50 protein-coding genes (1 of these 50 running past the window's edge) are annotated in these 57,671 nt (G+C 71.4%); 36 read left to right on the top strand and 14 right to left on the bottom strand.

Features of this window, described 5'->3' with window-relative positions; translation table 11 throughout:
- The 4 genes from ABZ880_RS27900 to ABZ880_RS27885 all read right to left on the bottom strand — a co-directional run.
- On the bottom strand, window positions 1-343 hold the start of the coding sequence (locus ABZ880_RS27900) for a beta-ketoacyl-[acyl-carrier-protein] synthase family protein (protein WP_361267822.1). Its footprint begins 947 nt before the window's first position; only the first 343 of its 1,290 coding nucleotides appear in the window; the start codon lies at window positions 341-343; its stop codon lies beyond the left edge, outside the window.
- A 6-nt stretch (window positions 344-349) separates the two neighbouring features.
- Window positions 350-1,159 carry an alpha/beta fold hydrolase gene (locus ABZ880_RS27895; protein ID WP_361267820.1) on the bottom strand — a complete coding sequence of 270 codons (810 nt, stop codon included), beginning with the start codon at window positions 1,157-1,159 and terminating at the stop codon, window positions 350-352.
- Window positions 1,156-1,926 carry a cyclase family protein gene (locus tag ABZ880_RS27890; RefSeq protein WP_361267818.1) on the bottom strand — a complete coding sequence of 257 codons (771 nt, stop codon included), beginning with the start codon at window positions 1,924-1,926 and terminating at the stop codon, window positions 1,156-1,158. The genes ABZ880_RS27895 and ABZ880_RS27890 overlap by 4 nt, the downstream gene beginning before the upstream one ends.
- Window positions 1,927-2,063: 137 nt before the next feature.
- Window positions 2,064-2,882, bottom strand: coding sequence for an AfsR/SARP family transcriptional regulator (locus ABZ880_RS27885; RefSeq protein WP_361267816.1), 819 nt, complete (start codon window positions 2,880-2,882; stop codon window positions 2,064-2,066).
- 314 nt (window positions 2,883-3,196) lie between these two features.
- Between ABZ880_RS27885 and ABZ880_RS27880 the strand changes: the two genes are divergently transcribed.
- The 4 genes from ABZ880_RS27880 (at window position 3,197) to ABZ880_RS27865 (ending at window position 8,833) form a co-directional block, all read left to right on the top strand.
- Window positions 3,197-3,355, top strand: a complete 159-nt coding sequence (locus ABZ880_RS27880; protein WP_361267814.1) for a hypothetical protein — start codon at window positions 3,197-3,199, stop codon at window positions 3,353-3,355.
- Window positions 3,355-5,670, top strand: a complete 2,316-nt coding sequence (locus ABZ880_RS27875; protein WP_361267812.1) for a TOMM precursor leader peptide-binding protein — start codon at window positions 3,355-3,357, stop codon at window positions 5,668-5,670. Before ABZ880_RS27880 ends, ABZ880_RS27875 begins: the two co-directional genes overlap by 1 nt.
- A gap of 65 nt (window positions 5,671-5,735) precedes the next feature.
- Window positions 5,736-6,422 (top strand): hypothetical protein, encoded by a 687-nt coding sequence (locus ABZ880_RS27870; RefSeq protein WP_361267810.1) that lies wholly within the window; start codon window positions 5,736-5,738, stop codon window positions 6,420-6,422.
- 50 nt (window positions 6,423-6,472) lie between these two features.
- Window positions 6,473-8,833 (top strand): histidine kinase, encoded by a 2,361-nt coding sequence (locus ABZ880_RS27865; protein ID WP_361267808.1) that lies wholly within the window; start codon window positions 6,473-6,475, stop codon window positions 8,831-8,833.
- Window positions 8,834-8,851: 18 nt separating this feature from the next.
- On the opposite strand, the gene ABZ880_RS27860 is transcribed toward ABZ880_RS27865, so the two are convergent.
- Window positions 8,852-9,466, bottom strand: coding sequence for a response regulator transcription factor (locus tag ABZ880_RS27860; RefSeq protein WP_361267806.1), 615 nt, complete (start codon window positions 9,464-9,466; stop codon window positions 8,852-8,854).
- Between the two features lie 244 nt (window positions 9,467-9,710).
- Here ABZ880_RS27860 and ABZ880_RS27855 point away from each other — a divergent pair, with 244 nt between their 5' ends.
- The 4 genes from ABZ880_RS27855 (at window position 9,711) to ABZ880_RS27840 (ending at window position 14,451) form a co-directional block, all read left to right on the top strand.
- Entirely contained in the window at window positions 9,711-10,004 is a 294-nt protein-coding gene (locus ABZ880_RS27855) for a DUF6059 family protein (RefSeq protein WP_361267804.1), read from the top strand.
- Window positions 10,005-10,095: 91 nt separating this feature from the next.
- Window positions 10,096-11,799 carry an AMP-binding protein gene (locus ABZ880_RS27850; protein WP_361267802.1) on the top strand — a complete coding sequence of 568 codons (1,704 nt, stop codon included), beginning with the start codon at window positions 10,096-10,098 and terminating at the stop codon, window positions 11,797-11,799.
- Window positions 11,796-13,517, top strand: coding sequence for an acyl-CoA dehydrogenase (locus ABZ880_RS27845; protein WP_361267800.1), 1,722 nt, complete (start codon window positions 11,796-11,798; stop codon window positions 13,515-13,517). The genes ABZ880_RS27850 and ABZ880_RS27845 overlap by 4 nt, the downstream gene beginning before the upstream one ends.
- A 106-nt stretch (window positions 13,518-13,623) precedes the next feature.
- Entirely contained in the window at window positions 13,624-14,451 is an 828-nt protein-coding gene (locus ABZ880_RS27840) for a 4'-phosphopantetheinyl transferase superfamily protein (protein ID WP_361267798.1), read from the top strand.
- Window positions 14,452-14,633: 182 nt separating this feature from the next.
- Here the strand turns inward: ABZ880_RS27840 and rpsT are convergent, their stop codons facing one another.
- The gene (gene rpsT / locus ABZ880_RS27835; protein WP_361267796.1) at window positions 14,634-14,900 is read right to left on the bottom strand and encodes a 30S ribosomal protein S20; all 267 of its coding nucleotides are present in this window, start codon (window positions 14,898-14,900) and stop codon (window positions 14,634-14,636) included.
- Window positions 14,901-15,122: 222 nt separating this feature from the next.
- Between rpsT and lepA the strand changes: the two genes are divergently transcribed.
- Together lepA and ABZ880_RS27825 are read left to right on the top strand one after the other, a co-directional pair.
- Window positions 15,123-16,991 (top strand): translation elongation factor 4, encoded by a 1,869-nt coding sequence (gene lepA / locus ABZ880_RS27830; RefSeq protein ID WP_361267794.1) that lies wholly within the window; start codon window positions 15,123-15,125, stop codon window positions 16,989-16,991.
- 250 nt (window positions 16,992-17,241) lie between these two features.
- Entirely contained in the window at window positions 17,242-19,113 is a 1,872-nt protein-coding gene (locus ABZ880_RS27825) for an AMP-dependent synthetase/ligase (RefSeq protein ID WP_361267792.1), read from the top strand.
- Between the two features lie 162 nt (window positions 19,114-19,275).
- On the opposite strand, the gene ABZ880_RS27820 is transcribed toward ABZ880_RS27825, so the two are convergent.
- Both ABZ880_RS27820 and ABZ880_RS27815 read right to left on the bottom strand, forming a co-directional pair.
- Window positions 19,276-19,845 carry a response regulator gene (locus tag ABZ880_RS27820; RefSeq protein WP_361267790.1) on the bottom strand — a complete coding sequence of 190 codons (570 nt, stop codon included), beginning with the start codon at window positions 19,843-19,845 and terminating at the stop codon, window positions 19,276-19,278.
- A 12-nt stretch (window positions 19,846-19,857) separates the two neighbouring features.
- The gene (locus ABZ880_RS27815) at window positions 19,858-24,006 is read right to left on the bottom strand and encodes a HAMP domain-containing protein (RefSeq protein ID WP_361267788.1); all 4,149 of its coding nucleotides are present in this window, start codon (window positions 24,004-24,006) and stop codon (window positions 19,858-19,860) included.
- A gap of 102 nt (window positions 24,007-24,108) precedes the next feature.
- Between ABZ880_RS27815 and ABZ880_RS27810 the strand changes: the two genes are divergently transcribed.
- Genes ABZ880_RS27810 through ABZ880_RS27800 form a run of 3 tightly spaced genes read left to right on the top strand, consistent with a single transcriptional unit; the run spans window position 24,109 to window position 27,953 of the window.
- Window positions 24,109-26,034, top strand: a complete 1,926-nt coding sequence (locus tag ABZ880_RS27810; RefSeq protein WP_361267786.1) for a SpoIIE family protein phosphatase — start codon at window positions 24,109-24,111, stop codon at window positions 26,032-26,034.
- A 31-nt stretch (window positions 26,035-26,065) separates the two neighbouring features.
- Window positions 26,066-27,298, top strand: coding sequence for a radical SAM family heme chaperone HemW (gene hemW / locus ABZ880_RS27805; protein ID WP_361267784.1), 1,233 nt, complete (start codon window positions 26,066-26,068; stop codon window positions 27,296-27,298).
- Between the two features lie 31 nt (window positions 27,299-27,329).
- Window positions 27,330-27,953, top strand: coding sequence for a hypothetical protein (locus ABZ880_RS27800; RefSeq protein WP_361267782.1), 624 nt, complete (start codon window positions 27,330-27,332; stop codon window positions 27,951-27,953).
- Here the strand turns inward: ABZ880_RS27800 and ABZ880_RS27795 are convergent.
- Together ABZ880_RS27795 and ABZ880_RS27790 are read right to left on the bottom strand one after the other, a co-directional pair.
- Window positions 27,934-28,740, bottom strand: a complete 807-nt coding sequence (locus ABZ880_RS27795) for a DUF3097 domain-containing protein (RefSeq protein ID WP_361267780.1) — start codon at window positions 28,738-28,740, stop codon at window positions 27,934-27,936. The two genes, ABZ880_RS27800 and ABZ880_RS27795, sit on opposite strands and share 20 nt — an antisense overlap.
- A 42-nt stretch (window positions 28,741-28,782) precedes the next feature.
- A complete protein-coding gene (locus tag ABZ880_RS27790) occupies window positions 28,783-29,514 on the bottom strand; it encodes an MBL fold metallo-hydrolase (RefSeq protein WP_361267778.1) in 732 nt (243 codons plus the stop codon).
- A 151-nt stretch (window positions 29,515-29,665) separates the two neighbouring features.
- Between ABZ880_RS27790 and hrcA the strand changes: the two genes are divergently transcribed.
- The 10 genes from hrcA to ABZ880_RS27740 all read left to right on the top strand — a co-directional run bounded on the left by hrcA (window position 29,666) and on the right by ABZ880_RS27740 (window position 40,461).
- Window positions 29,666-30,682, top strand: a complete 1,017-nt coding sequence (gene hrcA / locus ABZ880_RS27785) for a heat-inducible transcriptional repressor HrcA (RefSeq protein WP_361267776.1) — start codon at window positions 29,666-29,668, stop codon at window positions 30,680-30,682.
- Window positions 30,683-31,819 carry a molecular chaperone DnaJ gene (gene dnaJ / locus ABZ880_RS27780; RefSeq protein ID WP_361267774.1) on the top strand — a complete coding sequence of 379 codons (1,137 nt, stop codon included), beginning with the start codon at window positions 30,683-30,685 and terminating at the stop codon, window positions 31,817-31,819.
- A gap of 101 nt (window positions 31,820-31,920) precedes the next feature.
- Window positions 31,921-32,997 carry a nitronate monooxygenase gene (locus ABZ880_RS27775; RefSeq protein ID WP_361267773.1) on the top strand — a complete coding sequence of 359 codons (1,077 nt, stop codon included), beginning with the start codon at window positions 31,921-31,923 and terminating at the stop codon, window positions 32,995-32,997.
- The gene (locus ABZ880_RS27770) at window positions 32,994-33,740 is read left to right on the top strand and encodes a 16S rRNA (uracil(1498)-N(3))-methyltransferase (protein WP_361267771.1); all 747 of its coding nucleotides are present in this window, start codon (window positions 32,994-32,996) and stop codon (window positions 33,738-33,740) included. The genes ABZ880_RS27775 and ABZ880_RS27770 overlap by 4 nt, the downstream gene beginning before the upstream one ends.
- An 18-nt stretch (window positions 33,741-33,758) precedes the next feature.
- Entirely contained in the window at window positions 33,759-34,151 is a 393-nt protein-coding gene (locus ABZ880_RS27765; RefSeq protein WP_361267769.1) for a VOC family protein, read from the top strand.
- 73 nt (window positions 34,152-34,224) lie between these two features.
- On the top strand, window positions 34,225-34,791 hold the full coding sequence (locus ABZ880_RS27760) for a hypothetical protein (RefSeq protein ID WP_361267767.1): 567 nt from the start codon (window positions 34,225-34,227) through the stop codon (window positions 34,789-34,791).
- 45 nt (window positions 34,792-34,836) lie between these two features.
- Complete coding sequence (locus ABZ880_RS27755; protein WP_361267765.1) at window positions 34,837-38,061, top strand: PDZ domain-containing protein; 3,225 nt, start codon at window positions 34,837-34,839, stop codon at window positions 38,059-38,061.
- A gap of 124 nt (window positions 38,062-38,185) precedes the next feature.
- Window positions 38,186-38,539 carry a histidine triad nucleotide-binding protein gene (locus ABZ880_RS27750; protein ID WP_361267763.1) on the top strand — a complete coding sequence of 118 codons (354 nt, stop codon included), beginning with the start codon at window positions 38,186-38,188 and terminating at the stop codon, window positions 38,537-38,539.
- A 6-nt stretch (window positions 38,540-38,545) separates the two neighbouring features.
- Window positions 38,546-39,451 (top strand): ribonuclease Z, encoded by a 906-nt coding sequence (locus tag ABZ880_RS27745; RefSeq protein ID WP_361267761.1) that lies wholly within the window; start codon window positions 38,546-38,548, stop codon window positions 39,449-39,451.
- A gap of 20 nt (window positions 39,452-39,471) precedes the next feature.
- Window positions 39,472-40,461: an adenosine deaminase gene (locus ABZ880_RS27740; protein ID WP_361267759.1), complete on the top strand. Its 990-nt coding sequence runs from the start codon at window positions 39,472-39,474 to the stop codon at window positions 40,459-40,461.
- On the opposite strand, the gene ABZ880_RS27735 is transcribed toward ABZ880_RS27740, so the two are convergent.
- Together ABZ880_RS27735 and ABZ880_RS27730 are read right to left on the bottom strand one after the other, a co-directional pair.
- Window positions 40,458-41,693 (bottom strand): MFS transporter, encoded by a 1,236-nt coding sequence (locus tag ABZ880_RS27735; RefSeq protein WP_361267757.1) that lies wholly within the window; start codon window positions 41,691-41,693, stop codon window positions 40,458-40,460. The genes ABZ880_RS27740 and ABZ880_RS27735 overlap by 4 nt on opposite strands.
- Window positions 41,694-41,890: 197 nt before the next feature.
- Window positions 41,891-42,697 (bottom strand): IclR family transcriptional regulator, encoded by an 807-nt coding sequence (locus ABZ880_RS27730; RefSeq protein ID WP_361267755.1) that lies wholly within the window; start codon window positions 42,695-42,697, stop codon window positions 41,891-41,893.
- A 105-nt stretch (window positions 42,698-42,802) separates the two neighbouring features.
- Between ABZ880_RS27730 and ABZ880_RS27725 the strand changes: the two genes are divergently transcribed.
- From ABZ880_RS27725 to ABZ880_RS27670, 12 genes are all read left to right on the top strand, one after another.
- Window positions 42,803-43,741: a 5-dehydro-4-deoxyglucarate dehydratase gene (locus ABZ880_RS27725; protein ID WP_361267753.1), complete on the top strand. Its 939-nt coding sequence runs from the start codon at window positions 42,803-42,805 to the stop codon at window positions 43,739-43,741.
- The gene (locus tag ABZ880_RS27720; protein WP_361267751.1) at window positions 43,738-45,027 is read left to right on the top strand and encodes a glucarate dehydratase family protein; all 1,290 of its coding nucleotides are present in this window, start codon (window positions 43,738-43,740) and stop codon (window positions 45,025-45,027) included. The genes ABZ880_RS27725 and ABZ880_RS27720 overlap by 4 nt, the downstream gene beginning before the upstream one ends.
- A gap of 78 nt (window positions 45,028-45,105) precedes the next feature.
- Complete coding sequence (locus tag ABZ880_RS27715; protein WP_361267905.1) at window positions 45,106-46,485, top strand: MFS transporter; 1,380 nt, start codon at window positions 45,106-45,108, stop codon at window positions 46,483-46,485.
- A 114-nt stretch (window positions 46,486-46,599) separates the two neighbouring features.
- Window positions 46,600-47,766, top strand: a complete 1,167-nt coding sequence (locus ABZ880_RS27710; RefSeq protein ID WP_361267749.1) for a PfkB family carbohydrate kinase — start codon at window positions 46,600-46,602, stop codon at window positions 47,764-47,766.
- A 156-nt stretch (window positions 47,767-47,922) separates the two neighbouring features.
- A complete protein-coding gene (locus ABZ880_RS27705) occupies window positions 47,923-48,996 on the top strand; it encodes a PhoH family protein (RefSeq protein WP_361267747.1) in 1,074 nt (357 codons plus the stop codon).
- 14 nt (window positions 48,997-49,010) lie between these two features.
- Complete coding sequence (gene ybeY, locus ABZ880_RS27700; protein ID WP_361267745.1) at window positions 49,011-49,508, top strand: rRNA maturation RNase YbeY; 498 nt, start codon at window positions 49,011-49,013, stop codon at window positions 49,506-49,508.
- The gene (locus tag ABZ880_RS27695; protein WP_361267743.1) at window positions 49,505-50,806 is read left to right on the top strand and encodes a hemolysin family protein; all 1,302 of its coding nucleotides are present in this window, start codon (window positions 49,505-49,507) and stop codon (window positions 50,804-50,806) included. The genes ybeY and ABZ880_RS27695 overlap by 4 nt, the downstream gene beginning before the upstream one ends.
- Window positions 50,807-50,849: 43 nt before the next feature.
- Complete coding sequence (locus tag ABZ880_RS27690; RefSeq protein WP_361267741.1) at window positions 50,850-51,209, top strand: MmcQ/YjbR family DNA-binding protein; 360 nt, start codon at window positions 50,850-50,852, stop codon at window positions 51,207-51,209.
- A 119-nt stretch (window positions 51,210-51,328) separates the two neighbouring features.
- Window positions 51,329-51,682 carry a cytidine deaminase gene (locus ABZ880_RS27685; protein WP_361267739.1) on the top strand — a complete coding sequence of 118 codons (354 nt, stop codon included), beginning with the start codon at window positions 51,329-51,331 and terminating at the stop codon, window positions 51,680-51,682.
- Window positions 51,683-51,894: 212 nt separating this feature from the next.
- The gene (locus ABZ880_RS27680) at window positions 51,895-52,371 is read left to right on the top strand and encodes a hypothetical protein (RefSeq protein WP_361267737.1); all 477 of its coding nucleotides are present in this window, start codon (window positions 51,895-51,897) and stop codon (window positions 52,369-52,371) included.
- 150 nt (window positions 52,372-52,521) lie between these two features.
- On the top strand, window positions 52,522-53,838 hold the full coding sequence (locus ABZ880_RS27675) for a beta-xylosidase (RefSeq protein ID WP_361267735.1): 1,317 nt from the start codon (window positions 52,522-52,524) through the stop codon (window positions 53,836-53,838).
- 55 nt (window positions 53,839-53,893) lie between these two features.
- On the top strand, window positions 53,894-54,910 hold the full coding sequence (locus ABZ880_RS27670) for a DUF916 domain-containing protein (RefSeq protein WP_361267733.1): 1,017 nt from the start codon (window positions 53,894-53,896) through the stop codon (window positions 54,908-54,910).
- Here ABZ880_RS27670 and ABZ880_RS27665 read toward each other — a convergent pair.
- Window positions 54,804-55,142 carry a P-II family nitrogen regulator gene (locus tag ABZ880_RS27665; protein WP_351470799.1) on the bottom strand — a complete coding sequence of 113 codons (339 nt, stop codon included), beginning with the start codon at window positions 55,140-55,142 and terminating at the stop codon, window positions 54,804-54,806. The genes ABZ880_RS27670 and ABZ880_RS27665 overlap by 107 nt on opposite strands.
- The gene (locus ABZ880_RS27660) at window positions 55,139-56,449 is read right to left on the bottom strand and encodes an ammonium transporter (RefSeq protein WP_361267730.1); all 1,311 of its coding nucleotides are present in this window, start codon (window positions 56,447-56,449) and stop codon (window positions 55,139-55,141) included. The genes ABZ880_RS27665 and ABZ880_RS27660 overlap by 4 nt, the downstream gene beginning before the upstream one ends.
- 176 nt (window positions 56,450-56,625) lie before the next feature.
- Between ABZ880_RS27660 and era the strand changes: the two genes are divergently transcribed.
- Window positions 56,626-57,594 carry a GTPase Era gene (gene era, locus ABZ880_RS27655; protein ID WP_361267728.1) on the top strand — a complete coding sequence of 323 codons (969 nt, stop codon included), beginning with the start codon at window positions 56,626-56,628 and terminating at the stop codon, window positions 57,592-57,594.
- Window positions 57,595-57,671: the final 77 nt, after the last annotated feature.

Here is a 57,671-nt window from a genome sequence, read left to right as displayed (position 1 = left end):
CCAGGCCGGTGGTGGCGCCGACCGCGCTGCCGATGGTGACACCGGTGCGGAAGGGGTCCGCGGCGGCCATGTCGAGTCCGCTGTCCGCGACCGCCTCACGGGCGGCGACCAGCGCGAACTGGGCGGCCCGGTCCAGTCGTTGACCCTGTTCCTCGGTCAGCCCCTGGGCGACCGGGTCGAAGTCGACCTCGGCGGCGATGCGCGACCGGAACGCCGAGGCGTCGAAGAGCGAGATCGCCCGGGTCGCGGTGCGGCCCTCGGTCAGCAGGGACCAGTACTCCTTGGTGCCGACGCCCCCGGGGGCGACCACACCGATTCCGGTAATGACGACGCGTCGGCTCACCAGGCGTCACCTCTCTGATCGGTCGGCTGTTGCGACGAGTGTCGAGGGGCCGTCTTGACCGGCACTCGACTCGTCTTGGAACGGCTCCCGCAGCTCCTCGGCCACCTCGCGCAGCAGCCGCGGTACGGACGCCTCCCGTACGAAGAAGTGGCCGCCCGGCAGGGTCTGCAGCCGGAACTCGGCGTCCGTGTAGTCCGCCCACTCGGCCATGTCGGCCAGCGGGGAGATCGGGTCGTCCCGCCCGGCGAGCGCGATCAGCGGCGTACGCAGCCGTGTCCCCGCCCCGGCCCGGCACAGCGACTCCCCGAGCCGCAGGTCGTCCCGAAGCGCGGGCACCACCCGCCGCCGCCACAGCCCCACGTCCCGGCCCGTCGCCTCCGCCGGTACGGCGTCCAGGTCGACCAGCAGCTCCAGGAGTTGGACGTCGGGCAGGCCGAGGCTGCGCAGCAGCAGGTTGCGCAGATGCGGCGGCGGTACGGCGCCCACCACCACCCGGGCCGGCGGGTGCAGCCCGTCCTCCTCCAGCGCCAGCGTCAGCGCGTGCGCGACGAGACCGCCGAGGCTGTGTCCGTAGAGCAGATACGGCCGGTCCAGCAGCGGAAGGATCAACTCCCGTAGCTCGCCCATGAGTTCGGCGGCATCGGTGATGCGCGGCTCGCGCGAGCGGGGCCCGCGGCCGGGCAGCAGCACCGGCACCACCTCGGCGGCGTCGCCGAGTTCGCGCTGCCAGCGGGTGAAGGAGGAGATGCCGGCGCCCGCGTGGTGGAAGCAGAACAGCCAGGGTGCCGCCATCTCCGAGCTCGTACGCAGCCTCATGGCTCGATCAGGGCCACGGCCCGGGTCCAGCCCGCTCCCGCACCGGCGATCTTCACGGGGAAGCAGGACACCCGGAAGCCGTGCGCGGGCAGGGTGTCGAGGTTCGCGAGCCGCTCCACCTGGCAGTACTCGCGGCGCCGGCCGGCGAAGTGTGCGGGCCACAGCACCGAGCGGTCGCCGGTCTCCTGGAAGGTGCGGATCATGTGCCCGAAGGGAGCGTCCAGGCTCCAGGCGTCGGTGCCGATGACCCGGACGCCGAGGTCGAGGAGGTGGTCGGTGGCGGGACCGTCGAGCCCCGCGAAGTCGGTGAAGTAGCGGGGCGTACCGGCGAATTGGGACGCGCCCGTGTGCAGCAGCACGATGTCCAGGGGCCGCGGCACATACCCGGCGTCGGCGATCGCCTTCTCCAGCCGCTCGACGCCGATGGCCCCGATGCCGACGTCGGAGACGTCCAGCACCACCGCCGGGCGCAGGAACCAGTCGAGCGGCATCTCGTCGATGTTGCGCGGCCGACCGTACTCACCGACCGAGCCGTAGTGCGAGGGCGCGTCCACATGGGTGCCGGTGTGGCTGGTCAGGGTGAGCGTGTCCAGCGACAGCAGCTCACCGCCGGGCAGGTCGGCGGGGTCGAAGTCGAGGCCGAAGTGCTCCTTCATCTCCGCCGCCATGTGCCGGGCCCCCTCGGCGGGCGTCATGATCTCGTGCACGATCGGGTCCGGCTCCCACCCGGCCGCGTCCACGGCGGACGACAGGTCGATGACTCGCAAGGTGAACCCCCAGGTTCGGTAGGAGAGTTGCGGGTGCACGGTGCGGCCGGACGCTGGAGGACCGGTCGAGCACGACAAGCGCCGGACCCCGCCCCCTCGTGAAGGGCGGGGTCCGGCGCGGGTGCGTGCCTGGTGGTTCAGGCGGCGAAAAGGTCCAGCGTGCGGCGGCCCCCCGAGGTCGCCGCGTCCAGGGAAGGGTCCCCGGCGAGCACCGCGTGGTGCAGCTGCTGCAGCCGCACGGACGGGTCCAGGCCCAGCTCGTCGGCGAGGCCGCGCCGCAGGTTCTGGTACACGTCCAGTGCCTGCCACTGCCGCCCCGAGCGGTACAGCGCCACCATGCACTGGGCGTGCAGCCCCTCGTGCAGCGGATGACGTGCCGTCAGGGAGGTGAGTTCCGCGAGCAGTTGCATGTGCCGGCCGAGCCGGAGGTCGCAGTCGATGCGCTGTTCCAGCACCTCGAGCCGGCTCTCCTCGAGACGCACCAGCTCGATCTCCAGCAGCGGACCGAGCCGTACGTCGACCAGGGCCGGCCCGCGCCACATGGCGAGCGCGTCCCGGTACAGCGCGGCGGCCGTGGTGTCGTCGCCGCGGTCGGCTTCGGCCCGGGCGGTCGCCACGAGCCGGTCGTACTCGTGCACGTCCACCGAGCCGGGCTGCACCTCGAGCAGGTAGCCGCCGTGCCGGGTCGCCAGCACCTCCCGGGCGCCGTAGGGGCTGTCGGGCCCGAGCGCCTTCCCGATCAGGCGGCGCAGCTGGAGGATGTAGGTCTGCAGCGTGGTCAGGGCGCTGCGGGGCATGTCGCCGCCCCAGATCTCCTCCATCAGCGTCGGCACGGGCACGACCTGGTTCGCGTACACGGACAGCAGGGCCAGGATCTGCCGGGGCTTGCCGGCGCTGGGGACGATCGATGTGCCACCTGTTTCGGCCATGAGTGGGCCGAGCACCTTGATCTCCATCGTGGGTTCCTCCGGGGTTGGATCCGCCGGACCTCCCCGTCGTATCGGGCCCGGCTGCAACACCATCCGAAGCTCTCATCGGGCCGTGTTTCCGGCCAGTGCCGTCCTCCTGAACCCGGCATGCGGCTGTCCCTGTGACGAGTGTGAAAGTTTCATGCCCATCCGGTGACCGTGGCACTGGGGAGGGGCGGATTCCGGCGGCAGTGTTCTCCACGTCGGCCCGACCGGAACACAAGCGCCGAGGGGATCACACCCCGCCGCCGGACGCACCGACGAGTCCACCGACCAACCCACTGACCAAGGGATGGAAGACCATGACGGGGAACACGTTTGCCGCTGCCGCCGCCCAGGACGACCTGGTGATCGAGGAGTTCGGCCGGAGCACGACGGCGTACCAGGCACCGCTGATGACCCACATCTGCAGCGTGACCGTGCTGCCGGCCGCCGCCGACGCCGCTTCGTACAACGCCTGATGACGGCCGTCGAGTCCGCCGCCCCGCTGCTGGGGTTCAAGCCGCACCTGCGGGTCGAGCAGGTGCCCGGTGAAGCGGTGTACCTGATCTCGGACCAGCGGGTGACCGCACTGCACGGCGAGCAGATAGCCCGCCTGGCGCCGCTCCTCGACGGCACCCGCCCGCTGGACCGCATCGCCCGCGACGCCGCGGACGCCCTGCCGCCCGGACAGGCCGCCCATCTGGTGCACCGCCTCGAGGACGCGGGCCTGCTGACCACCCGCGACCACGCGCCCACCCCGGGCGAGGCCGCCGAGCAGGCGTACTGGGAGGCGGCCGGCCTCGACGGATCCGCGGCGGCGGAGGGCCGCGGATCCGGAACGGTCGGTGCGGTCTCGGTAGGCAGCACGCCGGCACGGGAGTTGGCCGCGGTGCTGCGGGCGGCGGGCCTGACGGTCCCGGACGAGGCGGAAGCCTCCGCCGGCTCCCTCACCGCCGGCGAGGCTCCCGCCGGCACCCTCACCGTCGTCGCCTGCGACGACTACCTCGACCCCGCGCTCGCGGTCGTCGACGCCGAGCACCGGGCGGCCGGGCGGCGCTGGCTGCCGGTGCGGACCGAGGGCACCGAGCAGTGGATCGGCCCCTTCTTCGGCGACCCGGACGGGCCCTGCTGGGCCTGTCTCGCCGAACGGCTGTGGCGCTCCCGGCCGGTGGAGGCGCACGTCCAGCGGATGCTGGGCCGCTCGGGCCCGGTGCCCCGGCCCTCGTGCGGTCTGCCCGCCGCGCGTCTCGCCGCGCTGCAGACCGCCGCCCTGGAAGCCGCCAAGTGGCTCTCCGGCTTCCGGCACCCCAGCCAGCTCGCCCTGCGCACCCTCGACGGCCTCACCCTCAATGCCGCCCTGCATCCGGTACGGCGCCGCCCGCAGTGCCCGACCTGCGGCGAGCCCGGCACGGCGGCGGCCCAGGTGCAGGCCCCGGTGACGCTGCGCTCCCGCATCAAGAACGACACCACGGGCGGCGGCCACCGCAGCCTCACCCCACGGCAGTTGCTGGGCCGCTTCGGCCACCACCTCGACCCGGTGACCGGTCTGGTCCGGGAGATCCGCCGGGACATGCGCGGCCCGGAGTTCTTCCACTCCTACTGCGCCGGCACCAACCCCGCGGCGGGCCAGGGCCTCGGCGCCCTCAGGGCCGGCCTGCGCAGCAGCTGCGGCGGCAAGGGCACGACCGCGCTGCAGGCCGAGGTGGGCGCGTTGGCCGAGGCCCTCGAACGGCACAGCGGCCACCTGGAGGGCGGCGAGTCGGTCGTCACCGGCAGCTACCGCGACCTCGCCCCGGCCGCGATCCACCCGGACGCCGTCCAGCTCTACGACCCGCGCCAGCACACCGGCCGCGCCGACTGGAACGCCCGCCACAGCGGCTTCCAGTACGTCTGCGACCCCTTCGACGAGAACGCCGAGACGGGCTGGACCCCGCTGTGGTCCCTCACCGAGCAGCGGCACAGACTCCTGCCCACCTCGCTTCTCTACTACGGCGTCCCGCAGCCCCCGGGCCGCGTCTTCTGCCTGGCCAACTCCAACGGCACGGCCGCGGGCGGCACCCTGGAGGACGCCGTACTGCAAGGTTTCCTCGAACTGATAGAACGCGACGCCCTCGCCCTGTGGTGGTACAACCGCACCCGCCACCCCGCCGTCGACCTGGACGCCTTCGCCGACCCGTGGATCACCGAACTGCGGGGTGTGTACGCCTCGTTGGAGCGCGAGGTGTGGGTCCTCGACCTCACCGCCGACCTCGGCATCCCGGTCCTCGCGGCCGTCTCCCGCCGCACCGACCGCGCCCCGGGCGAACCGGAGGAGATCATGTTCGGCTTCGGCGCCCACTTCGACACCCGTGTCGCCCTGCGCCGCGCCCTGACCGAGCTCAACCAGATGATGCCGCACGTCGTCGACGGCGTCGGAGCGAGGAGCAGCGCCGCCGACGACCCCGACGTCGGCCACTGGCTGCGCACGGCCACTGTCGCCGACCACCCCTACCTGCTGCCCGACGGCTCGACCCCCACCGGGCCCGGCACGCACCCGTACACTCCCCGCGAAGATCTGTGCGAGGACATCGAGACGGCCGTGGCCCTGCTGCGTACCCACGGCATGGAACTGCTCGTCCTGGACCAGACCCGCCCCGACGTCGGCCTCCCGGTGGTCCGCGTCGTGGTCCCCGGCCTGCGCCCGCACTGGGCCCGCTTCGCCCCCGGCCGCCTCTACGACGTCCCGGTACGGCTGGGCAGACGTACCGAACCGACCCGATACGAGGACCTCAACCCCGTACCGCTGTTCCTGTAGCGGCTCCCCACAGCCGCTGCCGCTCCACCCGATCCCCCCACACCCATCCACCCGGAAGGACCCTCATGCGCATCGACCGTCTCGCGGCCCCCGAACTCTCGGAGCTGTGGTCGCTGCGCGAGGACGTCACCGTCCGGTTCGACGGCGACGCCGCCCTGCTGCGCACGCCGTGGGGCCGCCGGTTCGTCCCGCGGCCCGCCCCCGCCGTCCGCGAGGCGCTGCGCCGGATGCTGCTCGGCCCGGTCTCGCTCGCCAACGTGGTGCCCGGCTTCCCCGGCTACGACGTGCCCGAGGAGCGCTGGGACGACGCCTCGCGCGAGGTCCTCGCCGTCCTCGACGCCCACCAGGACGTGGTCGTACGCCATCTCGCGGCCGGTGCCGCGCTGTGCCTGAGCGTGGTGCCCATGGCACCCGAGGCCCGCTTCAGCCTGCCGTCCGCCGAACCGGGCCCCGCCGCCCGGCTCCGGGACGACGTGGCCGTACGTGACGAAGGACGCACCACGGTCCTGTACGCCCCCCGGCTCCAGCACCGCCTCGAACTCCACGGCCCCGAGGCGGACCTGCTCCTGCAGCGGCTGCGCGGCCGCCACGACGACGGTGCCGCCCCGGCGCACCCCCCGCCGGCCGTCGCCAGCGCCGCCCGCTGCTACGCGGCCGCCGCCGGACTGCTCGCCGAGGGCGCGGCACCCGGCGGCGCGGCTGTGCGACGGATCGGGCAAGGGCTACTGATCAGGGACGATGATTCTTTATGATCCGGGCCTGGAACGTGCTGTGACCGAGCACCGTGATCCATGGGGGAATCTTGAGCACAATCACAGCCGGCCGCGCGGACGGAGACACCGTCCCGGCCGGCAGTCAGGAGCTACCGCCACGCAAGGCGATAGCCATCACGGCCGTCGTCCTCGTCGGCTTCTTCGTCATCGACGGCTCGTACGTCTGGGCCGAACATCCGCCCGCCTGGGAGCGCGTCGGCGCCCTGTCCGGTTTCGCCGGGATGCTGGTTCTGCAACTCGGCCACTCCTTCCCGCGGTTGTTCCCCTTTCTGACCCGCTACCGCTATGCGACCTGGGCCCTGCAGGGCCTGCTCGCCTATCTGCCCATCGCGGTGTTCGGGGTGGCGTGGGGCGGCATGACCGAGTTCCTCACGGCCTCCGCCGTGCTGGTCTTTCCCGCCGTGTTCGGCTGGCCGTTGTTCGGCCTGTGCGCGGCCGGGGAGATCGTGGTCTTCTACCACTACGGGCCGGGCTGGGCCGCCACCGCCTATGCCGCGGTCGAGGCCGTACTGATCCCGCTGATCGTGATCGGCCTCTCGCGAATGTCCGACATGATCGTCAAACTGCACCGTTCGCGCGCCGAGCTGTCCGAGCTGGCGGTCGCCGGTGAACGGCTGCGCTTCGCCCGGGACCTGCACGACGTGCTCGGCTTCAGCCTCTCGGCGATCTCCCTGAAGTGCGAACTGACCTATCGCCTGCTCGCCGACGCCTCCGCGAAGGCGCAGGACGAGCTCACGGAGATCCTGCACACCTCCCGCAAGGCACTGGCCGACGTGCGCTCGGTCAGCCGCGGCTACCGGGAGATGTCCCTGTCCGGGGAGGCCGACGCGGCCGTGTCGATGCTGGCCGCGGCCGGTATCCGTACCGATCTGCACTACGACTGCGGGCAGTTGCCGGCCCCGGTGGACACCGCTCTCGCCGCCGCGCTGCGCGAGGGCCTGACCAACATGCTGCGGCACAGCAAGGCCGAGCGGTGTGTGATCGAGGCCGAGGTGGAGACCGGCACCGTGCGGCTCGGCCTCGCCAACGACGGCGTGGGCCGCGCCGCCCGGCTCGTCCACTCGATCCCCGACGGCGGGCTCGCCGCCCTGGAGCGCCGGATCGAGGCGCTCGGCGGCTCGCTCGACCACAGCTGCGGCGACGACGGCTGGTTCCGGCTGGTGGCCACGGTGCCGCTGGCCGAGGAGCCGGAGCCCGATCCGCGCTCCCGCCCGGCCCACGAGACCGGGTCCCCGACGGCCCGCGCGGTCGAGGCCGGCCATGCGGACCTGGTGCCGCGGGCCGCCGCGGCGATCACCTTCGCCGTCCTGGCCGGTTACTTCGCCGCGTACCTGGTCGTGTCGCTCTCCTTCGAACCGGACGCCCCGGAACTGACCGGGGCGGTGCTCTGCCTCCTGGTGATCTTCGGCCTCCACCTTGCCGAATCGTTCCACTGGCGCACCCCGTGGGCGGCCCGCTGGCCCGGCCGCCCCCAGTACCTCGCGCTCGCCCTGCTCGCCGTCTTCCAGTTCGCGCCGTACCTGCTCTTCCGCCAGAACTGGGTGGGCATCCCCGGCTTCCTCGCGGGCTCCGCCCTGCTGGTGCTGCCCGCGGCCGCCGCCTGGCCGGCCCTGCTCGCCGTGATCGTCTGCAACGACGCCGCGCTGTACGCGGTGGGCAACGCGGTGCAGGACATCATCTACGAGTCGGCGTACGACGTGATCTGCGCCCTCGTCGTCTTCGGACTGTCGCGGATGGCCCAGCTCGCCTCCGAACTGCACTGGTCCCGCGCCGAGATCGCCCGCCTCGCCGTGATCACCGAACGCCTCCGCTTCGCCCGCGACCTGCACGACCTGCTGGGCTTCAGCCTCTCCGCGATCACCCTCAAGTGCGAACTGGTGCGCAGGCTCGCGCCGGAGAAGCCGGTACGGGCCCAGGAGGAGCTGACCGAGGTGCTGCAGATCGCCCGGCAGGCACTGGCCGACGTACGGATCGTGGCGGGCGGCAACCACCGTATGAGCCTGACCACGGAGGCCGAGAACGCCACCGCCATGCTGGCCGGCGTCGGCATCCGCGCCCAGGTCCGCCTCGACTGCGGTGACCTGCCCTGCGACGTGGACACCGTCCTCGCCACGCTGCTGCGCGAGGGCCTGACCAACGTGCTGCGGCACAGCCAGGCCAGACAGTGCCGGATCACCGCCGACCGCGCGGCGGGCGCGATACGGCTCTCGCTGGTCAACGACGGGGTCGACGGCCGCGGAGAGCCCGTACTGGATTCGCAGAACGGCGGCAGCGGCATCGGCAACCTGTCCACCCGGGTCAAGGCGGTGGGCGGCCGGCTGACGGCCGGCCCGTGCCGGGACGGGTGGTTCGAACTGGCGGCCGAGGTCGAGCTGGAGCCGGTGGGGTAGGGGGGTGCGCGCGGTCGTTCAGATCGCGCGCAGCCAGCCCGCCTCCCGGGCGATGCGGATCGCGTCCACGCGGTTGCGGGCGTTGAGCTTGCTGACCGCCGAGGTCAGATAGTTGCGGACCGTGCCGGAGGAGAGGTGGAGGCGGGCGGCGATGTGCGAGGGCTCATGGCCCTCCGCCGCCAGCTGCAGCACCTCCTGCTCCCGGTCGGTCAGCGGCGAGGGTCCCGAGTCCAGGGTGGCGAGGGCCAGTTCGGGGTCGATGACCCGCTCGCCGGCGGCGACCTTGCGGATCGCGTCGCACAGCTCGTCCGGGTCGGAGTCCTTGGGCAGGAAGCCGGAGACATGGGCGGCCAGCGCCCGGCGCAGGTTCCCGGGTCTGCCCAGGCTGGTGAGGATCAGGGTGCGGCACTCCGGGACGGAGGTGTGCAGCGCGGCCGCGGCGGTGATGCCGTCGGTGCCCGGCAGGTCGATGTCCAGAACGGCGACATCCGGCCGCAGGGCGAGCGCGGTCGGCACGATGTCCGAGCCGGAGGACAGCTCCGCCACGATCTCCAACCCCGATTCCAGCTGGATCAGCGAGACCAGTGCCTTGCGGAGCATGTGCATGTCTTCGGCTATCAGAACTCGTACCACTTAGGCCCCCCGAGCCTCGGTCATGAGTCAGTCTCGGCCAAGTATGCCGTAAGCAGTGGCCAAAGCCGGTGGCCAGATTCCGCACCGCCGCCACGCCTTCGGTCACGGAGCCTCCACGCAAGCTCCAGCAATCCTCCAGCCTGCCCTTCCATCCTCCGAGCCGCCCGGCCGCCGAACGGCCCGGGGGGAAGGGAGAGGCGAGCGATGACGAAGGAAACCCGCGGCTCGAAAGGCGTGCTCTGACATGGCGCGGCGGAAGCGCCCCGGCCAGTGGCGCCGCCGGCTCGGCCGCCTGTTGCGACCGGTGGGCGAGGCCCTCATGGTCTACGGCGGTGTGGATCTGTACCTCGCGGCGGCGGACGGCACCCGGGCCCGGCTGCACGGCCTCGACGACGGCTTCCGGCTGATGGTCGCCGCCGACGCGGACGGACCACCACCGGGCCACCCGGAACGACTGCGCCCCGATGTCCCGCTCAGCCCGCAGGAGTTGGCCCTCCTGCACGACCTGCTGGACGGGGCGCCCGGGTTCCGCAGGTGACAGCACAGTTGATCTTCAAGTGTCCGTTTAGTGCCGGCGCGGAGAGTGGGGTGGACGACATCCGCGCCGAGCCCGACGGGGGAGCAGAGGGATGACACCAGCGAGGAGCTTCACACACGCTCTGGCCGGGCGGTTCGCCGCAGGCGCCGGGGACACCGCTCTGCTCTGCCTGGACGAGGAGGGCCGCTCCACCGCCCACACGTACGGCGAACTCGACGCCCGAGCCCGGACCGTGGCCGCCGCGCTGGACGGCCGCGGTGCCGCGGGCGCGCCGGTCCTGGTCGCCACCGGCGGCGGCGCGGACACGGTGGCGGCGCTGCTCGGCTGCCTGTACGCCGGTGCGGTGGCCGTGCCCGTGCCGCCGCCGGATGCGTCCCGGGCCGCCGCCGAGCGCACCGCCGCCATCGCCGCGGAGACCGACGCCCCGCTGCTGCTCACCCACTCCGCCGAAGCACCCGAGTTCTCGCGCCGGCTCTCCGCGGCCGGACGCCAGGCGGTGGTGTGCCTCGCGGTCGACAACCTGGGCGCCCAGCACGCCGATTGGCGACTGCCCGCCGTCGACGGTAGGGATCTCGCCCTGATCCAGTACACCTCGGGCAGCACGGCCGCCCCGCGTGGCGTCCGGGTCACCCACGCCAACCTGCTCGCCACCATGGAGAGCCTCAGGCACGCCCTGCGCACCGACCGCACCGACCGCATCGGCGGCTGGCTGCCGCTCCACCACGACCTGGGCCTGATCGGGCAGCTCCTGCACCCGCTCTGGCTCGGCGCCACCGCCGTGCTCATGCCCGGGCGTCTGTTCGCCGCAGACCCGTTGCGCTGGCTGCACGAGGCGGCCCGGCACGGCGTCACGGTCACCGCGGCCCCGGACTCGGCCTACGCCCGCTGCCTGGCCGCCGTCACGGACGCCGACCTCGCCCGCCTCGACCTCGGCCGGCTGAGGCTCGCCGTCAACGCCTCCGAGCCGGTCTCCGCGGTCACACAGGCCGCCTTCGCACGCCGCTTCGCCACGGCGGGCCTGCGCCCCGAGGCCCTGGTCGCGGGCTACGGCCTGGCCGAGGCGACCCTGCTGGTCAGCGTCGGCGCCCCGACCACCACCACCTTCTCCGCCGCCGAACTGGAGCACGGCACCCTGACCCCACCGGCCCCGGGCCACCCGGTCCGCGCCCTCGCCGCCAGCGGCCGCCCCACCTCCGTCACCGTCCGCATAGTCGACCCGTCCACCTCGACGGTCCTCCCGGACGGCTCGGTGGGCGAGATCTGGCTCCGCGGCGAGGCGGTGACCCCCGGCTACTGGCGCCGCCCCACAGAAACAGCGGCCGCCTACGACGCCACGACCGCCGCCGGCGAACACGGCTTCCTCCGCACCGGCGACCTGGGCGCCCTGCTGAACGGCGAGCTGTACGTCACCGGCCGCATCAAGGATGCCCTCCTGGTGGACGGCCGCACCCTGCACCCCCAGGAGGTGGAGCGCCAACTCGCCCTGTCCGGCGCCCCGTTCGGCTCGGCGGTGGTGCTGACGGCCCCCGCCGAGCGCGAGCAGCTGGTCGCCATCCAGGAGATCCACGGCACCGCCTGGAACCCCCGCCAGCTGGCCGACCTGGCCGCCCGCGTACACGGCTGCCTGCACGCCGAGTTCGGCACCGCCCCGGGCAACGTCCTCCTGGTCCGCCCCGGCACGGTCCGCCGCACCACCAGCGGCAAGATCCGCCGCACCCTGATGCGAGACCTCTACACCCGAGGCGAACTGCGCCCGCTGTACGCCCAGTTGGCGGAGGGAGGGCTGAGCCCGTGACCGTGGGAACCCTGCTGGAGGAGACCGTCCACCACCGCGCCGCCCGCCTCGAACACCGCCTCGGCGACCCCGGCGACCCCGCCAACCCCCTCGGCTTCCGTGCCCTCCTCGCCGCCGACGACGACTGTGAACTCCTGCCGGAAGCCGAGGAGTTGCTCGACGACGAGGGGTACGGGGCCGAGTTGGTGCCCGTGGCACTGGGCGGCCGGCTGCACGACGCCGACGGGCTCGTACGGATGCTGCGGCCCGTCTTCCGCCGTGATGTCGCGCTCGGCTTCGGGTACGGCATCACCTCGCTGTTCGCCGCCGCTCCCGTCTTCGCCGCCGGGTCGCCCGGTCAGCAGGGCGCCGTGGCCCGGCTGCTCGCCTCCGGCGGGCGGGCCGCCATCGTGCACCGTTCCCTCGCGCACGGCACCGCCATGCTCCGCGGCGAGGTGGACGCCATGCCCTACGGCGACGGCTACCTGCTGCGCGGCCGCAAGGACGTCGTCATCAACGCCGAGCGGGCCGGCGCGGTCGTCGCCTACGTACGCACCGACCCGGCACCGGGGCCCGCCGCCCACTCGGTGTTCCTGCTCGACCCCGGTCAACTGCCCGGCGAAGGGCTCCGGTTGCTCACCCGCCGCCCCACCACCGGCATGCGCGGCTGCCGTTTCGCCGGTTACGAGTTCGCGGACTGCCGGGTGCCGGGCGACGCCCTGGTCGGCGCGGAGGGCACCGGCGTGCGCCTCGCCCTGCGCACCTTCCAGCTCAACCGCACCCTCATCACCGGCGCGGTGATCGCCTCCGTCGACACGGTGCTGCGCGCCGCCGTACGCGCCGCCCTTGCCACCGGCACCCTCGGCAAACGCCAACGCGGCGTCCTGGCAGGCGTGTTCGCCGACCTCCTGGCGAGCGACAGCTGCGCCGTCGCCGTACTCCGCGCCCTCTCCCTGCTGCCGAACAGCGCCCACCTCGCCGCCGCCGGCCTGAAGTACCTCGTACCGGACCTGCTCCGCGACGACCTGGAGGAGCTGGCCACCGTCCTCGGCGCCGGCGGCTACAGCCGCGACACCGACCAGGGCATGCTCTCCAAACTGCTGCGCGACCTGCCCGCAGCCGGCCTCGGCCACGCCGGCACCGCCTCCTGCCAGGCCGTCGTCATCCCCCAACTCCCCTTGCTGGCCCGCGAGTCCTGGGGCACGGAACCCGAGCCCCCGCCCGCCCTGTTCCGCCCCGACGCACAGGTCCCCGCCCTCGACCTCGCCGCCCTCCAGGTGGCCGGCGGCGGCGACTTCCTGGCCGCCGCGCTGAGCGCCTCCACGGCCCGCCTCGCCGAGAACCGCACACCGGGCCCGTACGGCGAAGCCCTGCGCGCCCTGGCCGCCGCCTTCCGTGCCGCCCTGCTCGACCTCCGGGACAGCTGCCGCGCCCTGGAACCCGGCGACCGCGCGGCACTGACCAGCCCGGCCATGCCCGCGCTCGCCGACCGGCACGCCGTGCTCGGCACCGCAGGCGCCGCCCTCGCCGCCTGGGAACAGCGCACCGACGGCTTCCTCGCCGACCCCGCCTGGCTCGTCCTCGCCCTGCACCGGCTCGGCCGCCGCCTCGGCCTCACCCTCCCGCCCCTCCCCGCGGACTGCGTCGACCGCGTCACGGAGGAACTGCTGGCCCGCTTCCGCGCCGGCCGCGGTCTCGATCTCCACGGGGCGCCGCTGGCGGAAGCAGGCGCGCTGTGAAGAGCCCGGCCGTGACTCCATGGCTCGCCGTGAACACCCCGGCCGGGCCCCCGTTCCTCGTCTCCTTCGTTCTCCACGGCGCACCCCTGGCGGAAGCAGGTACCCCATGAACAGTCCCGCCGTAGCCCCGCCCCTCCTGATGCCCGGGCCCGACAGCCCCTGGAGCCGGGTCAGGCAGTCCATGGCCTGGCACGGCCATGTCGTCGTGCACGCGGCCTGGCACGACTGGCTGCCCGCCACCCTCGCCGACCCCCGGCTGCGCCCCCTGCTCGGCGCCCGCGACTGGCAGCGGCTGCACGCCCTGACCGATCCGCAGGCCCGCGACCGCTTCGCCGCCTCCCGCCTGCTGCTGAAGTACACAGCGGGTGCCGCCCTGCAGACCCCGCCGGACGCCGTGGAACTCGCCTCCAAGGCGGGCGGACGGCCGTATCTGCGCGGCTGCGACCAGATCGAGGTGAGCCTCAGCCACACCGGCGACCTGCTCGTCGTGGGCCTGAACCGGCGCGGCCGCATCGGCGTCGACACCGAGCGCGCGGACCGTCGTATCCAGTACTCGGCGGTCGAACGCCATCTGTGCACCCCGGACGAGCGCCGCCGCCTCGCCGCCCTGCCCCCGGACGAACTGCAGCAGGACCTCGTGCACACCTGGGTCCTGAAGGAGGCGTACACCAAGGCGCTCGGGCAGGGCATGCGGATGGGCTTCACCCAGTTCGGCTTCGGCCCGGACCACTCCACCCTGCTCACCCCGCAGGGCGCCCCCGCCTCGCACGGCGAGTGGTCCTTCGCCACCTTCGAACTCGACGGCGGCCACCTGGTCGGCGTCGCCTGCCACGACGCCGGCTACGGCGACGACGGGGACACGGCCGTCTCCACCATGCTCGACGAGGGCTTCCTGGGCGAGGTCGTCGACCTGGTGGGCCGCGCCGCCCACTGACCGCACGACGAAGGCCCCGCCTCGTATCCCCGGGGAAGGGGAGCGAGGCGGGGCCTTCGGTTCAAGCTGTCGAGCCCGTACCCGCGTGGCGAACGCAGGCCGCGTACAGGCTCTGGGGTGCCGGTCGGGAGCGGATGAGAGAGGGCCCGCTCTGGTCCTTCCGGCGGTCAGATCGGAGAGTTTCAGCCCTTGAGGGACTCGACCTTGGAAGCAAGCGCCGACTTCTTGTTGGCGGCCTGGTTCTTGTGGATGACGCCCTTCGAGACGGCCTTGTCGAGCTGACGCGCGGCAGCGCGCTGGTACTCGGTGGCCTTCTCGACGTCACCCGCGGCAGCAGCCTCACGGGCCTTGCGGATCGCGGTCTTCAGGGAGGACTTGACGGCCTTGTTGCGCAGCCGGGCCTTCTCGTTGGTCTTGATCCGCTTGATCTGGGACTTGATGTTCGCCACTGATTGAGCCTTTTCAGGTTCAGGCACGGGACCGCACGGGACCCGCACCAGGTGATTTCTTGAGGTGTGCCTCGCGCTGAGAGGGCATGAGACACAGCCACCCAGGCTACCAGTGGCCCGGAGAATGGCCCAAACCGGTCCCAGGTCGCCCGCCGTGGGACGATGGAGCCTACGTATCGATCCGACCCGAGGCATAAGGCGCCTCAAGAGACAGGACCCTGCGTGCCCGCGACCCCTAACAATGTGCCCGAGCCGAGCCGTACCGACCCGGCTCTGATCCGCAATTTCTGCATCATCGCGCACATCGACCACGGCAAGTCCACGCTCGCCGACCGGATGCTCCAGCTGACCGGCGTCGTCGAGCAGCGGCAGATGCGTGCTCAGTACCTCGACCGCATGGACATCGAGCGCGAGCGCGGCATCACGATCAAGTCCCAGGCGGTGCGCCTGCCCTGGGCTCCGACCCACGAGCCCGGCAACACGCACATCCTCAACATGATCGACACCCCGGGGCACGTCGACTTCACCTACGAGGTCTCGCGGTCGCTGGCCGCCTGCGAGGGCACCGTCCTCCTCGTCGACGCCGCCCAGGGCATCGAGGCCCAGACCCTCGCCAACCTCTACCTGGCGATGGAGAACGACCTCACGATCATCCCCGTACTGAACAAGATCGACCTGCCGGCCGCGCAGCCCGAGAAGTTCGCCGAGGAGCTCGCCAACCTGGTCGGCTGCGACCCCGACGACGTGCTGCGGGTCTCCGCCAAGACCGGTCTCGGCGTCGACGCGCTGCTCGACAAGGTGGTCAAGGAGATCCCGGCGCCGGTCGGCGTCGCGGACGCCCCCGCCCGCGCGATGATCTTCGACTCGGTCTACGACTCCTACCGCGGCGTCGTGACGTACGTACGAGTCGTCGACGGCCAGCTCAACAAGCGCGAGCGGATCCGGATGATGTCCACCGGCGCCACGCACGAGCTGCTGGAGATCGGCACCAACTCGCCCGAGATGCTGGGCGCCGACGGCCTCGGCGTCGGTGAGGTGGGCTATCTCATCACCGGTGTGAAGGACGTCCGCCAGTCCAAGGTCGGTGACACCATCACCAGCCTGGCCAAGGGCGCGACCGAGGCCCTCGGGGGATACAAGGACCCCAAGCCGATGGTCTTCTCCGGGCTGTATCCGCTGGACGGCTCGGACTACCCCGAGCTGCGCGACGCCCTCGACAAGCTCCAGCTCAACGACGCCGCGCTCGTCTACGAGCCGGAGACCTCCGCGGCCCTCGGCTTCGGCTTCCGCGTCGGCTTCCTGGGCCTGCTGCACCTGGACGTGATCCGCGAGCGCCTGGAGCGCGAGTTCGGGCTCGACCTGATCGCGACCGCACCCAACGTGGTCTACCGCGTGCTCATGGAGGACGGGACCGAGCACACGGTCACCAACCCCAGCGAGTTCCCCGAGGGCAAGATCAGCGAGGTCTACGAGCCGGTCGTGCGCGCCACGATCCTCGCGCCGTCGGAGTTCATCGGCTCGATCATGGAGCTGTGCCAGACCCGGCGCGGCACCCTCCTCGGCATGGACTACCTCTCCGAGGACCGCGTCGAGATCCGCTACACGCTCCCGCTCGCGGAGATCGTCTTCGACTTCTTCGACCAGCTGAAGTCCAAGACCCGCGGTTACGCCTCGCTGGACTACGAGCCCACCGGCGAGCAGACCTCCAGCCTGGTCAAGGTCGACATCCTGCTGCACGGCGACAAGGTCGACGCCTTCTCGGCGATCACCCACAAGGACGCGGCCTACGCCTACGGTGTGCGGCTCGTCGCCAAGCTGCGCGAGCTCATCCCGCGGCAGGCCTTCGAGGTGCCGATCCAGGCCGCCATCGGCTCCCGGGTGATCGCCCGCGAGACCATCCGCGCCATCCGCAAGGACGTCCTCGCCAAGTGCTACGGCGGCGACATCTCCCGTAAGCGCAAGCTCCTGGAGAAGCAGAAGGAGGGCAAGAAGCGAATGAAGATGGTGGGTTCCGTGGAGGTTCCGCAGGAGGCGTTCATCGCGGTGCTCTCCAGTGATGACAGCGCGGGGTCGGGCAAGGGCAAGAAGTAACCAGGGGTAACAGCGGGTTACTGCACCAACCGGACACAACAGGGGCTCGTCGTACGAAAGCGCGGCGGGCCCCTACGCGTGCGTAACGTCGCTCTCTGTAGGAAGTGACAGGCCGCCGCCCCTTACGCGTCGGCCGGTCGGGCTCTACTCTGATCTCTGCTCGATAGTTACTCGCGAGTTAAACAAACGCTACTGCGTGAAGCCAGCCGCAATTGAGCCAGCCGCACTGCCGCGGGCCCCGGAGGATGTCGTGAGCGACACACAGACCCTGATCGAGAACCGTCCGCCGAGCGTGGCGAACCTCTTCCTGGAGCGCGTTGCGGCCACGCCGGACGCCGAGGCGTACCGCTATCCGGTGGCCGCATCCGGTGAGGGCCCCGACGAGTGGAAGTCGCTGAGCTGGGGGCAGGCCGCCGAGCGGGTCTACGCGATCGCGGCCGGTCTGATCGAGCTCGGCGTGCTGCCCGAGCAGCGCGTGGCGCTCGCCGCCTCGACCCGGGTCGAGTGGCTCCTCGCCGACCTGGGCATCATGTGCGCCGGGGCCGCCACGACCACGATCTACCCGCAGACCAACGCCGACGAGTCGGCGTTCATCCTGTCCGACTCCGAGAGCCGGGTGCTGATCGCGGAGGACGCGGCCCAGCTGGCCAAGGCGGTCGAGAAGAGGGCCGAGCTGCCCGCCCTCACGCACGTGGTCGTCATCGACCCGGCCGGTGTCGAGACCAGCGACTGGGTCCTCACCCTCGGCGAGCTGGAGGCCCGGGGCGCCGCCCGCCTGGAGAAGGACCCCGACCTGATCAAGGAGCGGGTCGGCGCGATCACCAAGGACCAGCTCGCCACCCTCATCTACACCTCGGGCACCACCGGCCGCCCCAAGGGTGTGCGCCTGCCGCACGACAACTGGTCGTACATGGCGAAGGCGATCGCCGCGACCGGCCTGATCAGCGCCGAGGACGTGCAGTACCTGTGGCTGCCGCTCGCGCACGTCTTCGGCAAGGTGCTCACCTCGGGCCAGATCGAGGTCGGGCACGTCACCGCCGTCGACGGCCGCGTCGACAAGATCATCGAGAATCTGCCGGTCGTGCAGCCGACGTACATGGCGGCCGTCCCGCGCATCTTCGAGAAGGTCTACAACGGGGTCGCGGCCAAGGCGAAGGCCGGCGGCGGCGCCAAGTACAAGATCTTCCAGTGGGCGGCCGAGGTTGCCCGCGAGTACGCCAAGGTCGCGCAGGACAACTTCCGGCGCACCGGCACGGCGTCCGTCCCGTTCTCGCTCGGCGCCAAGCACAAGGTCGCCGACGCGCTGGTCTTCGCCAAGATCCGCGAGGCCTTCGGCGGCAACCTGCGCGCCTGCGTGTCCGGTTCGGCCGCGCTCGCGCCCGAGATCGGCTACTTCTTCTCCGGCGCGGGCATCCACATCCTGGAGGGCTACGGCCTCACGGAGTCCTCCGCGGCCTCCTTCGTGAACCCCGGCGAGGCGTACCGCACCGGCACGGTCGGCAAGCCGCTGCCCGGCACCGAGGTGCGCATCGCGGACGACGGCGAGATCCTGCTGCGCAGCCCCGGCATCATGGAGGGCTACCACGGGCTGCCCGAGAAGACCGCCGAGGTGCTGGAGTCGGACGGCTGGTTCCACACCGGCGACATCGGCGAGCTCTCGCCCGACGGCTATCTGCGCATCACCGACCGCAAGAAGGACCTCATCAAGACGTCCGGCGGCAAGTACATCGCGCCGGCCGAGGTCGAGGGCCAGTTCAAGGCGGTCTGCCCGTACGTCTCCAACATCCTGGTGCACGGCGCCGACCGGAACTTCTGCACGGCGCTCATCGCGCTGGACGAGCCGTCGATCCTGCAGTGGGCCTCGGAGAACGGCCTGGCGGGCAAGTCGTACGCCGACGTCGTGGCCGCGCCCGCGACGGTCGCCCTCATCGAGGGCTACGTCAAGGAGCTCAACGGAGGCCTGCAGCGCTGGCAGACGGTCAAGAAGTTCCGTCTCCTGCCACGCGACCTCGACGTGGAGCACGGCGAGATCACCCCCAGCCTGAAGCTGAAGCGCCCGGTCGTCGAACGGGAGTACAAGCACCTCATCGACGAGATGTATGCAGGGGCGCGGGAGGCATAGGCGCGTGGCTGGGGCGCCCTGGCGCGTGTTCGGCTGGGGGCGCCCTGGGTGCTGCTGGGGGTGCGGGGGTCGTCCCCCGCTGTGATGCAGCCGAGCACCTCATCGACGAGATGTATGCGGGCGCGCGGGAGGCGTAGGGCCTGCACGCGGGAGGCGTAAGGACTACAGGCGTCCCCTGGCGACAAGTTGACGTAGTTCCCGGACCCGTTCGCGCAATGCGGGCAGGTCCGGGGTGTTGCCCTCGAGGGCGGCCTCCAGTTCCACCAGCCGCGTGCCCACCTCCCCGTAGTCCGCCTGCTCCTGGGCCAGTAACCGCTCCAACTGCTGGTTCTTGCGGTGCAGGTCGAGGAAGACGGTGACCTTCGCCCTGAGGACCCACGGGTCGAAGGGCTTGGTCAGGTAGTCGGCGGCCCCCGTGGCGTAACCGCGGAAGGCGTATCCGGAGTCGTCGTCCGCGCCGGTCAGGAAGATGATCGGGACGTCCTTGGTCTGGTCGAGCCGCTTGATGTTCGCGGCCGTCTCGAATCCGTCCATGCCGGGCATCCGTACGTCGAGCAGGACGAGCGCGAAGTGCTGGCGCAGCAGCGCCTTCATCGCCTCCTCGCCCGAACGTGCCCGTACCAGCGGCTCGTTGAGGGACCCCAGGACGGCCTCCAGCGCGATCAGGTTGTCCTCCATGTCGTCCACGAGGAGGATGCTGGCGCGCTCGTTGGTCGTTGCCTCAGCGCTCATGGTGAGTTTGCCTCATTCGGTGATCGGCGGGATCGCCGCCTCCACGGTCGTGCCCGGCTCCGGGTCGGCGGTGTCGGTGGTCTCGTCCGGGCCCGCCGGATCCAGGAGCGCGCAGACGACCGTCAGCAGCTGGTCGACGTCCACCGGCTTCGGTACGTAGTCGTTCGCACCCCGCGCGATGGACTTCTCGCGGTCGCCGGGCATCGCCTTCGCGGTCAGGGCGACGATCGGCAGACCGCTCCAGCGGGGGGTGCGGCGGATGGCGGCGATGGTCTCGTAGCCGTCCATCTCCGGCATCATGATGTCCATCAGGACGAGTTCGACGTCCGGGTTGCGCTCCAGCGTCTCGATGCCCTCACGGCCGTTCTCCGCGTACAGGACCGGCATGCCGACGCGGCCGAGGACATGGGTGAGGGCGAAGACGTTGCGGATGTCGTCGTCGACGATCAACACCCGCCGCCCGGGCAGGACCTGACCCGCCCGGCCGGACTTCCACGCCTCCAGTTTGGTCGGGGCCGGCCAGGAGTCGTCCACATCGTGCGAGGCCGTGAACGGCTCTGCCGACAACTGTTCGGGAACCGGCAGATCCCGGTCCTCGGGGACCGGTCCGGTCGCCGAGTGCCCGGGGCTGACGACGGGGACGTACAGCGTGAACGTGGACCCGCTGCCGGGCTCGCTCTCGGCGACGATACGGCCGCCGAGCAGGCCCGCGATCTCGCGGCTGATGGACAGACCGAGGCCCGTGCCGCCGTACTTGCGGTTGGTGGTGCCGTCGGCCTGCTGGAACGCCTCGAAGATCACCGGGAGTTTCTCGGCCGCGATGCCGATGCCGGTGTCGGAGACCGCGAAGGCGATCACGTCGTCGCTCTCGCGGACGTGGATGTGCTCGGGGTCCTTGATCCGGCTGACCCGCAGCTCGACCCGGCCGGTCGCGGTGAACTTGATCGCGTTGGACAGGAGGTTGCGCAGGATCTGCTGCAGCCGCTGCTCGTCGGAGTACATCTCGCGCGGCACGTCCTCGCTGACGGCGACCTCGAAGGCGAGTCCCCGGTCGAGGGTGAGCGGCCGGAAGGTGGCGTGGACGTAGTCGAGGAGTTTGATCAGCGGCAGCTTCTTGGGGCGTACGTCCATCCGGCCGGCCTCGATCTTCGACAGGTCCAGGATGTCGTTGATCAGTTGGAGCAGGTCCGAGCCCGAGCGGTGGATGGTGGTCGCGAACTGCACCTCCTGGTCGGAGAGATGACCGTCCGGGTTGTCGGAGAGCAGCCGGGCGAGGATCAGCAGGGAGTTGAGCGGGGTGCGCAGCTCGTGCGACATGTTCGCCAGGAACTCCGACTTGTACTGCGACGAGGTGGCCAACAGCGCTGCCTTCTCCTCCAGTTCGGCGTTCGAGCGCTGCAACTCGGCCTGCTGCTTCTGGAGTTCGTCCGAGCGTTCCTGCAACTGCATGGCCAGCCGTTGGGACTCGCCGAGCAGGGACTCCGTACGGGAGTTGGCGATGATGGTGTTGATGGCGACGGCGATGGTGTTCACGAACTGGTCGAAGAACGCCAGGTGCACATCGGAGAAGCGGGAGAACGACGCCAGCTCGATCACGCCGAGGAGCTTGTCCTCGAAGAGGATCGGGATGATGACGACGCTGGTCGGCGCCGCCTCGCCGAGCCCGCTGTTGATCTTGATGTAGTCCGGCGGGGCCTCCTCGACGAGGATCCGCTTCTTCTCGCGGGCCGCCTGCCGCACCAGACCGTGCACGGGGAGGCCGCCGGTCTCGACGGTCGCGCCCTGCGCCGAGCCGTACCCGGCGATGAACGCGAGCCCCTTCGTGGGCACGGTGGTGCGCAGCGAGGCGCCCTCCTCGTCCGGGTCGGCGAGGAAGAACGCCCCGTACTGGGCGTTGACCAGCGGGGTCAGCTCGCGCAGCAGCAGGTCGGCGACCTCCATCAGGTCGCGGTGGCCCTGCATCAGGGCGGCGAGGCGGGCCAGGTTGGACTCCAGCCAGTCCTTCGCGCGGGTGGTCTCGCGGAGGTTGGCCACCATCAGGTTGATGTTGTCCTTGAGCTCGGCGACCTCGCCCTGGGTCTCCACGGTGATCGAGCGGGACATGTCGCCCTGGGCCACCGCGGAGGCGACCTCGGCGATCGCGCGGACCTGGGTGGTCAGGTTCGACGCGAGTTCGTTCACGTTCGTCGTCAGCCGCTTCCAGGTGCCGTAGACGCCCTCGACCCTTGCCTGGCCGCCGAGTTGACCCTCGGAGCCGACCTCGCGGGCCACGCGGGTGACCTCGGAGGAGAAGGAGGAGAGCGTGTCGACCATGGTGTTGATGGCGGTCTTCAGCTCCAGGATCTCGCCGCGCGCGTCCACGTCGATCTTCTTGGACAGGTCGCCGTTGGCGACGGCGGTGGTGACCTGGGCGATGTTGCGGACCTGCGAAGTCAGGTTGTCCGCCATGTAGTTGACGTTGTCGGTCAGGTCCCGCCACACGCCGGAGACGCCCAGCACCTGGGCGCGGCCGCCGAGCCGGCCGTCGGTGCCGACCTCGCGGGCGACGCGGGTCACCTCGTCGGCGAAGGCGCGCAGTTGCTCCACCATCGTGTTGACGGTGTCCTTCAGCTCCAGGATCTCGCCGCGCGCGTCGACGGTGATCTTCTTGGAGAGGTCGCCGTTGGCGACGGCGGTGGTGACCTGGGCGATGTTGCGGACCTGCGAAGTCAGGTTCAGCGCCATGAAGTTGACGTTGTCGGTGAGGTCCTTCCAGACGCCGGAGACGCCGCGCACCTGCGCCTGACCGCCGAGGTTTCCCTCGGTGCCGACCTCGCGGGCGACGCGGGTGACCTCGTCCGCGAAGGCGGAGAGCTGGTCGACCATCGTGTTGATGGTGGACTTCAGCTCCAGGATCTCGCCCTTCGCCTCGACCGTGATCTTCTTGCCGAGGTCGCCCTGCGCCACGGCCGTGGAGACGAGGGCGATGTTGCGGACCTGCGAAGTCAGGTTGTCCGCCATGAAGTTGACGTTGTCGGTGAGGTCCTTCCAGACCCCGGAGACGCCGCGCACCTGGGCGCGACCGCCGAGGTTTCCTTCAGTGCCGACCTCGCGGGCGACGCGGGTGACCTCGTCGGCGAAGGCGGAGAGCTGGTCGACCATCGTGTTGATGGTGGACTTCAGCTCCAGGATCTCGCCCTTGGCGTCGACGGTGATCTTCTGGCTCAGGTCGCCGTTGGCCACGGCGGTCGTCACCTGGGCGATGTTGCGCACCTGGGAGGTCAGGTTCGAGGCCATGAAGTTGACGTTGTCGGTGAGGTCCTTCCAGACCCCGCTGACCCCCCGCACCTGAGCGCGGCCGCCCAACTGGCCCTCGGTGCCGACCTCGCGGGCGACCCTGGTCACCTCGTCGGCGAAGGCGGACAGCTGGTCGACCATCGTGTTCACGGTCAGCTTCAGTTCGAGCAGCTCACCGGTCGCCTCGACGGTGACCGTACGGGTCAGGTCGCCGCGGGCCACCGCCGTCGTCACCAGGGCGATGTCGCGCACCTGGGCGGTCAGCCGGGACGCCATCGTGTTGACCGCCTCGGTCACGTCCCGCCAGCTGCCCGAAAGCCCCGTCACCTTGGCCCGTCCGCCGAGCCGCCCCTCGGTGCCGACCTCGCGCGCGACCCGCGTCACCTCGCCCGTGAAGAGGGAGAGCTGATCGACCATCTTGTTGACGGCCCGGCCCAGCCGGCGCATGTCACCGCGCAACTGACGATTGCCGTCGTGCAGGTCGACCCGCTGCGTCAGGTCGCCGCCGGCCACCGCGTCGAGCACGCGTGTCGCGTTCGCCGCCGGTGCCACGAGGGCGTCGAGGAGCTGGTTCACATCGTTGACCCGGGAGGTCCAGGCGCCCTGCCCCGGGCTCGCCGTGACCCGTTCGTCGAGCCGGCCGTGCCGCACCAACTCCCGTTTCACGCGCTGCACTTCACCGTTGAAGTGGGTGCTGCGGTCCATGATCTGGTTGAAGACGGCGGTCAGCTCGGCCACCATCCCGTGGCCCGTCTCCGGAATTTTCGAGAAGTCACCGTCCCGGGCCGCGGTCATCGCGGCGAGCAGCGGGCGCAGCTCCGATGCTCGTAGTTGTTCCGGTTTTTGTCCGTCTTCGAGCACACGCGTAGCACTGTTCTCACTCATGGCGGCCCACTTCGGTAACTCGGCGCTTATGGGCGCAGTCAGTCTGTCACTCTGTCGGCATCGACCGAGGCGTATTCGTCCTAACCGCTCGGGGAGCTGTCCATGGGGGCCATTCCGATGCAACAGGAGACCGTTTCCTGTGCCTCCGATGCGCCTGCGCACCCGTGCCCGAGAGCACCAGGGAGCGCGCACCAGCGCGCGCAGACGTGCACGACGCTGCCCGGCGGCCCCCTCGCACCCGGCTCCGCCCGCGCCCTGGTGCGCGCCGCGCTCACCGACTGGGAGAAGGCTCAACTCCCCGGTTCCGAACGCCTCTCCGGCCGTCTCGCCGACGACGCCGTGCTGGTCGTCAGCGAACTCGTCACCAACGCCGTCGTGCACGCGGGCACCGACGTGGACGTGGAGTTCCGGCTGGAGGAGACGGCCGGCGCGCTCGTCGTCGAGGTCTCCGACCACCACCCCTCCCGCACACCGCGCGACTCGGAGGCCGAAGTGCCGTACGAGACACCGGAGTACGGCCGCGGACTGCGCCTCGTCTCGACGCTCGCCGAGTCCTGGGGAATCACCTTCCGCCGGGGCACCAAGACGGTGTGGGCGCGGCTGCTCGGCGAGGGCGGCACACCCGCCGCCGAGATGGAGGTGTACGCCGGCCGGCGCGCCCTGGAGCGCGGTCTGCGCGCCGCCGAGATCCTCGCCCCCGACCCCCAGCGCGCCGAGCGCGACCGCGACTGGCTCAACCGCGGCGCCCTGTCCTTCCTCGCCGAGGCCTCCGACCTGCTCGCCGGGCAGCTCGACGAGAACCTGGTCGCCGCGCTCGCCGGACAGCTGATCGTGCCGCGGCTCGCCGACTGGTGCGCCGTATGGCTGGAGGACGAGGCGACCGGTCGCGGCGGCTGGGCGGCGGACGGCACGGGCGGCCCCGGCCCGCGCCTCGCCCGGGTCTGGCACGGCAGCGAGAACCGCATCGAGGAGCTGCGCCGGGCCCTGGAGAAGGACCCGCCGCGGCCGCCGGAGGGACTGCGGTCGGGGCCCGTCCCGTACCGCTGGCCCGGCGAGGCGTTCGACATGCGCGAGGAGCACGGCACGGCGCTCGCCTACCGCCTGATCGCGGGCGGCCGGCCGCTGGGCACGCTCGTCATCGGGCGCTCCGGGCTGCTGCGCTTCCCGGACGAGGTCACCGGACTCGTCGAGGACCTCAGCCGCCGGGTGGCCCTCGCCATCGGCGCGGCCCGCCAGTACGCCCGCCAGGCCACCATCAGCCAGGTCCTGCAGCGCGGCCTGCTGCCGGCCGGCGTCGCCGAGATCCCCGGTGTGCACAGCGCCCTCGTCTACGAACCGTGCGACAAGGGCGGACCGAGCGGCGACTTCTACGACCTCTTCCCGGCCGGCGACGGCCGCTGGTGCTTCGCCGTCGGCGACGTCCAGGGCAAGGGCCCGGAGGCCGCCGTGGTCATCGGCCTGGCCCGCCCCTGGCTGCGCCTGCTCGCCCGCGAGGGCTACCGCGTCGCCGACGTCCTGGACCGCCTCAACCGCCTCCTCCTCGACGACGCCACGGAGGCCGCGGACGCCGCCGCCCGGGCCCTGGTGCGGCCGCCCGCCCCCGGCGACGGCCCGCAGACCCGCTTCCTCTCCCTCCTCTACGGCGAGCTGACCCCCTTCGACGGCGGCGTCCGCTGCACCCTCGCCTCCGCCGGCCACCCCCTGCCGCTGCTCCTCGGCCCCGACGGAAGCGTCCGTACGGTCGCCCGTCCGCAGACCCTGCTCGGCGTCATAGAGGACGAGACGTACACCAGCGAGACCTTCGAGCTGGGCCCCGGCGACAGCCTCCTGTGCGTCACGGACGGCGTCACCGAGCGCCGCTCGGGCACCGACATGTTCGACGACGGCGACGGTCTGACCACCGCGCTCGCCGGGTGCGCGGGGATGAGCGCCGAGCTGATCGCGGAGCGCATCCGCCGGCTGGTGCACGAGTTCGGCGGGAAGCCGCCGGAGGACGACCTGGCGCTGCTGGTGCTGCAGGCGGAATGAGGAGTCGTACGGGTGCTGGACAATGGAGGGCATGCCTTCCGCACTCCCCGACGGCGAGCCGGTCCCCGCCGACGGCGCACTGCCCGCATCCGCGCTCGCCGGGGCGGCCGCCCGCCCCCTCGGTTTCTATCTGCACGTCCCGTACTGCGCGACCCGCTGCGGCTACTGCGACTTCAACACCTACACCGCCACCGAGCTGCGAGGCACGGGCGGCGTCCTGGCCTCCCGCGAGAACTACGCGGACACCCTGATCGACGAGATCCGCCTGGCGAGGAAGGTCCTCGGCGACGACCCACGGCAGGTCCGTACGGTGTTCGTCGGCGGCGGCACACCCACGCTCCTGGCCGCTGGAGATCTCGTACGCATGCTGGGCGCGATCCGCGACGAGTTCGGCCTCGCACCCGACGCGGAGGTGACGACCGAGGCGAACCCGGAGTCGGTCGACCCGGCATACCTGGCGACCCTCCGCGAGGGCGGCTTCAACCGCATCTCCTTCGGCATGCAGAGCGCGAAGCAGCACGTACTGAAGATCCTCGACCGCACGCACACCCCGGGTCGCCCGGAGGCCTGTGTGGCGGAGGCGCGAGCGGCGGGCTTCGAGCACGTCAACCTCGACCTGATCTACGGCACGCCGGGGGAGTCGGACGACGACTGGCGGGCGTCGCTGGAGGCGGCACTGGGAGCGGGCCCGGACCACATCAGCGCCTACGCGTTGATCGTCGAGGAGGGCACCCAACTGGCGCGCAGGATCCGCCGGGGCGAGATCCCGATGACGGACGACGACGTCCACGCGGACCGCTATCTGATCGCGGACGAGGTGATGTCGGCAGCGGGCTTCGACTGGTACGAGGTCTCGAACTGGGCCACGTCCGAGCCGGCCCGCTGCCTGCACAACGAGCTGTACTGGCGCGGCGCCGACTGGTGGGGCGCGGGCCCGGGCGCCCACTCCCACGTCGGCGGGGTCCGCTGGTGGAACGTGAAGCACCCGGGCGCGTACGCGGCGGCACTGGCGGCGGGCCGGTCACCGGGCGCGGGACGGGAGCTGCTGTCGGAGGAGGACCGCCGGGTCGAGCGGATCCTGCTGGAGCTGCGGCTGCGGGAGGGGGCGCCGCTGGGGCTGCTGCGGGAGGCGGGGCTGGCGGCTTCCCGCCGGGCCCTGTCGGACGGCCTGCTGCAGCAGGGCCCGTACGAGGAGGGGCGCGCCGTCCTCACCCTGCGCGGGCGGCTGCTGGCGGACGCGGTCGTGCGAGACCTGGTGGACTGACCTCCGTACGCACGGGATACAGTCCCCGCTCGTGATCTCCGACAGAGGGCCGGACACGGACGCGACGGTGGTGCGGTACGGGCTGCGGTGGCTGCTGTGGACGCTGCCGCTCGTCGTGCTGATGGGCGCTACTTCCGTCGGCGCTGTGCTGCTGGTGTTCCTGGAGCGTCGTCTCTACGGCCTGCTGCTCCTGCCGGGTCTTGTGTGGAGCGTGTTGGCGCTGCGCACGGCGCTGCGGCGGAGTCGCCTGGTCACGGTCCTGGACGCGCACGGTTTCTGGGTACTGCGGGGCCGGAAGACCGCGCTCGTCCCCTGGGACTCGCTGGCCGGGGTCGGCCTCTACTGGACCCGCGTCGGCCGTGCGCGCGTCTGCACGGTGGAGCTCTGCCCTCGCGGTGACATCGACCGCGACGACGCCGTGCTCTGGGAGTTCGTCCGGGACGCCGCGCCCCTGCGCGAGGGCCTGCCCAGACTGCGCCACCGCATCGACGTGCTGCGCTTCCCGAAGGTGTACGACGCGGCGCTCCGGCGCTGGGCGCCGCCCGGGCTGTGGTTCGGGTGGGTCGAGCAGCCCGGCTCCTATGTGGGGCAGCCGGACCGCGCCGGCCACCGGCAGCGCACCCGCGCCGCCCGGTTCACCCGGCCGGAGCCGTGACGAAGTCGATCAACTCCTCGACCCTGCCCAGGAGTTCCGGTTCCAGGTCCTTGTAGGACCGCACCCGCGACAGGATCCCCTGCCAGGCGGCCCCGGTGTTCTCCGGCCACCCCAGCGCCCGGCACACCCCCGTCTTCCAGTCCTGCCCGTGCGGCACCCGCGGCCAGCCCGCGATCCCCAGGGTCGCCGGCTTCACCGCTTCCCAGATGTCGATGTACGGGTGGCCGACGACCAGCGCGTGCTCGCTCGTCACCGACTCCGCGATGCGCCACTCCTTCGTGCCGGGGACGAGGTGGTCCACCAGGACGCCGAGGCGGGCGTCCGGGCCGGGCGCGAAGTCGGCCACGATCGAGGGCAGGTCGTCCACGCCCTCCAGGTACTCCACGACCACGCCCTCGATGCGCAGGTCGTCGCCCCAGACCCGCTCGACGAGTTCGGCGTCGTGCCGCCCCTCGACATAGATGCGCCCGGCGCGAGCCACGCGCGCGCGTGCGCCGGGGACGGCCACCGAACCGGATGCCGTACGGGTGGGGCGGACAGGGCCCGAGGACGGGCGTACGAGCGTCACCACCCTGCCCTCCAGCAGGAACCCCCGCGGCTCCATCGGGAACACCCGGTGCTTGCCGAAGCGGTCCTCCAGCGTCACCGTGCCCGCCTCGCAGCGGATCACCGCCCCGCAGAAACCGGTGCCGGGCTCCTCGACCACCAGACCGGGCTCGGCCGGGACTTCGGGGACCGGCTTGGGCTTCTTCCACGGCGGGGTCAGATCGGCGGAGTACTGGCGCATTCGGATGACGATAGGAGAAGCCCGCCCCTCACGTCGTACAGATCACGGAGACACGCCGAAACGGGCCGCCAGCTCGTCCCGCTGCCGTCTCACGAACCCCGCGTCCACCACCGCTCCGTGACCGGGCACGTACAGCGCGTCCTCGCCACCCAGGTCCAGGAGCCGGTCCAGCGCGGCCGGCCAGTGCGACGGTACGGCGTCCGGGCCCGCCTGCGGTTCGCCGGACTCCTCCACCAGATCGCCGCAGAACACGACCTCCGGGGTGCCGGGGACGAGCACGACGAGATCGTGCGCCGTGTGGCCCGGGCCCACGTTCGCCAGCAGCACCTGCCGGCCGCCGCCCAGATCGAGCGTCCACTCGCCGGAGACGTGATGGCGCGGGGGCGTCAGCGCGTCCACGGCCTCCTCCGCCACATCCGCGTCCAGACCGTTGCCCACCGCGTCCGCCCGCAGTTCCTCGCGCGCGTGCCGGGCCTCGAACACCGCGTCCATGCCCACCGCCCCGTACACCTCCGTGCCCGCGAACGCCGCTGCCCCGAAGACATGGTCGAAGTGGGGATGCGTGAGCGCGAGATGAGTCACACGGTGACCGGCGAGCTCCTGCGCCTGAGTACGCACCCGTGCGCCCTCCGCGAGGCTCGACCCCGCGTCGATCAAGAGCGCCGTGCCCTCCCCGACGACCAGCCCCGCCGTGCAGTCCCACCCGGGCAGACGGCACCGCCCGACCCCCGCCGCCAGCCGCTCCCACCCCAGCTCTTCCCAAGTCACCGTCATACCGCGACGCTAGCTGTACGACCCCGTCAACGGGGGCCGACCTTGCCCCGGGTGTACCCCACAGCCGTACACTGGGCCGGGGAACGCTGGCACTCGGACGGACAGAGTGCCAGGCGGAGCGCCTAGGGGACGACTTCTGGAGGTGTGCGCGATGCTGAGTGAACGACGGCTCCAGGTCCTGCGCGCCATCGTCCAGGACTACGTCGGCACCGAGGAGCCGGTCGGGTCGAAGGCCCTGACCGAGCGGCACAGCCTCGGGGTGTCCCCGGCGACGGTCCGCAACGACATGGCGGCCCTGGAGGACGAGGGATACATCGCCCAGCCGCACACCAGCGCCGGGCGCATCCCGACCGACAAGGGCTACCGGCTGTTCGTCGACAAGCTCGCCGGCGTCAAGCCGATGAGCCCGCCCGAGCGCCGGGCCATCCAGAACTTCCTCGACGGCGCCGTCGACCTCGACGACGTCGTGGCCCGCACGGTGCGGCTGCTCGCGCAGCTCACGCGGCAGGTCGCCGTCGTCCAGTACCCCTCGCTGACCCGCTCGACCGTGCGGCACGTGGAGCTGCTCTCGCTCGCCCCCGCGCGCGTGATGCTCGTGCTGATCACCGACACCGGCCGGGTCGAGCAGCGCATGGTCGACTGCCCGGCCCCCTTCGGCGAGGCCTCGCTCGCGGACCTGCGGGCGCGGCTCAACAGCCGGGTCGCGGGCCGCCGTTTCACGGACGTTCCGCGGCTGGTCGAGGACCTGCCCGAGGGCTTCGACGTGGAGGACCGGGGTACGGTCTCGACAGTGCTCTCCACTCTCCTGGAGACACTCGTCGAGGAGAACGAGGAGCGGCTGATGATCGGCGGCACCGCCAATCTGACCCGCTTCGGACATGACTTCCCCCTCACCATCCGCCCCGTCCTGGAGGCGCTCGAGGAGCAGGTCGTGCTCCTCAAGTTGCTTGGCGAGGCGGGGGATTCGGGCATGACGGTGCGCATCGGGCACGAGAACGCCTATGAGGGACTCAACTCCACTTCTGTGGTGTCGGTCGGCTACGGTTCGGGCGGCGAGGCAGTCGCCAAGCTCGGCGTGGTCGGACCGACCCGCATGGATTACCCGGGAACGATGGGAGCGGTACGCGCAGTGGCACGGTACGTCGGACAGATCCTGGCGGAGTCGTAAGTGGCCACGGACTACTACGCCGTTCTCGGCGTGCGCCGCGACGCGTCGCAGGAAGAGATCAAGAAGGCCTTCCGGCGGCTCGCGCGCGAGCTGCACCCGGACGTCAACCCGGACCCGAAGACCCAGGAGCGGTTCAAGGAGATCAACGCCGCTTACGAGGTGCTCTCCGACCCGCAGAAGAAGCAGGTCTACGACCTCGGCGGCGACCCGCTGTCCCAGGCGGGCGGCGGTGGCGCGGGCGGCTTCGGGGCCGGTGGCTTCGGGAACTTCTCGGACATCATGGACGCGTTCTTCGGTACGGCGTCGCAGCGGGGCCCGCGGTCGCGCACGCGCCGGGGCCAGGACGCGATGATCCGGCTGGAGATCGAGCTCGACGAGGCGGCCTTCGGTACGACGAAGGACATCCAGGTCGACACGGCGATCGTCTGCTCCACCTGCAACGGTGAGGGCGCGGCGCCGGGCACCTCCGCCCAGACGTGTGACATGTGCCGCGGCCGCGGTGAGGTGTCGCAGGTGACGCGGTCCTTCCTGGGCCAGGTCATGACCTCGCGTCCGTGCCCTCAGTGCCAGGGCTTCGGCACCGTGGTCCCGACGCCGTGCCCCGAGTGCGCGGGCGACGGCCGCGTTCGGTCCCGTCGTACCCTCACGGTCAAGATCCCGGCCGGTGTCGACAACGGCACCCGCATCCAGCTCGCCGGCGAGGGCGAGGTCGGCCCCGGTGGCGGGCCCGCCGGTGACCTGTACGTCGAGATCCACGAGCTGCCGCACTCGACGTTCCAGCGGCGCGGCGACGACCTGCACTGCACGGTGACGATCCCGATGACGGCGGCGTCCCTCGGCACCAAGGTCCCGCTGGAGACGCTGGACGGCATGGAGGAGGTCGACATCCGGCCCGGCACCCAGTCCGGCCAGTCGATCCCGCTGCACGGCCGGGGCGTCACGCACCTGCGCGGCGGCGGCCGTGGCGACCTGATCGTCCATGTCGAGGTCCAGACCCCGACGAAGCTCGACCCCGAGCAGGAGCGGTTGCTGCGAGAGCTGGCCAAGCTGCGCGGTGAGGAGCGTCCCCAGGGACAGTTCCAGCCCGGGCAGCAAGGGCTGTTCTCGCGGCTCAAGGACGCCTTCAACGGGCGCTGACGCGAGCCGTGAAAGGTCGCTGAATCGCGTTCATTCCTGAGGCACGTGCCAAGGGGACGGCCGGATTCGGACTTGTTCGGAGGACGTGACAACATGCCGTCATGTCCTCCGCGCTGACCGATCTCTTCCCTCATCCGATCGTGCAGGCCCCCATGGCGGGCGGTGTCTCCGTGCCGCATCTGGCCGCCGCCGTGTGCGAGGCCGGCGGGCTCGGGTTCCTCGCCGCCGGGTACAAGACGGCCGACGGCATGTATCAGGAGATCAAACAGCTCCGGGGGATCACGAGCCGCCCCTTCGGCGTGAACCTGTTCATGCCGCAGCCCGAGTACGCCGACCCCGGCGCCGTCGAGATCTACTCCCACCAGCTGGCCGGCGAGGCCGCCTGGTACGAGGCCGAGCTCGGCGACCCGGACAGCGGCCGGGACGACGGCTACGACGCCAAGCTCGCCGTGCTCCTGGACAACCCGGTGCCGGTGGTCTCCTTCCACTTCGGCGTGCCGAGCCGCGAGATCCTCGAGGCCCTGCGCGGTGCCGGAACCTTCACCCTGGTCACCGCGACCACCGCCGAGGAGGCCCTCGCCGTGCAGCGGGCCGGCGCCGACGCGGTGATCGCGCAGGGCGTCGAGGCCGGCGGCCACCAGGGCACGCACCGTGACCTCCCGGAGAACGACGGCTCCGGCATCGGGCTGCTCTCCCTGATCGCCCAGGTCCGCGAGACCGTGACCATCCCGATCGTCGCCGCGGGCGGCATCATGCGCGGCGGCCAGATCGCCGCGGCCCTTGCGGCGGGCGCGAGCGCGGCCCAGCTCGGCACGGCGTTCCTCGCGACGCCGGAGTCCGGTGCCAACGCCGTCCACAAGCAGGCGCTGACCAACCCCCTTTTCACGCGTACGGAGTTGACGCGCGCGTTCTCCGGCCGCCCGGCCCGCGGGCTGGTCAACCGCTTCATGCGCGAGCACGGCCCCTATGCCCCGGCCGCCTACCCCGAGGTCCACCACATCACCTCGCCGATCCGCAAGAAGGCCGCCGCGTCCGGCGACGCGCAGGGCATGGCGCTGTGGGCAGGCCAGGGCCACCGTATGGCCCGCGAGCTGGCCGCCGGGCGGCTGGTCGAGGTGCTGGCCGCCGAAATCGACGCCGCGAAGACAGCGTTGTCCGCCAAGGGCGACCTGCGATGACGGCGCCGGTGTTCGTCGTCGAGCAACTCGCAGGCACCGGAGGGCAGTTCGTCCTCGACGGCCCCGAGGGGCGGCACGCGGTCTCCGTGAAGCGGCTGCAGCCGGGCGAGGCGGTCGTCCTCACCGACGGCGCGGGACGCTACGCCGAGTGCGAGGTGATCGCCGCCGAGGGCAAGGACCGGCTGATCGTCCATGTGACCTCGGTGTCCGAGGATCCGGAGCCCGCGCCCCGTATCACCGTCGTCCAGGCCCTGCCCAAGGGCGACCGGGGCGAACTGGCCGTGGAGACCATGACCGAGGTCGGCGTCGACGCCATCGTGCCCTGGCAGGCGGCCCGTTGCATCACCCAGTGGAAGGGCGAGCGCGGTCTGAAGGCGCTCGGCAAGTGGCGGGCCACCGCCCGCGAGGCCGGCAAGCAGTCCCGTCGGGTCCGCTTCCCCGAGGTCGCGGACGCCGCGACGACCAAGCAGGTTGCGGCACTTCTCGCCAAAGCCGACCTCGCCGCCGTGCTCCACTCCGACTTCGAGCACGGCAGCGCGCCGCTCGCCACCGCCGAACTCCCCGACCGGGGCGAGATCGTGCTGGTCGTCGGCCCCGAAGGCGGCGTATCCAAGGACGAGTTGGCGCTCTTCGAGGAGGCGGGCGCGAAGGCGTACGTGCTGGGGCCTACCGTGCTGCGTACATCGACCGCCGGAACCGCGGCCGCGGCCCTGCTCCTGGGCCGCACCGGCCGCTGGTCCTGACACCCCAGGGGGAACACCGTGGAACTCGCCCAAGTCCGCCTCCTCGTCAGTGACTTCGCCGCCTGCTACCGCTTCTACGCCGAGGTCCTCGGCCTCAAGCCCCAGTCGGGGGCGGCCAAGGGCCCGTACGAGAAGTTCAGCCCGGCCACCGGCTCGGCGGGCATCGCCCTCCAGGACCGCTCGATGATGGCCGAGATCCTGGGCGAGCTCGGCGACGAGGCCTCCGGGCACCGTTCCCTGGTCGTCCTGCGCGTCGACGACCTGAACACCTACTGCGAACAGATCGCCTCCCGGGGCGCCACCCTCCTGCACGGCCCGTCCGCGATGACGGACCGCATGCGGGTGGCTCATCTCAAGGATCCGGAGGGCAACTTGGTGGAACTGCAGGAGTGGCTGCTGCTGCGGGGCTGACGGCGCCGACGCGGCGCTTTCGTGACCGTATGCGCTCTACCGCGCGGACGCGCACGGTGGCAGGCTGCCGTCCATGGGGGCATTGAGGCGGATTTGGCGCCGGCCGCGGGGACGACGGGTCGCGGCCGTGGCGGTGCTTGCGGTCGTGGCCGTCGGCGGAGTCGTGGCGTGTGATCCGGGAGCGATGAGTTCCGCTTCCGTGGCGTACACCACCGACCAGACCGCGACGAAGGAGCTGGAGAACCAGCACGTGGACGTGCAGTGGCTGAGCTGCACGGCCAACTACGGGAACAACAACAAGGCGTACACGCCGGGCCAGTCGACGCCCTCGGCGAGTGAGACGACCATCGCCAACGTCGACTGCCAGGGGCAGACGAAGGACGGCCGGGAGATCACCGTCACCGGTCAGGTCACCCGCGCGGTCGATGGTGCATGCGTCCGCGGTGACCTCACCGCCAAGGTGGCCGGCAAGACGTGGTTCCACGTGACGGGGCTCGGCAACTGCAACGCGACCCCCTCACCGATCACCAACCCCAGCAACGGCAATGGTCAGCAGCCCGGCGCAACCGTCACCGTGACCGTCACCAAGACCATCTGGTGCAAGGGCGATCCGCAGTGCTGGCCCGTCGAGGGCAAGTGATCGGAACCTCTGTCCGCGGATGCCGCCCTTGCCTAAGGTGATCAGGTGACTGAGCCCGAAGCGACGGCATCCCCGGCGTCCCCCGCCTCCTCGTATCTCCGGTTCCCGCACGTGCACGGCGACTCGGTCGCCTTCACCGCCGAGGACGACGTCTGGCTCGCGCCCCTCGACGGCGGCTGGGCACGCCGGGTCAGCGCCGACAACGTACCGGTGACCCAGCCGCGCATCTCGCCCGACGGCACCACCGTCGCCTGGACCTCCACCCGCGACGGCGCCCCCGAGGTGCACATCGCGCCGGTGGCCGGTGGACGCTCCAAGCGCCTTACCTACTGGGGCAGTTGGGGCACCCGGGTGCGCGGCTGGACCCCCGACGGACAGGTCCTGGTCACCAGCGCCCAGGGCCAGGCGAGCTCACGCCGCACCTGGGCCCGCGCCGTCCCGCTCGACGGCGGACCGGCCACCACCCTGCCGTACGGCCCCGTCGGCGGGCTGGCGTACGGCCCGCACACGGTGCTGCTGACCGCGCCGATGCAGAGCGAGGCCGCCTGGTGGAAGCGCTACCGGGGCGGCACGGCGGGCAAGCTGTGGATCGACCGCGCCGGCGACGGGGAGTTCGTACGGCTGCACGAGGAGCTGGACGGGAACATCGAGCACCCGGTGTGGGCGGGGGAGCGGGTCGCGTTCCTGTCCGACCACGAGGGCACCGGCGCTCTGTACTCCTCCCTCGCCGACGGCTCCGACCTGCGCCGGCACACCCCCCTCGACGGCTTCTACGCCCGCCACGCGTCCGGCGACGGCACCCGGGTCGTCTACTCGGCCGCCGGTGAACTGTGGCTGCTCGACGACCTCGACGGCGCCGAACCGCGCCGGCTCGACATCCGGCTCGGCGGGCCGCGCCCCGACCTGGAGCCGTTCCCGGTCAACGCCTCCCGCTGGTTCGGCTCCGCCGCCCCCGACCGCACCGCGCGCGGCAGCGCGGTCTGTGTCCGCGGCGCCGTCCACTGGGTCACCCACCGCTCCGGCCCGGCCCGCGTGCTGGCAGCCGAGCCCGGCGTACGGGCCCGGCGGCCGCGCACCTTCCGCGTCGAGGGCGAGGAGTGGGTGGTGTGGGTGACGGACGCCGAGGGCGACGACGCCCTGGAGTTCGCCCCGGCGACCGGCCTCGCACCCGGCGCGACCCCGCGCAGGCTCGCCGCCGGACAGCTCGGCCGCGTCCTGGAGCTCGCCGTCGCGCCCGACGGCAGCCGCACCGCGGTCGCCTCGCACGACGGACGGCTGCTGCTCGTCGAGCGCGAGTCCGGCGAGGTGCGCGAGGTGGACCGCAGCGAGCACGGCGAGGTGTCCGGCCTTGCCTTCTCGCCCGACTCGGCGTGGCTCGCCTGGACCCACCCCGGCCCGCGCCCGCTCAGCCAGCTCAGACTCGCCAACACCACCGATCTGTCGGTCACCGAGGCCACCCCGCTGCGCTTCCAGGACTACGACCCCGCCTTCACCCTCGACGGCAAGCACCTCGCCTTCCTCTCCAGCCGCTCCTTCGACCCGGTCTACGACGAGCACGTCTTCGACCTCGCCTTCGTCGTCGCCTCCCGCCCGCACCTGATCACGCTCGCGGCGACCACGCCCTCGCCGTTCGGCCCGCAGCGCCACGGCCGCCCCTTCGACGCCCCGGACAAGGACGAGACGCCGGACAGCGAGGGCACCCCCACCACCCGGATCGACCTCGAGGGCCTGGCCGACCGCATCGTGCCGTTCCCGGTCGAGGCCGCCCGCTACACCACCCTGCGGGCCGCGAAGGACGGTGTGCTGTGGCTGCGCCACCCGGTGCGCGGCGTCCTCGGCGCCTCCCGCGCGACCCCCGACGCGCCCGACCCCAAGACCGAGCTGGAGCGCTACGACCTGGTCCAGCAGCGCATCGAGTACCTCGCCGCCGACGCCGACCACTTCGTCGTCAGCGGCGACGGCAAGCGCGTCCTGCTGTGGACCGACAGCAAGCTCAAGGTCGTGCCCAGCGACCGGCGCGCCTCGAACGACGAGGACAGCGACTCGAACGTCACCGTCGACCTCACCCGCGTCCGGCAGACCGTCGACCCGGCCGCCGAGTGGCGGCAGATGTACGAGGAGACGGGCCGCATCATGCGGGACCACTTCTGGCGGCCCGACATGAGCGGCGTCGACTGGGACGGCGTCCTCGACCGCTACCGCCCCGTCCTCGACCGCGTCGCCACCCACAGCGACCTCGTCGACCTGCTCTGGGAGGTCCAGGGCGAGCTCGGCACCTCCCACGCGTACGTCCAGCCGCGCGGCGGCCACGGCAACGGCGCCCGCCAGGGCCTGCTCGGCGCCGACATCTCCCGTCACGAGGACGGCAGTTGGCGCGTGGACCGCATCCTGCCCGCGGAGACCTCCGACCCGGAGGCCCGCTCCCCGCTCGCCGCCCCCGGCGTCGCGGTCCGCCCCGGCGACACGATCGTCGCCGTCGCCGGGCACCCCGTGGACCCGGTGACCGGCCCCGGCCCGCTCCTGGTCGGCACGGCGGGCAAACCGGTGGAACTGACGATCTCTCCCTCCGGCGGCGGCGACGTACGGCACGCGGTCGTCGTGCCCATCGCCGACGAGGTGCCGCTGCGCTACCACGCCTGGGTCGCCGACCGCCGGGCCTACGTCCACGAGAAGTCCGGCGGCCGGCTCGGCTACCTCCACGTCCCCGACATGCAGGCCCCCGGCTGGGCCCAGATCCACCGCGACCTGCGCGTCGAGGTCGCCCGCGAGGGCCTCGTCGTCGACGTCCGCGAGAACGCCGGCGGCCACACCTCCCAACTCGTCGTCGAGAAGCTCGCCCGCCGGATCGTCGGCTGGGGCATGCCCCGCGGCATGCAGCCCTACAGCTACCCCGAGGACGCCCCGCGCGGCCCCGTCGTGGCCGTCGCCAACGAGTGGTCCGGCTCCGACGGCGACATCGTCAACGCGGCCATCAAGGCCCTCGGCATCGGCCCGGTCGTGGGCACCCGCACCTGGGGCGGCGTGATCGGCATCGACAGCCGCTACCACCTGGTCGACGGCACCCTGATCACCCAGCCCAAGTACGCGATCTGGCTCGAGGGCTACGGGTGGGGGGTGGAGAACCGCGGGGTGGACCCGGACGTGGAGGTGGTGCAGCGGCCGCAGGATTACGAGGCGGGGAGGGACGCCCAACTGGACGAGGCAATCCGGCTCGCGCTGGAGACGCTGGAGGAGCGGCCCGCGAAAACACCGCCGACGATGCCGACCTGAAGGGGCGCGGGGCTGTATCGATTTGCGGCTCCGCCGCGTGGGCGAGACCAGCCACGAATCACCCGCAGCCGACGACGATACGATGCCCCCCGTAAACCGCCGCCCAACCCCCGGAGGGACCCGCATGGCTGGGGAGCCGCAGGACGACTGCCTGTTCTGCAAGATCGTCGAGGGCCATGTCCCGGCGACGATCGTCCGCGAGACAGAAACCACCGTCGCCTTCCGGGACATCAACCCGCAGGCCCCCACGCACGTCCTGGTGATCCCCAAGGCGCACTACAAGAACGCCGCCGAGCTCGCCACCGCCGAACCGGCCCTCGCCGCCGACGTCCTGCGCGAGGCCCAGTCCGTCGCCGACGAGGACAAACTGGAGAGCTACCGCATCGTCTTCAACACCGGCGCCGGCGCCGGCCAGACCGTCTGGCACGCCCACGCACACGTCCTCGGCGGCCGCGGCCTGCAGTGGCCCCCCGGGTAACTCGCCGTGTCCGTACGTGAATTGGTGGTCCTCGGCACCGCCAGCCAGGTCCCGACCCGGCACCGAAACCACAACGGCTACCTGCTGCGCTGGGACGGCGAGGGCATCCTCTTCGATCCCGGCGAGGGCACGCAGCGTCAGATGCTGCGCGCCGGGGTCGCCGCGCACGACCTGAACCGCATCTGCATCACCCACTTCCACGGCGACCACTCCCTCGGTCTTGCGGGTGTCGTCCAGCGCATCAACCTCGACCGGGTGCCGCACGAGATCACCGCGCACTACCCGAAGTCCGGCAAGCGGTTCTTCGACCGCCTGCGCTACGCCACCGCCTACCGCGAGACGGTCGACCTCACCGAGGCCCCGGTCGAGTCGGACGGCCCCGCGGCCGTCACGCCCTCGTACACCCTCGAAGCCGTGAAGCTCTCGCACCCCGTCGAGTCCTACGGCTACCGGCTGATCGAACCCGACGGCCGCCGCATGCTGCCGGACCGTCTCGCCGCGCACGGCATCAAGGGCCCGGACGTCGGCCGCATCCAGCGCGAGGGCGTCGTCGACGGCGTGGCTCTGGAGGACGTCAGCGAAGTGCGCCGCGGCCAGCGGTTCGCGTTCGTCATGGACACCCGTCTGTGCGACGGCGTCCACGCGCTGGCGGACGGCTGCGACATGCTCGTCATCGAGTCGACGTTCCTCGACGAGGACACCGACCTCGCGGTCGAGCACGGCCACCTGACCGCGGGCCAGGCGGCGACCGTCGCGCGCGAGGCGGGCGTACGGCATCTGGTCCTCACGCACTTCAGTCAGCGCTACACCGACCCCGACGAGTTCGAGCGGCAGGCAAGGGCCGCCGGCTTCGAGGGCGAGTTGACGGTGGCGCACGATCTCCTCCGGGTGCCGGTTCCGAAACGGCGGTAAAACACCCGTACGATGCTGCGATGCCCCTCCCCAAAGCAGAACTGCACCTCCACATCGAAGGCACCCTGGAGCCGGAGCTGGCCTTCGAGCTGGCCGCCCGCAACGGCGTCGAGCTGCCGTACGCCGACACCGACGAGCTCCGCAAGGCGTACGACTTCGAGGACCTCCAGTCCTTCCTGAACCTGTACTACGAGCTCATGGCCGTCCTGCGCACCGAGCGGGACTTCGAGGACCTGGCGGGCGCCTATCTCGCCCGCGCCGCCGCGCAGGGCGTGCGGCACGCGGAGATCTTCTTCGACCCGCAGGCGCACATCGCGCGCGGGGTCCCCATGGGCACGGTCGTCGAGGGGCTGTGGCGGGCACTGGGGAGCAGCGAGGCGAACCACGGCATCTCCACCAAGCTGATCCTCTGCTTCCTGCGCGACGAGTCCGCCGAGTCGGCCCTCGAGACCCTGGAGGCCGCGAAGCCGTACCTGGACCGGATCACGGGCATCGGCCTCGACTCGGCCGAGGTCGGGCACCCGCCGGTGAAGTTCCGCGAGGTGTACGAGGCCGCGGCCGAGCTGGGGCTGCGGCGGGTGGCGCACGCGGGCGAGGAGGGCCCGCCGGAGTACATCACCGAGGCCCTCGACGTCCTCGGCATCGAGCGCGTGGACCACGGGCTGCGGTGCATGGAGGACCCGGCTCTGGTCGCCCGCCTGGTCCGCGACCGCATCCCGCTGACCCTGTGCCCCCTCTCCAACGTCCGCCTGCGCACGGTCGACACCCTCGCCGACCACCCGCTGCCGGCCATGCTCGACGCGGGCCTGCTCTGCACGGTCAACTCCGACGACCCGGCCTACTTCGGCGGCTACGCGGGCGACAACTTCGAGGCCGTGCACAAGACCCTGGGCTTGTCTCACGACCGGCTTCGCGAACTGGCCCGCAACTCCTTCCTCGCGTCCTTCCTGGAGGACGACGAGGAGCGGCGGGCACGGTATCTCGCCGAGGTGGAGGCATACGCCTTCTAGGCGGCCGTCGTGTCGTAGGCGTGCTGTTGGGCAGGCGCCTCCACCGGGATCTCGACGACCGGGAGGGGGCGCCTTCCCGTTCCCCGGGCCACGGCCGTCATCGGTACGGCGATCACGAGCAGCCCGGCGGCGAGCGCCACACCCATCACCGGGAACCCGGCCTGCGCCGACAGCAGGCTGCCCGTCAGCGGTCCCGCGGCGGTCCCCAGCGAGGACGCCGAACCGACCAGCACCGCCCAACGGCCGCGCGGATCCAGGGAGGCGGCCAGTCCGATCACGTACGACAGCACGACCGGGTAGAGCAGGTTCCAGGCGATCTCGCCGGTCGCGAAGGTGGTCAGGTCGGTCGCGGACGCGCTGAGGACGATGCAGGCCGAGATGAGAGCCGTACCGGTTCCGATGGGCACCGCCAGGCCGAGTCGCGGCCCGACCGCGCCCGCGCCGACGACTCCCAGCAGTCCTGCGCCGAGCGCCACCGCGAAGACCGCCCCCACGGTGGTCTCGGACAGGTGCGCCTGGGTGAGGCCGATGCGGCCGCTGACGCCCCAGAGGGCGTTCTGGACGAGGGACCAGCACAGCAGGGTGGCGGCGAGGACGAGGCCCGAGCGGGGGTGGGGGAGGGGCGTCCTGTCGTCGTGCTGCCCGGTCTGCGGGGCGGTTGTACGGACCGGGAGACGGCCCGTCAGGGGCCAGACGGCGAGCGCGGTGAGTGCGATGGCGGCCAGGGGTTGTCCATGGCCCGGGCCGAGGTGCGGCACGGTCAGATACACGACGCCCGCCAGCGCCGAGACGCAGAGCAGGCCGAGCGTGGTCACCCGGTGGGGATCGCTCCCCGACGCTCGAACACCCTCGCGCGGGGGGACCCCCATGGCGGCGATCCCGGTGGCGGCGACCGTCGTGGCCGTACCGGATCCGAAACCGCCGACGAGCGCGCCGACGACGACGGCCGGGACGGCGCTGCTGAGCGCGGCGCCCCCGTAGCCGACGACCGCGAGCACCAGCCCGATGCGGGCGAGCGTGCGCGGGCCGACACGGTCGACGCGGGAGGCGAGCAGGAACCCGGCCGCGGCCGAACTCAGCAGCAGCGCGCTGCCGATGGCACCCGCCTGGGTGGCGGACACCGGCAGCCCCGAATCCAGACGGCCGACGGTGGTCGGCAGCAGATACGGAGCGAGATACCCGGCCGTGAAAAGGGCGACGAGGGGCCAGGGGGTGGTGCGAGGGGCGAACACGGGCGTTCCCAGGGCATGCGAAAGCGGCTCAGAAAAAGGGGGTTGGGCGACGACCGTCGACGGACAGGAACGCGCGAAGAATTTGTATCAAGCACGCGGTTCCGGAAGAAGAGTGGGGGGTGTGATGTGGGGCACTTTGTGTTTCGGGTGGGGACGGCCGGGTAAACGAGCGCGCCCCACCTCGGAGGGCCTGCCCGCTAGCGCCAGTGCGGCGCGCCACCCGCGCCCGGCGCCGTCGCCTCGATCTTCGCCCTGATCTCCCGCATCACCGCCACGATCCGTTCCTCGTGCTCCGGTGTCAGCCGAGCCACCGGTACCGAGCAGCTGATCGCGTCCTGGGCGGGGGCGTCGTAGCGCAGGGCGAAGCCGAAACCGACGATGCCCGCGACGCCCTCCTCGCGGTCGACCGAGTAGCCGCGGACACGGATCCGCCCGAGGTCGGCGGCCAGTGACTCGCGGGTCGTGTGGGTGTTGGGGGTCAGCGCCTCGTACGGGCCCTCGGAGAGGTCGGCGTCGGGCCGTTCCGCGAGCAGTGCCTTGCCCAGCGCGCCCACGTGCGCCGGCAGCCGCCGCCCCACCCGGCTGATCGTCCGCAGGTACTCGTGCGACTCCCGCGTCGCGAGGTACGCCACGTCCCGCCCGTCCAGCCGCCCCAGATGGATCGTCTCGCCGAGCGCCTCCGACGCCTCGTCCAGATACGGCCGTACGACACGCACGCGCGGGTCGGAGTCCAGATAGCTGGTGCCGGTGAGCAGGGCGTGGATGCCGATGCCGTACAGCGAACCGGTGATGTCCGTACGCACCCAGCCCCGGCTGATCAGGGTCTGCAGCAGCGCGTACATCGAGCTGCGCGGCACGCCCAGCTCGTCCGCCAGCTCCTGCAGCCGCGCCGGACGGTCGCCGCGCGCGGCGAGCAGTTCCAGCAGCTCGACCGTCCGTGCGGCCGACTTCACCTCGCGGACGCCCCCGGTCTCGCTCGCGGCCCCGCCACCCGTCTCCGACATGAGCCGATCGTAATCGGCCACCCCCGACCCATTGACGCCCGGTGTTCGTGTATCTAACCTCCATCTTCATACATGGATGATGTCTACATAGGGAGATGGTCGAGGGTGAGCCTCGATACGGACACGGTCCGGCGGTTGCGGGACGGCATGGCGGGCGGCGTGCTGTCGTTCCCGCTCACGAGCTTCCACGACGACGGCTCCCTCGACGTCGACGGCTTCCGCGCCCATGTCGCGGCGCAGATCGCCACCGCCCCCGGCGCCGTCTTCCCCGCCTGCGGCACCGGCGAGTTCTTCTCGCTGGACGAGGACGAGTACCGGCAGGTCGTGACCGTCGCCGTGGAGGAGGCGGGCGGGCGGGTGCCCGTCGTCGCCGGTATCGGATACGGCTGGGCGCAGGCCGTACGGTTCGCGCGCATCGCCGAGGAGGCCGGCGCCGACGCGCTGCTCGTCCTGCCGCACTACCTGGTCGCCGCCCCGCAGGACGGCCTGGTGGCGCAGGTCGAGCAGATCGCGGCCCGCACATCGCTCCCGCTCATCGCCTACCAGCGCGGCCAAGTCGCCTTCACCGCCGCCTCGTTGAGGCGCATCGCGGACATTCCCAACGTCGTCGGCCTCAAGGACGGCCACAGCGACCTGGACCGCCTCCAGCGCCTCACCCTCGCCGCACCCGAGGGCTTCCTCTTCTTCAACGGCGCCTCGACCGCCGAGATCCAGGCCCGCGCCTACGCCACCGTCGGCGTCCCGGCCTACTCCTCCGCCGTCCACGCCTTCGCCCCCGAGATCGCCAACGCCTTTTTCGGCGCCCTGCGCGACGGCGACGACAAGAAGGTGGAGCGGCTGCTGCGCGACTTCTACGTCCCGCTCGTCGAACTCCGCGACCGGGTACCGGGATACGCCGTGTCCCTGGTGAAGGCGGCGGCCCGGCTGCGCGGCCGCCCCGTCGGCCCCGTCCGCGCCCCGCTCACGGACCCGTCGGCCACCGACCTGGCCGACCTCAAGACCCTCCTGACCACCGGACTCGACCTCGTGGGAGCCTCCCTGTGAACCTCACCATCACCGACGTACGGCTGACGCCGATCCTGGTCGCCGACCCGCCACTGCTCAACACGCAGGGCGTGCACCAGCCGTACACCCCGCGGCTGATCGTGGAGGTGGTGACGGCCGACGGGATCACGGGCGTCGGCGAGACGTACGGCGACACCAAGTACCTGGAGCTGGCCCGCCCCTTCGCCGAGAAACTCGTCGGCCGCCAAGTGTCCGACCTGAACGGCCTGTTCACCGTTGCCGACGAGGTCGCCGTCGACGACTCCCGGGTCTCCGGGCAGGTCGACGTCGGGGGACTGCGCGGCGTCCAGACCGCCGACAAGCTGCGGCTGTCCGTCGTCTCCGGCTTCGAGGTCGCCTGCCTCGACGCCCTCGGCAAGGCGCTCGGGCTGCCGGTGCACGCGCTGCTCGGCGGCAAGCTGCGCGACGCGGTGGAGTACAGCGCGTACCTGTTCTACAAGTGGGCCGACCACCCCGAGGGCGTGGCCTGCGAGAAGGACGACTGGGGCGCCGCGGTCGATCCGGCCGGGGTGGTGGAGCAGGCCCGGCTGTTCAAGGAGCGGTACGGGTTCACCTCGTTCAAGCTCAAGGGCGGTGTGTTCCCGCCGGACGAGGAGATCGCCGCGATCCTGGCCCTCGCCGAGGCCTTCCCCGGGCACCCGCTGCGCCTGGACCCCAACGGCGCCTGGAGCGTGGAGACCTCGCTGAAGGTGGCCAAGGAGCTCGGGGACGTCCTCGAGTACCTGGAGGACCCGGCGCTCGGCACGCCCGCCATGGCCGAGGTCGCCGCCGCGACCGGCGTACCGCTCGCCACCAACATGTGCGTGACGACCTTCGCCGAGATCAGGGAAGCCTTCACCCGCGATGCCGTCCAGGTGGTCCTCTCCGACCACCACTACTGGGGCGGCCTGCGCAACACCCAGCAACTGGCCGCGATCTGCCGCACGTTCGGCGTCGGCATCTCCATGCACTCCAACACCCACCTGGGGATCAGCCTGGCCGCGATGACCCACGTCGCGTCCACCGTCCCGGGCCTCCACCACGCCTGCGACTCCCACTACCCCTGGCAGTCGGAGGATGTCCTCACCGAACGCCTGACCTTCGAATCCGGCAAGGTCACCGTCTCCGACGCACCGGGCCTCGGCGTCGAACTCGACCACGACAAGCTGCAGTTCCTGCACCAGCGATGGCTCGACGACGACGGTGCGCTCCGCGAGCGCGACGATGCGGCGGCGATGCGCGTCGCCGACCCCGAGTGGGTCACCCCGGCCGTCCCCCGCTGGTAACGCCCCTTTTCCCCGCTGCTGCTTCCCCCTTCCCCCTGCTCACGACCGGAGCCGCTCGTGTCCGCAGTAGTCCCCGAAGTGCACCCGCCCGCCGTCCGATCCGCCATCCGCAAGATCTTCCGCCGAGTGGTCCCGCTGTTCTTCGTGATGTTCGTCGCGAACTACATGGACCGCGTCAACCTCGGCTTCGCCCAGGACGAGTTGCGTGCCGACGTAGGACTGTCGGCCGCCGCCTTCGGTCTCGGTGCCGGCATCTTCTTCATCGCGTACGCCATCTTCGAAGTCCCCTCCAACATGCTGATGGAGCGCTTCGGCGCCAAGGTCTGGCTGACCAGGATCATGATCAGCTGGGGGATCGTCGCCACCGCGATGGCCTTCGTGAACAGCGCCGGCATGTTCTACGCCCTGCGCTTCCTGCTCGGCGTGGCGGAGGCGGGCTTCTTCCCGGCCGTCATCTACTACTTCAGCCGCTGGCTGCCGGACTCCCACCGGGGCCGCGCCACGTCGATCTTCCTGATGGGCTCCGGCACGGCGACGGTCATCGTGGGACCGATCTCCGGCGCACTCCTCGAGATGCACGGCATCTGGGGCCACTCCGGCTGGCAGTGGATGTTCTTCGTCGAGGGCGTCTTCTCCGTCGTACTCGGCTTCGTGGTCTTCCGCTTCCTCGACTCCGGTGTCGAGACGGCGAGTTGGCTGACCGAGGAGGAGAAGCGGGAGCTGGTGGCGGTCATCGACGCGGAGCAGGACGGCCGCGACACCGCCCGCGCCAAGGTCTCCCGCTGGAAGCTGCTGGCCGACCCCCAGATGCTGCTGTTCCTCTGGATCTACTTCGCGATCAACGTCGCCCTGTACGCGGTGACCTTCTGGCTGCCGTCGATCGTGGACGACATCGGCGGGCTCGGCGACTTCCAGGTCGGGCTGCTGACCGCCGTCCCCTGGCTGTGCGCGATCGCCGCGGTGTACGCCGCCGGGCGGCTCTCGGACCGTATCGGCAAGCGGCGCCCGGTGCTCGTCGCGCTGCTGGTCCTCGGCGGCTGCGGCACGCTGCTCGCGGTGTTCGTGTCGCCGTGGGTGAGCCTCGGGGCGCTCTGCCTGGCCGCGATGGGCTTCAAGCCGGCCTCGCCGATCTTCTGGACCATCCCGCAGAGCTACCTCGACGCCCGGGCCGCCGCCCCCGGCATCGCGCTGATCAACTCCATCGGCAACCTGGGCGGCTTCGTGGCCCCCACGGCCTTCGGGATCATCGAGGACACGACGGGCTCGACCAAGGGCGGCCTGGTCGGCCTGACGGTCGTCGGCTTCCTGGCCGCGCTGAGCGTCCTGCTGGTCCGCGGCGGCGGCCGCAACGACCGGATCCGCACCGGCCGGGCCCCCGCCCCGAAGGCCGCGGCCCCGGCCCCCGAGGCGACCCCGGGCGCGGCCCGCACGACGCACCCGGGACCCGCGACGGCCTGACGCGAGGCCCGCCCCTACAGGCTGACGCGAAGGACGGCTGCGGCGTGAGCGCCGACACGTTGTCGGTGGTGTGGTGCACACTGGCCTGATCCGCACCATGTCAGGGAGTGCACCGTGATCGCGCCCAACGCGTCCACCGGAAAGGGACCGTCGACCACCACAGCGGGATCGGCCTGCCAGGCCCAGGTCGACCCCCTCGCCGCCCTGCGCACACCGGACGATCCCCCCTGGGACGTGTACCTGACCGGCCCCGTCTTCCTCGACATCATCTTCACCGGGCTCGACTCCGCCCCGGTGCGCGGGACCGAGTCCTGGGCGCGCGGGATGGGGTCGAGCCCCGGCGGCGTCGCCAACATGGCCACGGCCCTGGCCCGCCTCGGTCTGCGGACGTCCCTCGCGGCGGCCTTCGGCGACGACCACTACGGGGAGTACTGCTGGGACGCGCTGGAGCAGGGCGAGGGCATCGACCTCTCCACCTCGCGCACGGTCCCCGGCTGGCACTCCTCGGTCACGGTCTCGATGGCGTACGAGGGCGAGCGCACGATGGTCTCGCACGGCCACGAGCCGCCACCGGAGGCCGCGTTCGTCCGGGCGGGCTCGCCGGGCGCCCCCGACAGCTCGCCCCGCGCGCGTGCCGCCATCGCCTCCCTCACGCCCGGCAAGCGCGCACCCTGGATCGCCGAGGCCGCCGGCCGAGGCACCCGCATCTTCGCCGACGTCGGCTGGGACGACACCGGCGCCTGGGACCTGGCGGGCCTGCCCGACCTCGAACACTGCGAGGCGTTCCTGCCGAACGCGGAGGAGGCGATGCGGTACACGGGCGCCGCGACCCCCCGCGCCGCCGCCCACGCCCTCACCGAACACGTACCGCTCGCGGTGGTCACCCTCGGTGCGGAGGGGGCGTACGCCGTCGACGGACATACGGGAGAGACGGCCGAGGTCCCCGCCATCGCGGTGGAGGCCCTCGACCCGACCGGTGCGGGCGACGTGTTCGTCGCCGGCTTCGTCACCGGCACCCTGGCCGGCTGGCCGCTGGCCGACCGGCTCGCCTTCGCCGGGCTGACGGCGGCCTTGTCCGTGCAGGAGTTCGGCGGGTCCCTGTCGGCGCCGGGCTGGTCGGAGATCGGGGCGTGGTGGCGGGAGGTGCAGTCGGTGCAGGCGCAGGATCCTGCGGCGCTGCAGCGGTACGGGTTCCTGGAGCGGTTGGTCCCGGGGGAGGAGCCGGCGAGACCGTGGCCGTTGCGCAGGGCCGTGCCGACGATCGGGTTCAGGTCGGCCTGAGGCCGGCTGCGTCCGGCGACGGCATGTGAAACACAGGCCGCCGAAAAGCCCTACGGCGTTGTCAGTCCCCCGGCGTACGCTTGAAAACGTCAAGGCAGCCCAAGCGGCTGGCGTGTCGTGATCGAGGAGGACGAGCAAGGCCTACAGAGCCGGCCCATGACTCAGACACCCACAGCTCACACTCCCGCGCAGGGGCAGGCGAGAGCACATTTCACCGTCCCCGCCCAGCACCCCATGGTGACCGTCCTGGGGTCCGGCGACTCCCTTCTGCGCGTGATCGAGAAGGCCTTCCCGGCGGCCGACATACACGTCCGGGGAAACGAGATCAGCGCGGTCGGCGATGCCGCGGAAGTCGCCCTCATCCAGCGCCTGTTCGACGAGATGATGCTGGTGCTCCGCACCGGACAGCCGATGACGGAGGACGCAGTGGAACGCTCGATCGCCATGCTCAGAGCGAGTGAGAACGGTGAGAGTGACGGCCAGGAGACCCCGGCCGAGGTACTCACCCAGAACATCCTCTCCTCGCGCGGCCGCACGATCCGCCCCAAGACCCTCAACCAGAAGCGGTACGTCGACGCGATCGACAAGCACACGATCGTCTTCGGCATCGGCCCCGCCGGTACGGGCAAGACCTACCTCGCCATGGCCAAGGCGGTGCAGGCCCTGCAGTCCAAGCAGGTCAACCGCATCATCCTGACCCGGCCCGCGGTCGAGGCGGGCGAGCGGCTCGGCTTCCTGCCGGGCACGCTCTACGAGAAGATCGACCCCTACCTGCGCCCGCTGTACGACGCACTGCACGACATGCTGGACCCGGACTCGATCCCGAGGCTGATGGCGGCCGGGACCATCGAGGTCGCACCGCTGGCATACATGCGTGGCCGCACCCTCAACGACGCCTTCATCATCCTGGACGAGGCCCAGAACACCTCGCCCGAGCAGATGAAGATGTTCCTCACCCGCCTCGGCTTCGACTCGAAGATAGTGATCACGGGTGACGTGACGCAGGTCGACCTGCCCAACGGCACCAAGTCGGGTCTGCGCCAGGTCCAGGAGATCCTCGAGGGCCTCGACGACGTCCACTTCTCGCGCCTCACGTCCCACGATGTCGTACGGCACAAGCTCGTCGGCCGTATCGTCGACGCGTACGAGAAGTACGACAGCAAGCACGGCACCGAGAACGGCACCCACAAGGGCGGCCGGGGCAGGCAGTCCGGGCACAAGGGGAAGTAGACAGACACCGCACCATGTCGATCGACGTCAACAACGAGTCCGGAACCGAGGTCGACGAGCAGGCGATCCTCGACATCGCCCGCTACGCACTCGCGCGGATGCGCATCCACCCGCTCTCCGAGCTCTCGGTGATCGTCGTGGACGCCGACGCCATGGAGCAGCTGCACATCCAGTGGATGGACCTGCCCGGCCCCACGGATGTCATGTCCTTTCCGATGGACGAGCTGCGTCCGCCGTCGAAGGACGCCGAGGAGGCTCCGCAGGGTCTCCTCGGCGACATCGTGCTCTGCCCCGAGGTCGCCAAGAAGCAGGGTGAGGAAGCGGCCACGCAGCACTCCATGGACGAGGAGCTCCAACTGCTCACCGTCCACGGCGTGCTGCACCTTCTCGGGTACGACCACGAGGAGCAGAGCGAGAAGGCCGAGATGTTCGGCCTGCAGGCAGCCATCGTGGACGGCTGGCGCGCGGAGAAGGGCCTGACCGGCCCGTCCCCGGCCCCGACCGTCTCATGAGTCCGCAGATCGTCGCGGGCGCGATCGCGCTGGTCGTCGTCGCCTGGCTCGCCGCCTGTGCGGAGGCGGGCCTCGCGCGCGTCTCCAGCTTCCGCGCCGAGGAGGCCGTGCGCAGCGGCCGGCGCGGCAGCGCGAAGCTCGCGCAGGTCGCCGCCGACCCGACCCGCTATCTCAACGTCGCCCTGCTGGTCCGCGTCGCCTGCGAGATGGCGGCCGCGGCCCTGGTGACGTACGCCTGTCTGCAGGAGTTCGCCGGCACCACCCGCGCCCTGCTGGTCGCGATCGGCGTGATGGTCCTGGTGTCGTACGTCGCCGTCGGGGTCTCCCCGCGCACCATCGGCCGGCAGCACCCGCTGAACACGGCGACGGCGGCGGCGTACGTCCTCGTGCCCCTGGCCAGGATCATGGGCCCGATCCCCAACCTCCTGATCCTGATCGGTAACGCGCTCACTCCCGGCAAGGGCTTCCGCCGCGGCCCCTTCGCCTCCGAGGCGGAGCTGCGGGCGCTGGTCGACCTGGCGGAGGCGGAGTCGCTGATCGAGGACGAGGAGCGCCGCATGGTGCACTCGGTCTTCGAGCTGGGCGACACCCTCGTACGGGAGGTCATGGTCCCCAGGACCGACCTCGTCGTCATCGAGCGCTACAAGACGATCCGCCAGGCGTTGACGCTCGCGCTCCGCTCCGGCTTCTCCCGCATCCCGGTCACCGGCGAGAGCGAGGACGACATCGTCGGGATCGTGTACCTGAAGGACCTGGCGCGCAAGACGCACATCAGCCGCGACGCCGAGTCCGAACTCGTCTCGACGGCCATGCGCCCGGCGGCCTTCGTCCCCGACACCAAGAACGCCGGCGACCTGTTGCGCGAGATGCAGCAGGACCGCAACCACGTCGCCGTCGTCATCGACGAGTACGGCGGCACGGCCGGCATCGTCACCATCGAGGACATCCTCGAGGAGATCGTCGGCGAGATCACCGACGAGTACGACCGCGAACTCCCGCCCGTGGAGGACCTGGAGGACGACCGCTACCGCGTCACCGCCCGCCTCGACATCACCGACCTCGGCGAGCTGTACGGCCTCGACGAGTACGACGACGAGGATGTGGAAACGGTCGGCGGCCTGCTCGCGAAGGCCCTGGGCCGCGTGCCCATCGCGGGCGCGTCGAGCGTCGTGGAGCTTCCCGACGGTCGCGAACTCCGCCTCACCGCCGAGGCCGCGGCCGGACGCCGGAACAAGATCGTGACGGTGCTGGTGGAGCCGGTGGGATCGGCCGATTCCAAGGAGGGGCAGGACGAGTGACGGACGCCCACGGCCGCCCGGAGACCGGCGAGGAGACCCCCGTATGACCCCTCAGGAACTGCGCGCCTTCTGTCTGTCCTTCAACGCGGCCGTGGAGGACTTCCCCTTCGCGCCCGAGATCTCGGTCTTCAAGGTGTTGGGCAAGATGTTCGCCCTCTCCTGGCTCGACAACCGCCCTCTTACGGTCAACCTCAAGTGCGACCCCGAGGACGCGGTCCGGCTGCGGGCCGACCACCCGGGTCTGATCATTCCCGGGTACCACATGAACAAGCGGCACTGGAACACCGTCACGGTCGACGGTGAGCTCCCGGACCGGCTGGTCCGGGAGCTCGTCGAGGACTCGTACGACCTGGTCGTCGCCGGGCTGCCGCGCGCCGAGCGCCTCAGACTCGACCGGCCCTGAGCGCACGCCCGTCCCGACGACGAGGGTTTCCGGACACGGCCGGCCGAACTGACCGGGGCGCCGCGGGGCGATGTACCCCGTGGCCGGATAGCGGCCCCACCGGTACGTATGCTCGGCTCATGACCGACAGCAGTGCGCTTGATCCCGAGGACCGCAAGATCGTCACCCTGGCCCGTTCCGCGCGGGCCCGCAACGGCGTGCCCGAGGGTGCGGCCGTACGGGACGACACCGGCCGTACGTATGTCGCCGGCACCGTCGAGCTGCCCTCACTGAAGCTGAGCGCGCTGCAGACCGCGGTGGCCATGGCGGTGGCGTCCGGCGCGAAGTCCCTGGAGGCGGCGGCCGTGGTGACGGAGGCCGAGTCGGCCTCCGACCAGGACCGGGCCGCGGTGGCGGACCTGGGCGGAGCCCGGACGCCCGTGCTGGTCGCAGGGCCCGACGGCACGGTTCGGAGCACCGTGACCGCAGGCTGAAAACCGGCCGCTTCAGACTCGTCCGGAATTCGTCCTTGCCGTTTCTCCATCCCACGCGCATCAATGGAACCGGTAGTTCCGACGGACCGTCAGATTCGCCCTGCCACCCCCCACGCGGCGTACCGCACCACGCCGCCCGACGGCCCGGTCGGACCTCTCCCATCCATCCCCACATGGCAGTTCCCAGCTTCGGGAAGGGAGCCGGATCCCCAATGAGAGCCAAACGAACAGGTATGGGTGCGGCAATGGCGGTGGGGGCCCTCGCGGCCGTCTCGCTCGCGTTCGCGCCCAGCGCCCTCGCCGTCACCCCCGACACGGCGACGATCAACGCGGACTGCGGAAGCTTCGGCAGCGGTGCGGCCACGCTCACGGCCACCCAGGACGGCACGGCGGCCACCATCACCGTCACGTCGGCCGTGACGGCGCCGATCGCCCTGTCGCAGGACTCGATCTCCTCCACGCTCACCCTCGTGAACAACACGACCGGTGGCACCAGCGTCTTCAGCGGGACGAAGAACCCCGCGATCGCCGCCGGTGACCCCGTCACCGTCGGTCCCCTCGACGGCACTGTCGCCTCCGGCGACAGCCTTGAGGCCTACGGCGGCTCGCTGCAGCTGACCGTCCTCGGGATCACCGTCACCTGCACGGCGACCGGTCTGCAGTCGCCCGGACCGTTCGTCTTCGACTGAGCCGCGGCACGAACTCACCTGTGTGGACCGTCGGTTCGCGAACCTGTGGAACTGACGGTCCATCAGTTCAGTTGCGGCGTCTCCATTGACTTCTCACGCAATCCACACATCAATGCCCCCAGTGAGCGCACGAGAAGAGGGGGCACACCCATGGGTCCGATCACCCGAAGACGCCGCTGGGCGTCTCTGCTCGGGGCGACCGCGCTCGCGGTCACCGCGGGCGGCGCGCTGGCCTGTCCGGCCAGCGCCTCCACCAACGTGGACTTCGCCACGCACTGCATCCCGCCCGCCGTCGCCGGCATCCCGCCGATCGACGGCACGACCACCGCCAACGTCTCGGTGGACAACACCAGTCCGAAGGTCGGCGACACCGTCACCGTGACCTACACGGTCGTCAAGCCCGCCGCCAGCAACCCCACCGCCATCGCCCTGCCGGCCGACATCATGACGCCCACCGGCAAGGTCACCCTCGGCGGTGCGCAGACCGGTGACGTCACGGTCGCCGGGCCCAAGAAGAACGACCCGGTGCCGGGCAACGGCGCCTTCCCGTCGTTCTCCATGACCGGCACCTTCAAGGTCACCGCGGCCGGATCGATCACGCTCTCGCCCGGCGACTACAACATCCACACCAGCTACATCCTCGAGCTGGACACCCCCTGCACGGTGACCAACCCGCCCGCCCCGGTCTCCGAGACCGTCACGGCGACGGACGCCACCCCGGTCAACAACCGTGCCATCTCGCTGGGTTCGCCCTCCGGGAACGCCGGTGACAGCGTGACCGTCAACGGCAGCAAATTCACGGCGGGCGCGACCGTCACCCTCGCCGGACGCTCCGGGGACACCCAGACCGCGGACACGGCGACCGTCACCGCCGGCACCGACGGCTCCTTCAGCGGCTCGCTCGTCGTCAACGACAAGACGACGACGGGTGTGGTGGCGTACGAGGGAAGCGCCTGGAGCGCCGACAAGGGGGCCGGGCCCGCGGCCTACGTCGTCAACGACAACACCCCCGTTCCCGACGGCAGTCAGAAGCTGACGACGACCGTGAAGGCGGGCACGCTGTCCATGTCCCAGGCCGGGGACTCCGTCGCGCTGTCGGCGGTCGACTTCGGCAAGGGCGGGGCCTCGACCGGTGCCCTGAACGCCGTCAGCGTCAAGGACTTCCGCGGCGGACCCGCGGGCTGGTCCCTGACCGGCAAGGTCACCGACTTCACCGGTCCCGGTGCCAAGATCGATGCGGGGAAGCTGAGTTGGACGCCTGCCTGTGCCACCAAGGCGGGCAGTCCGAGCACGTGTCAGGCGGGCTCGGCGGGCACGGTGGGCAGTTCGGGCGCGACCCTGGCGTCCACACCCAACGGCACGCTGACCGGCGGCGAGTTCACGGCGGATGCCGGGCTCTCCCTGGACGTACCGGCGTTCACGCCCCCGGGCGCGTACTCCGGCGTCCTCACCCTCACACTCAGCTGACCGTACGGGCGTCCGCACCCGCCCGTCCATTCCGTACACGTGGGGGTCCGCACCCATGAGAAAGCTCTACGTCCTCCTGCTGGGCCTGCTCCTCGCGAGCCTGGGCGTCTCAACGCCCGCACAGGCCGCCGACAACGGCAGTTGGTCCGTCTACCCCGTCTCCTCCAAGGTCGCGGCCCGCCCGTACTTCTACCTCTCCGCCGATCCGGGCACGACCATCGAGGACAACGTGGTCGTCGCCAACAAGACCGCCCGGCCGATGACCTTCCGCCTCTACGCGGCCGACGCGTACAACACCCCGCGGGACGGCGGCTTCGCCGTGAAGACCGTGAAGGAGAAGCAGCGGGGCGTGGGTGCCTGGGCCAAGCCCGCCAAGTCCCGCGTGACGGTGCCGCCGCACGGCAAGGTCACCGTCCCCTTCACGCTGGACGTACCTCAGGGCGCCGAACCCGGCGACCACCCGGGCGCTCTGGTCGCCCTCGACGAACGGATCGACAAGGGTGACGGCTCCCTCGCCCTCGGTGTGCAGCGCGCCGTCGCCGCCCGCGTCTACCTCCGCGTCGGCGGCCCGACCCTCCCCGCGATCGCCGTCGAGAACGTCCACGTGGTCCACCACCAGCCGCTCGTCCCCGGCCTCGGCGACAGCGCGGCGACGATCTCCTACACCCTGCACAACACCGGAAACGTCACCCTGAACCCGAAGGTGGAGCTTCGCGCGGAGGGCCTCTTCGGCCGTACGCTCCTGTCCCGCGACCTCTCCCGCATCCCCTCCGAGCTGCTGCCCGGCCAGCGCGTCCACCTCACCGAACCGTGGCGCGGCGCGCCCCAACTCGACTGGGGCGACGTCACGTTGACGGCGAGCGCGACGGACACGCGGAACTCGCAGAGCGCGTCGTTCTTCGCACTGCCGTGGCTGGTGGCGGTGGTCCTGCTCGTGGTGGCGGTCGTGGGGGTCGTGCTCGTGGTCAGAGCGCGTCGGGGCCGCGCTCTCCCGTCCGTACCCGTACGACCGTCTCGACCGGCAGGGCCCACACCTTCCCGTCCCCGATCTTCCCCGTCTGTGCGGCCTTGACGATCGCGTCGATCACGGCGTCCGATTCCGCGTCCTCGACGACGACCTCGATACGGACCTTGGGGACGAGGTCGACCTGGTACTCGGCGCCGCGGTACACCTCGGTGTGGCCGCGCTGCCGGCCGTACCCGCTGGCCTCGGTCACGGTCAGACCGTGCACGCCGAGTTCCTGGAGGGCGGTCTTCACCTCGTCGAGGCGGTAGGGCTTGACGATCGCGGTGATGAGCTTCATGCCTGGCTCTGGACCTTCTGCGCGGAGGAGAGGACGGAGGACGAGACCGGGGCGCCGTGGCCCAGGACGCCGTGATCGTATGCGGTCTCGGCGTGCACCGTAAGGTCCAGGCCGGTGTGCTCCTGCTCCTCGCTGGCGCGCAGGCCCATCGCCTTGTCGATCAGCTTGCCGATGCCGTACGTCGCGAGGAAGGCGTACGCGGCCACGACGACCACGGCCACGGCCTGCTTGCCGAGCTGGGTGAGCCCGCCGCCGTAGAGGAGGCCCTCGGCGCCACCGGTCATCGCCTTCTCCGCGAAGACGCCGATGAGCAGGGTGCCGATGATGCCGCCGACCAGGTGGACACCGACGACGTCGAGCGAGTCGTCGTAGTTGAGCCTGAACTTCCAGCTCACGGCGTACGAGCAGACGACACCGGCGGCGAGGCCGACGACCAGGGCGCCGAGCAGGGAGACGGACCCGCAGGACGGTGTGATCGCGACCAGGCCCGCGACCGCGCCGGAGGCCGCGCCCAGAGTTGTCGGATGTCCGTCGCGCTTCTGCTCGACGAAGAGCCAGCCGAGCAGGCCGGTGCAGCCGGCGGCGAGGGTGTTGAGGAAGGCGGCGGCCGCGAGGCCGTTGGCGCCGAGGGCGGAGCCGGCGTTGAAGCCGAACCAGCCGAACCAGAGGAGACCGGCGCCCAGCATCACCATGGGGAGGTTGTGCGGGCGCATGGCGTCCTTCTTGAAGCCGAGCCGCGGGCCGATGACCAGGCAGAGCGCCAGTCCCGAGGCGCCGGAGGTGATCTCGACGGGAAGACCGCCGGCGAAGTCGAGGGCGCCGAGGCGGTTCGCGATCCAGCCGCCGGGGCCCCAGACCCAGTGGGTGACGGGAACGTATACGAGCAGCGCCCAGACGGGGACGAAGACCAGCCAGGCGCCGAACTTCACACGGTCCGCGATCGCGCCGCTGATGAGGGCGGCGGTGATGATCGCGAAGGTGAGCTGGAACGTGGCGAAGAGGAGGGTGGGGACGGTGCCCTGCACGCTGTCGGGCCCGAGACCGGCCATCCCGGCGTGCTTCAGCCCGCCGATGAGTCCGCCGCCGATGTCGTCGCCGAAGGCGAGCGAGTAGCCGGCGGCCAGCCACACCACCGTGACCAGGGCGATCGACACGAAGCTCATCATCAGCATGTTGAGGACGCTCTTCGTGCGGACCATGCCGCCGTAGAAGAGGGCGAGGCCCGGGGTCATCAACAGGACGAGGGCGGTGGCGGCGAGCAGCCAGGCGGTGTCACCTGTGTCTACGTGCGCTGCGGCGAGGGTCACGGTCGTCTCCAACGAGGTGGGGGCTCGTCAGAGGTTCACCGGGGTGCGTTTCCGGATGTGCACGTGCGTGTTTCCGTGATGTTTCGTTGCGTGGAGGTTTCCTGAATCTCACAGGGTGGACGGCGATCGCTGGGTGATCGCTCGGTTGTACGGCGGGGCTCTTTGGATCAGGGAGAATGGGCGTCATGAGCGTTCGTAGTCAGTCATCCGAGCCGTCGGCGTCGTCGGCGGCACCCCACCGCGCCGGCTTCGCCTGCTTCGTGGGCCGCCCCAACGCGGGCAAGTCCACCCTTACGAACGCTCTGGTCGGGCAGAAGGTGGCGATCACCGCGAACCAGCCGCAGACGACGCGGCACACGGTACGGGGGATCGTGCACCGGGAGGACGCCCAGCTGATCCTGGTCGACACCCCTGGGCTGCACAAGCCGCGCACGCTGCTGGGGGAGCGGCTCAACGACGTCGTACGCACCACCTGGGCCGAGGTCGACGTGATCGGCTTCTGCCTGCCCGCGAACGAGAAGCTCGGCCCCGGTGACCGCTTCATCGCGAAGGAGCTGGCGTCGATCAAGAAGACGCCGAAGATCGCGATCGTCACCAAGACCGACCTCGTGGACGGCAAGACGCTCGCCGAACAGCTCATCGCGATCGACCAGCTCGGCAAGGAGCTGGGCTTCGAGTGGGCGGAGATCGTGCCGGTGTCGGCGGTCGGCGACAAGCAGGTGGACCTGCTGGCCGATCTGATCGTCCCGCTCCTCCCGGAGGGGCCCGCCCTCTATCCCGAGGGCGACCTCACCGACGAGCCCGAGCAGGTCATGATCGCGGAACTGATCCGGGAGGCCGCGCTCGAGGGCGTACGCGACGAACTCCCGCACTCCATCGCGGTCGTGGTGGAGGAGATGCTCCCGCGCGAGGACCGCCCCGCCGACAAGCCCCTCCTCGACATCCACGCCTTCGTCTACATCGAGCGCCCCAGCCAGAAGGGCATCATCATCGGCCCCAAGGGCAAGCGCCTGAAGGAGGTCGGCATCAAGAGCCGCAAGCAGATCGAGGCACTGCTCGGCACTCCTGTGTTCCTCGACCTCCACGTCAAGGTCGCCAAGGACTGGCAGCGGGATCCTCGGCAGTTGCGGAAGCTGGGGTTCTGAGCGGGGTGCGGCGGGGCCGCATGCGGCTGAGGGCGGTCGGCGGCGAGTCACGGAAGCGGATCGAGGCACTGTTGGGG

It is taken from the genome of Streptomyces sp. NPDC047043 (assembly GCF_040644055.1).
GTDB lineage: Bacteria > Actinomycetota > Actinomycetes > Streptomycetales > Streptomycetaceae > Streptomyces.
The sequence above is the reverse complement of the archived record's forward strand: the minus strand, read 5'-3'. Positions and strand labels throughout refer to the sequence as shown.

Bases quoted from the DNA above. Each gene is read 5' to 3' on its own strand.
- ABZ880_RS27880 (WP_361267814.1), top strand. From the start codon at position 3,197: ATGACGGGGAACACGTTTGCCGCTGCCGCCGCCCAGGACGACCTGGTG.
- ABZ880_RS27875 (WP_361267812.1), top strand. From the start codon at position 3,355: ATGACGGCCGTCGAGTCCGCCGCCCCGCTGCTGGGGTTCAAGCCGCAC.
- ABZ880_RS27685 (WP_361267739.1), top strand. From the start codon at position 51,329: ATGACCGACAGCAGTGCGCTTGATCCCGAGGACCGCAAGATCGTCACC.
- ABZ880_RS27705 (WP_361267747.1), top strand. From the start codon at position 47,923: ATGACTCAGACACCCACAGCTCACACTCCCGCGCAGGGGCAGGCGAGA.
- ABZ880_RS27850 (WP_361267802.1), top strand. From the start codon at position 10,096: ATGACACCAGCGAGGAGCTTCACACACGCTCTGGCCGGGCGGTTCGCC.
- era (WP_361267728.1), top strand. From the start codon at position 56,626: ATGGGCGTCATGAGCGTTCGTAGTCAGTCATCCGAGCCGTCGGCGTCG.
- ABZ880_RS27675 (WP_361267735.1), top strand. From the start codon at position 52,522: ATGGGTCCGATCACCCGAAGACGCCGCTGGGCGTCTCTGCTCGGGGCG.
- ybeY (WP_361267745.1), top strand. From the start codon at position 49,011: ATGTCGATCGACGTCAACAACGAGTCCGGAACCGAGGTCGACGAGCAG.
- ABZ880_RS27690 (WP_361267741.1), top strand. From the start codon at position 50,850: ATGACCCCTCAGGAACTGCGCGCCTTCTGTCTGTCCTTCAACGCGGCC.
- ABZ880_RS27775 (WP_361267773.1), top strand. From the start codon at position 31,921: ATGTCCTCCGCGCTGACCGATCTCTTCCCTCATCCGATCGTGCAGGCC.
- hemW (WP_361267784.1), top strand. From the start codon at position 26,066: ATGCCTTCCGCACTCCCCGACGGCGAGCCGGTCCCCGCCGACGGCGCA.
- ABZ880_RS27680 (WP_361267737.1), top strand. From the start codon at position 51,895: ATGAGAGCCAAACGAACAGGTATGGGTGCGGCAATGGCGGTGGGGGCC.
- ABZ880_RS27870 (WP_361267810.1), top strand. From the start codon at position 5,736: ATGCGCATCGACCGTCTCGCGGCCCCCGAACTCTCGGAGCTGTGGTCG.
- ABZ880_RS27770 (WP_361267771.1), top strand. From the start codon at position 32,994: ATGACGGCGCCGGTGTTCGTCGTCGAGCAACTCGCAGGCACCGGAGGG.
- ABZ880_RS27855 (WP_361267804.1), top strand. From the start codon at position 9,711: ATGGCGCGGCGGAAGCGCCCCGGCCAGTGGCGCCGCCGGCTCGGCCGC.
- ABZ880_RS27750 (WP_361267763.1), top strand. From the start codon at position 38,186: ATGGCTGGGGAGCCGCAGGACGACTGCCTGTTCTGCAAGATCGTCGAG.
- ABZ880_RS27815 (WP_361267788.1), bottom strand. From the start codon at position 24,006: ATGAGTGAGAACAGTGCTACGCGTGTGCTCGAAGACGGACAAAAACCG.
- ABZ880_RS27810 (WP_361267786.1), top strand. From the start codon at position 24,109: ATGGGGGCCATTCCGATGCAACAGGAGACCGTTTCCTGTGCCTCCGAT.
- ABZ880_RS27840 (WP_361267798.1), top strand. From the start codon at position 13,624: ATGAACAGTCCCGCCGTAGCCCCGCCCCTCCTGATGCCCGGGCCCGAC.
- ABZ880_RS27895 (WP_361267820.1), bottom strand. From the start codon at position 1,159: ATGAGGCTGCGTACGAGCTCGGAGATGGCGGCACCCTGGCTGTTCTGC.
- ABZ880_RS27665 (WP_351470799.1), bottom strand. From the start codon at position 55,142: ATGAAGCTCATCACCGCGATCGTCAAGCCCTACCGCCTCGACGAGGTG.
- ABZ880_RS27820 (WP_361267790.1), bottom strand. From the start codon at position 19,845: ATGAGCGCTGAGGCAACGACCAACGAGCGCGCCAGCATCCTCCTCGTG.
- ABZ880_RS27885 (WP_361267816.1), bottom strand. From the start codon at position 2,882: ATGGAGATCAAGGTGCTCGGCCCACTCATGGCCGAAACAGGTGGCACA.
- ABZ880_RS27740 (WP_361267759.1), top strand. From the start codon at position 39,472: ATGCCCCTCCCCAAAGCAGAACTGCACCTCCACATCGAAGGCACCCTG.
- ABZ880_RS27760 (WP_361267767.1), top strand. From the start codon at position 34,225: ATGGGGGCATTGAGGCGGATTTGGCGCCGGCCGCGGGGACGACGGGTC.
- ABZ880_RS27670 (WP_361267733.1), top strand. From the start codon at position 53,894: ATGAGAAAGCTCTACGTCCTCCTGCTGGGCCTGCTCCTCGCGAGCCTG.
- ABZ880_RS27730 (WP_361267755.1), bottom strand. From the start codon at position 42,697: ATGTCGGAGACGGGTGGCGGGGCCGCGAGCGAGACCGGGGGCGTCCGC.
- ABZ880_RS27790 (WP_361267778.1), bottom strand. From the start codon at position 29,514: ATGACGGTGACTTGGGAAGAGCTGGGGTGGGAGCGGCTGGCGGCGGGG.
- ABZ880_RS27795 (WP_361267780.1), bottom strand. From the start codon at position 28,740: ATGCGCCAGTACTCCGCCGATCTGACCCCGCCGTGGAAGAAGCCCAAG.
- ABZ880_RS27695 (WP_361267743.1), top strand. From the start codon at position 49,505: ATGAGTCCGCAGATCGTCGCGGGCGCGATCGCGCTGGTCGTCGTCGCC.
- hrcA (WP_361267776.1), top strand. From the start codon at position 29,666: ATGCTGAGTGAACGACGGCTCCAGGTCCTGCGCGCCATCGTCCAGGAC.